This window comes from Streptomyces sp. SM11 (genome assembly GCF_002910905.1).
In the GTDB taxonomy this organism is placed as follows: Bacteria; Actinomycetota; Actinomycetes; order Streptomycetales; family Streptomycetaceae; genus Streptomyces.
Map to the genome: position 1 here is coordinate 1 of NZ_NEUE01000311.1, position 57,671 is coordinate 57,671.

Sequence of the window (57,671 nt, forward strand, 5' to 3'; positions counted from 1 at the left end):
CCGCCAGATGCGCGCGATGTAGTGCCAGGACACGGTGATGTTCTCGGTCCGCTCCAGGTACTTCGCCAACTCCCGTGCGGACCAGTGCGAAAGCCCTGTGCCGCTTGGTGGCGTCATGCGCGTCAGCGCGATCACCCTGGCCCGCACCCGCACCGGCACCTGTTCCCGTGCGCCACCGGGACGCTCCCCTTCCAGCCCGGCCAGGCCCTGCTCGGCATAGCGGGTCTTCCAGCGGTCCACGGTCGGCAGCGACACTCCGAGCAGCTCGGCAATGTCCTTGCGGCGGCGCCCCTCGCCCGACCACAACACGATCCGGCCCCGCGTGGCTATGTCCGCAGGCACGTCCCTGCTGTTCACCAACTCCCGCAACTCGGCGGCCTGTTCCACGGAGAGCTCCATACCAAGAGACCCTGCCACACAAGATCAAGTAATGCTGACGGAATCACGAGACACTAGCCGTTGAGAAGCGGCAGGCGCTGGCCGGTAGAGGTCACTCCGGCCAGGTGGACACCGCCGCCTCGGGGTAAAGGGAGCACCCACCCCGGTCGTATCTCATTCGTGTGGAACGTGGAAACCCCGGTGCCGCCCCCTCCCCAGCGGTCGACAAGGACGCCCTCGCCACCTGGATCCGCGCCCTGCCGGCGCATGAGAAGGACTCCCTGCTGCTGGAGGCTGCCCTGGGCACCGCCCCGCAGCCCGGTCCCACCCTGCTGGCCCGCCACCGCGCCGCGTCCCACGGCGCGGCCGAACCGTCCGCGGCCGCGCGTCGCCGTTCGGCTGCGGAACTCCTCGACGCCGCCCACGAGGTGCGCAGCGAGCACGCCAGGCAGCGCGAGCAAGCCCGCGCCCGGGCCCTCCGATCCGAACTGCGCGCTAGCGAGAGCCACCTGGACCGCCTGGCCGAGAACACCCAGCGACGCCGCCGTCGCCCTTCTGAAGGATCTCCGTGCGGTCCACGACCGGGTGGGCACCCCCGAGGAGTTCGCCAGACGCCTGCACAACCTGCGCGAACAGCACCACGGCAAGCCCTCGCTGATGCGGCGCTTCACCGACGCCGGTCTGATAGCCCGCTGAGGCGCACTCAGATGTGGTCGCGTGGGTGCTCGGCCAGAAGATGGAGCGCGGCGAGGGCGGCAGGTCGGCCGGTGGCGGACAGGGAGATCGGGGCATCGATGACCCGTTCCCGCTCGTCGAGGTAGCCGAGTTCGCGGCCGGTGTGCCAGAACCTCCACAGCAGCCGCCCGGTGTCCTCCACCTCCATCGCGGCGCCGTCACCGCGGGAGAAGCACGCGGCAAGCACCGGATGGATGACATCGCGCAGGTCCCGTCGGAGCCGGGGCTCCGTCCACAGTGCGCCCAGGGCACACTCGGCAAACTGCCGCTCAGCTGCTGTGGTACCGAGCCAGGACAGTGCGGCCGTGTGCTGGCGCAGCTGGTGGTCCGTCAGCTGAACACGGCCGGCAGCCGAGAGCTTGAGCGTGCGATGGCGCTTGGTCACCAGCCGATGGGTGCGGGCGAGTTCGTGCAGTGCGGCCAGCTGAAACAGGTCCGCCTCCGAGCGCGGCCCCTTGCCAATCGGGTACCAGTGCGGGTAGCGGTCGAACGCGGCAGCCACCAGTTCCCGCGGCAGGTAGCCGGCCTGAGTCAGGGTGACGCCGTCACCGATCTGCTCCAGCAGCCACCGCAGCGGTTCAGCCGTGTCCACAGGTGCCGTGGAAGACTCCTCCAGGGCAGGCAGGACGGCTGCGAGCAGGGCGCGGCGCTCGGCCGGGGGCGCCTCGGCCCACAACTCGCGCCGTTCGCGGCGGACACCCTCCAGCGGGGCACGGCCGTCGAACACGGGCTGCGCTGTGGTGAGCCAATGCTGGGCGAACCGTCGGCGCGCGGCCGGGAACGTACGCGCTTCCGGGGCGAGCTCGCCCTCGTCCAGGGCCTGCTCCAGTCGACGTTCGAGGTTGGCGCGGGCCAGCGCTTCTTGGATGCCCATGACCTGGCCCCAGCTCAGCTCGGGTACGTCCGGCGGGGTAGTGGGCGAGGCACCCGCGGCCTTGCGGTAGGCCGCGAAACCCGCCTCCTCGGAGCGCTGCCAGGCCTCCAGTACCTGGGCGGTGATCGTGCTCGTGCACACAGCGGCGGCCCGAACGCGGCCGGCCCCGGCCAGTAGGTCTCCCAGGACTGCGACCGCACGCCGCTGCTCAAGGGTGTCCGCGTGCCACTTGCGGGGCAGCTCGTACCAGCAGAAGCGTTCGATCTCGGCCGCCGAGAGCACGCCGAGCGCGGCGCCGTCCGGCACCAGCCAGCCCAGCAGGCGCTGCGCCATCGCCTTGTCCGCCACCAACGTGATCACCTCTTCCACGCTCTGGTCCGCCTGCCGATCCTCCCACGGGCAGGGGTTCCCGTCCGGGCGCGACGACCTGGCGCGGGCCGACGCTGAGCTCACGCAGGCCGAAGCGATACCCGCACCCGTTCCGCAGGCGCCGTGACGCGTCCGCATCTGCCAGAACGACACGAGTCCCCACATCGCCACCCACCTTCGATCGAACAAGGCGACCGCGTTGGTCGAGGACAGCAGGAGACTTCTGACGACGTATCACGCACAGCCGTCCACCGGCTGTCCACCGGAGACCGTCTCCGCCTGATCAACCCAACCAGCCGACATGCCAGAACCGCAGTTCAGGGCCTTGGCGCACTTCGCTGCCGACGGCAGGTGAACCTATGACCAACGCACCGCGATGCGTAGGATGCGAGTGTCCGATTGGCCCGAATTCCAAGGTCAAAGAAACGAAGAAACCCCAGGTTAGAGGCCCAACCTGGGGTTCATCATAGAGCCGCCTTCGGGATTCGAACCCGAGACCTACGCATTACGAGTGCGTTGCTCTGGCCAACTGAGCTAAGGCGGCGCGCCCTGTCGCACTATGGTGCGGTCAGCAGCGGAGCCAAGTCTACACAGTTTCCGGGGGTGCTCCGCACAGGCACCCCCGGACGGGTTTGTACAGGTCAGGCCGGATCTGGGCGGATCACGCGCAGGTCGGGAGCGGGTCAGGTGCGGTCAGGTGCACTTCTTGCCGTCGGTGGGCGGGGTGCCTTCCAGGAGGTACGTGTTGATCGCCGTGTCGATGCAGTCGCTGCCCCGGCCGTACGCGGTGTGGCCGTCGCCGTCGTAGGTGAGCAGGGTGCCGGAGGATAGCTGCTCGGCGAGGGAGCGGGACCATGCGTACGGGGTGGCCGGGTCGCGGGTCGTGCCGACGACGACGATCGGGTCGGCGCCCTTCGCCTCGGTGCGGTGCGGGGTACCCGTGGCCTCGGTGGGCCAGTACGCGCAGTTCAGGGCGGCCCAGGCGAAGCCGCGGCCGAAGACCGGGGAGGCCTTCTCGAAGTCCGGGACCGCCTTCTCGACCGCGTCGGGGGTGTCGAAGGCGGGCGGCAGGTCGAGGCAGTTCACGGCGGCGTTGGCGAACATCAGGTTCGCGTACTTCCCGTCCGGCTCGCGCTCGTAGTAGCTGTCGGCCAGGGACAGGAGACCGGAGCCGTCGCTGCGCTGCGCGCCCGCCAGCGCCTCGCGGAGCTGCGGCCAGGCAGCCTCGTCGTACATGGCGGCGATCACCCCGGTGGTGGCCAGGGACTCGCCCAGCTCGCGGTCGTCGCCGGTCGGGATCGGCTTCGCGTCCAGGTCCTTGAAGAGCTGCTTCAGTGCGGTCGCCGCGTCGGCGGTGGACGTGGTGCCGAGCGGGCAGTCCGGCTGCTCGACGCAGTCGGCGGCGAAGGACTGGAAGGCCCCCTCGAAGCCCGCCGTCTGGTCGCGGTTCATGTCGATGGCCTTCAGCGACGGGTCCATCGCCCCGTCCAGGACGAGGCGGCCGGCCCGCTCCGGGAAGAGGTCCGCGTACGTGGCGCCCAGGAAGGTCCCGTACGACGCTCCGACGTAGTGCAGCTTCTCGTCGCCGAGCAGGGCTCGCAGGACGTCCATGTCGCGGGCCGTGTCGACGGTGGAGACGTGCGGGAGGATCTCGCCGCTCCGCTTCTCGCAGCCCGCCGCGAACTTCTCGAAGGACGCACTCAGCTTCCGGACCTCCGTGTCGTCGTCGGGCGTCTGGTCGACCTGGGTGTAGACGTCCATCTCCGGTCCCGTCAGGCACTCGACGGGCTCGCTGCGGGCCACACCGCGCGGGTCGATGGCCACCATGTCGTAGCGGGCCCTCACCTGGGCCGGATAGCCGAGTGCCGCGTACCCCTGGAGATAGCCGATCGCGGAACCGCCCGGGCCGCCCGGATTCACCAGGAGGGAACCGATCCGCTTGCCGGGTCCGGTGGCCTTCTTGCGGGAGACGGCGAGCTCGATGTCGCCGTCATCCGGCTTGTCGTAGTCCTTCGGCGCCTTCATCGTCGTGCACGCGAACCCCTCCACCCCGCAGTCGCGCCAGCTCAGCTTCTGCGTGTAGTACGACGACAGCCCCTCGGGAGCCGCGGCGCCGGTGGCCGAGGCGTTCGGCGACGAGCCGCTGCCGCTGCAGCCGGAGATGAGGAGGCCGGCAGTGCCGATCCCGATGGCGAAGGTGCGGAGCAGCCGCCTGGTATCCATCCAGGGAGCGTATCCGCCAGGTGACGAGTCGTCCGATTCCCTGCTCATTCGGGTGAACAGGGCCCCGCGCAGGGCCCCTCAGCCCGCCCGCAGCGCCATCGTCATCGCCTCCACCGCGAGCAGCGGCGCCACATTGCGGTCCATGGCCTCCCGGCAGGCGATCACCGACTCGATCCTGCGCAGGGTCTGCGCGGGGCTCGATGACTCCGCGATCCGGTCGAGGGAGTCCTGCACGTCGACGTTGGCGATGGCGATCCGGGAGCCGAGCTGGAGCGCCAGCACATCGCGGTAGAACCCGGTGAGCTCCGTCAGCGCCAGGTCGAGGCTGTCCCGCTGCGTACGCGTCTTGCGGCGCTTCTGCTTGTCCTCCAGCTCCTTCATCGCCCCCGCCGTACCGCGCGGCATCCGGCCCCCGGCCACCCCGCCGAGCGCCGCCTTGAGGTCCTCGGTCTCCTTGACGTCGACCTCCTCCGCCATCTGCTTGGCGTCGTCGGTGGCCGTGTCGATCAGCTCCTGGGCCGCCTTGAGGCAGCCGCCGACGTCGGCGACCCGCAGCGGGACCTTCAGCACCGCCGCCCGCCGTGCCCGCGCCCGCTCGTCCGTCGCGAGACGGCGCGCCCGGCCGATGTGCCCCTGGGTGGCGCGCGCTGCGGAGTGCGCCCGCTCGGGGTCGACGCCGTCACGGCGGATCAGGACGTCGGCCACGGCCTCCACCGGCGGGGTACTCAGGGTCAGGTGCCGACAGCGGGAGCGGATCGTGGGCAGGACGTCTTCGAGCGAGGGTGCACACAGCATCCAGACCGTGCGCGGCGCGGGCTCCTCGACGGCCTTGAGCAGGACGTTGCCCGCGCCCTCGGTGAGGCGGTCGGCGTCCTCCATGACGATGACCTGCCACCGCCCGACCGCCGGGGAGAGCTGGGCTCGCCGGACCAGGTCGCGGGTCTCCTTCACGCCGATGGAGAGCAGGTCCGTGCGGATGACCTGGACGTCGGCGTGCGTGCCGATCAGGCTCGTGTGGCAGCCGTCGCAGAAGCCGCAGCCGGGGGCGCCGCCCAGCGCCCGGTCCGGGCTCGTGCACTGGAGCGCGGCGGCGAAGGCCCGCGCCGCCGTGGACCGGCCGGAACCGGGCGGTCCGGTGAACAGCCAGGCGTGCGTCATCTTCGAGCCCTGGTCCAGCGGCTTGCCGTCGGACACGGCGGTGACCAGCGCATCGGCGTCCTTGGCGGCGGCGGCGAGCTGTTCCCGCACTCGGTTCTGTCCGACCAGGTCGTCCCATACGGTCATGGGTCACCGCCCTTCCGGTGGTGTCGTGCGGTGCCGCGGAACCGCGGTGCGTCGTCGCTTCCCATTGTGAGGGACGCCACCGACAGTCCGGCCCGCCCGCCCCCGGAGGGACGGACGGGCCGGGATTTCACCGTCGGCGGTGGGGCGGGTGTGTCAGCCGCGCGGGCGACGTCCGCGGCCCCCGGGGCCGGGGCCGTCGTCGTCCTGACCCCCGAGCAGTTCGTCCGCCAGGGTCGGCAGATCGTCCAGCGGGGTCTCCTCCGCCCAGTCCGGGCGGGGGCGCTTGCGGCGGCTCTGCTGCGGCCGGCCGGAAGCCTCCCCGGCCTGCGGGTCCTCGACCTGCGGCAGTTCGCGGGTGCGCTCGTTCTCGCTCTCCGCGGGCGGGGCCGCCGGGCTCTCGTCCTGGAAGAAGCCCTGGGGCACCCGGTCGGAGGGCTGATCGGCGGGCACGGGCGGCAGCACAGCCGTCTCGTCGGCGGCTGACGGACCGGCGTCCCCGGCCGGCCGCCGGTCCGCCGGCCGCTGGTCCGCCGGCCGCTGGTCCGCCGGCCGCTGGTCCCTGACGCGCGGCAGCATCGCCGTCTCGTCCTCCACGGAACCGGAAGCCGAACCCGAACCCGAACCCGTATCCGTATCCGTATCCGTATCCGTACCGCCACCGTAGGGACGCTCGCCCTCCGGCCGCGCCGTCGGGACGGGCTGCGTGATCTCGTTCGGGTTCACGATCGGTGTGGGCACCGTGAGCTCGTTCTCCGGAACGGACGGGCCGGACGAGGCGGACGAGCCCTCCGACCACGAGGACGTCTCCGTGCGGGGCGTACGGGACGCCCGCTGGGCCTCCGCCCGGCCTGCCTCCGCCCGCGCCTCCTCCGTACGGGCGGCCGCCTCGGCCTCGGCCCGGCGGCGGGCCTCCTCGGCGCGCACCAGGGCCTCCTCTGCCCTGCGCTGCTTCTCCAGCCGCTGCGCCTCGGCCTCCTTTCGGAGCCGGGCCTCCTCCTCGGCCTGCTTGCGCAGACGTTCCTGCTCGGCCTCACGGACCCGCTCCTCGGCCTCCAGCCGGAGCCGGTCCTCCTCGGCGCGGCGGCGGGCCTCCTCGGCGCGCTGCCGGGCCTCCTCGGCGCGCTGCCGGGCCTCCTCCGCCTGTCGTTCGGCCTCGCGGCGGCGGGCCTCCTCCAGCTCGCGCTGCTTGCGCTCCTCCTCCTCGGCGCGCAGCCGGGCGAGCTGCTCCTGGCGCTCCTTCTCCAGGCGCTCCTCCTCGGCCTTGCGGGCGGCCTCTTCCTCTGCCTTCCGCCGGGCCTCCTCGATGGCCTTGCGCCGGGCCTCCTCGATGGCCTCGATCTCGGCCTCGGAAAGCGGAAGGAGCTGGTCGAGCCGGTGACGTACGACCGTGGTGATCGACTCCGGCTCCTGGCCGGCGTCCACCACCAGATAACGCGTCGGGTCGGCCGCGGCCAGGGTCAGGAACCCGGACCGTACCCGCTCGTGGAATTCGGCCGGCTCCGACTCCAGCCGGTCCGGTGCCTCGGTGAACCGCTCCCGCGCGGTCGCCGGGTCGACGTCCAGCAGCACCGTCAGATGCGGTACGAGGCCGCTCGTCGCCCACCGCGAGATCCGGGCGATCTCGGTCGGGGCCAGGTCCCGGCCGGCGCCCTGGTAGGCCACGGACGAGTCGATGTAACGGTCGGAGATGACGATCGCTCCGCGCTCCAGCGCCGGGCGGACGACGGAGTCGACGTGCTCGGCGCGGTCGGCGGCGTACAGCAGGGCCTCGGCCCGGTTGGACAGACCCGCGGAGGACACGTCCAGCAGGATCGACCGCAGCCGCTTCCCGACCGGGGTGGCCCCGGGCTCCCTGGTCAAGACGACCTCGTGGCCCTTGGCCCGGATCCACTCGGCGAGCGCTTCGGCCTGGGTCGACTTGCCCGCTCCGTCACCGCCCTCCAGGGCGAGGAAGAAACCGGTGGCGGCCGGCGCGACCGCCGGGTCGCCGCCGCGCAGCGCCTCGCGCAGGTCCCGGCGCAGCGGCACGCCCGCCCGGTCGTCCGTCCTGGCGAGGACGAGTGCGGCGACGGGCAGCAGCAGTGCGCCGAGCAGCATCAGGGTGAAGGCGGCCCCGCCGCGGGCGAAGACGAAGTCGCCGGAGACCAGGCGGTGCCGCCCGATCGCGGCGGCCAGCAGCGGACCGGCGACCGCGCCGAGCGCGACGAGCACCCGGACGACGGCCTGGAGGTGCTCGGAGGTCCGGGCCTGCCGGAACGCCTCGGTCTCCTGGTCGATCAGGGTGTGACCGGTGTTCGCGGCGACCCCGGCGGCGTAACCGGCGAGCAGAGCGATGGCGATCCCGGTCGCGGTGTCTGGCACCAGGCCGAGCGCGAGGAGCGCGAGGCCGGTGACGGCGGTGGCCAGCGCCAGCAGGCGGCGGCGCGACAAGGTGGGCAGCACGTGGTGTGCGGTGCGGATGCCGAGGGCGGTGCCGCCGGTCAGTCCGAGGATCAGCAGCGCGAAGGTGGCCGGCCCGCCGCCCAGGTCGTAGGCGTGCAGTACGGAGACGGCCGCGGCCGCGGCGACGGCTCCGGCGACGGCCGCGCAGACCGCGACGAACAGCGGGACGGCGCCGGTGCGGCCCTTGTCAGGGCCGTTGCCGGTGGCGGGGCGGCGCAGGCCCTCCAGCGGGGAGCGCGGCCGGGGCGTCTGGGTGGCCGGGAACTGGAGGAAGTACAGAGTGGAGATGGAGGCGGAGAAGAGCCCTGCCGCGACGTAGGACCCCAGGGCCGCCTGGTGGAAGGAGAACCACTCCAGGCCCGAGCCGAGGAGGTTGCCGACCAGCGTGGCGACCAGCAGCACCGCCGCAGCGGCGGGCACGGCGAGGAAGTCGGTCCGGAGCGAGAGACGGCGCAGGGCGTCGAGGTGGTCGGGCAGCGGGCGTACCGCGGCTCCTTCGAGGGGCGGGGCGGGCAGCAGCGCCGGGGCGGCACTGTCCTTGGCCACGGCCCACAGGCGCTCACCGGCTCCGGTCACGAAGACGGTGATGAGGATCATCATGAGCGCCTTGTCGGGCGTCCAGTCGATCCACAGCGGGGCGACGACCAGCAGCGCCAGGCGCAGCCCGTCCACCCCGATCATCAGCCATCGCCGGTCCAGCTTCCCGCCGGGCCCCGCGAGGGACGTCAGGGGCCCCAGGAGCACGGCTCCGAAGAACAGGGTGGAAAGGATCCGGGCACCGAGGACGGCGGCGACGGCGAAGGCCGCCCCGCGGTATCCGGTACCGAATGAGCCCTCAAGGACCGCCGCTTGCAGCGACAGCAGCACCAGCACGAGAAGGGCGAGTGCGTCGCCGATACCGCCGACGAGCTGGGCGCTCCACAACCGCTTCAGCGGGGGAATACGCAACAGGGCCCGTACGGCGCGCTCGCGTGAGTCTGCGGCAAGTGTGTCGGAGGTGGGGCTCACGACCGTTGGCTGCTCGGCTCGCGTCATCCGCCCAGCCTATCGGCAGCGGCACGGTCGCCGTCGGCCCGTCCGAACATATGGGCGCAGACGGCTTCCGGCCATGGTCGTCCAGGTACCCCGGGACGCACCGCCGCCCGGCACCTGCGTGAGGTGCCGGGCGGCGGTGGCGGTGCGGGTACGACGGGCCCGTCAGCCGTCCGACGGGGTGGCGGAAGAGGCGGAGGTCGTCTTCTTCGCCGTCGTCTTCTTGGCGGCCGTCTTGGCGGTCGTGGTCTTCTTGGCCGTCGTCGTCTTCTTGGCCGTCGTCGTCTTCTTCGCCGCGGTCTTCTTGGCGGTCGTGGTCTTGGTGGCCGTCGTCTTCTTCGCGGCCGTCTTCTTGGTCGTCGCCTTCTTCGCAGGCGCCTTCTTGGCCGTCTTCTTCTTCGCGGGCCCCTTGGCGCGCTTCTCGGCGAGCAGCTCGTAACCACGCTCGGGCGTGATGTCCTCGACGCTGTCGTCGGTCCGCAGGGTCGCGTTGGTCTCGCCGTCGGTGACGTACGCGCCGAAGCGGCCGTCCTTCACCACGACCGGCGCACCGCTGACCGGGTCGGTGCCCAGCTCCTTCAGCGGCGGCTTGGCCGCGGCCCGGCCGCGCTGCTTGGGCTGGGCGTAGATCGCGAGGGCCTCGTCGAGGGTGATGTCGAAGAGCTGGTCCTCGGAGGTCAGCGACCGGGAGTCGGTGCCCTTCTTCAGATACGGGCCGTAGCGGCCGTTCTGCGCGGTGATCTCGACACCCTCGGCGTCCTCGCCGACGACGCGCGGCAGCGACATCAGCTTGAGGGCGTCGGCGAGGGTGACCGTGTCCAGAGACATGGACTTGAAGAGGGAGGCCGTCCGCGGCTTCACCGCGTTCTTGCCGGTCTTCGGCGTCCCCTCGGGCAGCACCTCGGTGACGTACGGGCCGTACCGTCCGTCCTTGGCGATGATCTGGTGGCCGCTGACCGGGTCCGCGCCCAGCTCGAAGTCGCCGCTGGGCTTGGCCAGCAGCTCCTCGGCGAGCTCGACGGTCAGCTCGTCGGGCGCCAGGTCCTCGGGCACGTCGGCACGCTGGTGGCCCTCGGCGCCCTTCTCGCCCCGCTCGATGTACGGGCCGTAGCGGCCGACGCGGAGCTTGATGTCGTTGCCGACGGGGAAGGAGGAGATCTCCCGGGCGTCGATCGCACCGAGGTCGGTGACCAGGGCCTTCAGGCCGCCGAGGTGGTCGCCGTCGCCGTTGCCCGCGTCGGAGGCCGCTCCGGCTCCGGCGGTGTCGTCACCGGGCTTGGCGCCGAAGTAGAAGCGCTTGAGCCACGGTACGGACTTGGCCTCGCCCCGCGCGATGCGGTCGAGGTCGTCCTCCATACGGGCGGTGAAGTCGTAGTCGACGAGCCGGCCGAAGTGCTTCTCCAGCAGGTTGACCACGGCGAAGGACAGGAAGGACGGGACGAGCGCCGTGCCCTTCTTGAAGACGTAGCCGCGATCCAGGATCGTCCCGATGATCGAGGCGTACGTCGAGGGACGGCCGATCTCGCGCTCTTCGAGCTCCTTGACCAGCGAGGCCTCGGTGTAGCGGGCCGGGGGCTTGGTGGCGTGCCCGTCGACCGTGACCTCCTCGGCGGACAGCGCGTCGCCCTCGGCCACCTGCGGCAGCCGGCGCTCGCGGTCGTCCAGCTCGGCGTTGGGGTCGTCGGCGCCTTCGACGTACGCCTTCATGAAGCCGTGGAAGGTGATCGTCTTGCCGGAGGCGGAGAACTCGGCGTCACGGCCGTCGCTCGCCCGGCCGCCGATCTTGACGGTGACGGAGTTGCCGACCGCGTCCTTCATCTGGGAGGCGACGGTCCGCTTCCAGATCAGCTCGTAGAGCCGGAACTGGTCGCCGGTGAGCCCGGTCTCGGCAGGGGTGCGGAAGCGGTCGCCGGAGGGGCGGATCGCCTCGTGCGCCTCCTGCGCGTTCTTGACCTTCCCGGCGTACGTACGCGGCTTCTCGGGGAGGTAGTTCGCCCCGTACAGCTGTGTGACCTGCGCCCGGGCCGCGGAGACCGCGGTGTCGGAGAGGGTCGTGGAGTCCGTACGCATATAGGTGATGAAGCCGTTCTCGTACAGCTTCTGCGCCACCTGCATGGTCGCCTTGGCCCCGAAGCCCAGCTTGCGGCTCGCCTCCTGTTGGAGGGTCGTGGTCCGGAAGGGGGCGTACGGGGAGCGGCGGTACGGCTTCGACTCGACGGACCGGACCGCGAAGGAGGAGTCGGCGAGCGCGGCGGCCAGGGCGCGGGCGTTCGTCTCGTCCAGGTGCAGGGTCTGGGCGGAACCGGCCTTCAGCTGCCCGTCGGGGCCGAAGTCGCGGCCCTGGGCGATCCGGCGGCCGTCGACCGCGCTGAGGCGGGCCGTGAGGGTCGAGGGGTCGGAAGCGTCACCGGCGCGGCCGGTGGCGAACTTTCCGGTCAGGTCCCAGTACTCGGCGGAGCGGAAGGCGATGCGCTCGCGCTCCCGCTCGACGACGAGCCGGGTGGCGACGGACTGGACGCGGCCCGCCGAAAGCTTCGGCATGACCTTCTTCCACAGGACCGGCGAGACCTCGTAGCCGTAGAGGCGGTCGAGGATGCGGCGGGTCTCCTGGGCGTCGACCATGCGCTGGTTGAGCTCGCGCGGGTTGGCGACGGCGGCCCGGATCGCGTCCTTGGTGATCTCGTGGAAGACCATCCGGTGGACCGGGACCTTGGGCCTCAGCACTTCCTGCAGGTGCCACGCGATGGCTTCGCCCTCGCGGTCCTCATCGGTGGCGAGGAAGAGTTCGTCGGACTCGGCCAGCAGCTGCTTGAGCTTCCTGACCTGGGACTTCTTGTCGGCGTTGACCACGTAGATGGGCTGGAAGTCGTTCTCGACATCCACCCCGAGGCGGCGTACCTCGCCGGTGTACTCGTCCGGGACCTCGGCCGCGCCGTTCGGGAGGTCGCGGATGTGCCCGACGCTCGCCTCGACGACGTATCCGGGGCCGAGATAGCCCTTGATCGTCTTCGCCTTGGCAGGCGACTCGACGATGACGAGTCGGCGGCCGCCCTGTGCGGTCTCGCTGGTCGGGGACAACTTCGCTCTTCTCTCCGGTCGACACTCGATGGGCATCCGGGCAGCGTCATGACGCTGCCCGCGGTGCTGTCGCTGCGGAGTGTGACGGTACAACCCGCCCCCGTGTCAAACGGCAAAAGCCCGCAACGGCCACTCGAACGGTAACCCGACTTCCGCCATTCCTGCCGCCCGGACCGCCGGGTCCGCGCCGCGCGGGGCCTCGGCCTGCCGCTCTTCGGAGGTGGTCGTGATGACCTTCGGGAGACCTGTCGTCCCGGGCGTCGCCCGGCCGGAGGCGGGGATCAGACGAGCGTGAAGCACCACACGCCGAGGCCGAGGAAAACTACGCCGAAGAGTGTCGTGAGTGCGGTGGAGGCGACGGGGCTCACACCGTGCGCCACCGGCGCGCGGTGCAGGGCTCGCGCCCCTGTCCAGATCAGGAGGGCGGCGCCGAACAGCGCCAGGGCCGTACCGGCGAAGACTGCTGAGACGCTCTCCATGTCGTACCCCTAGCCCGTCGTGGCGAACCGCCCGGGACGGGCCGACCGGTCCCGGAGCCGGACCTCGGCGGTCCGGCACGGGGAGGTTGTCACTCCGGGGCATCGCCCACACGAACCCCGAGTGAACAGCACTCCCCCGCCGACCGGCGGAACACCATCGGCCGCATATCGCCGGTCACGACCGGCGATATGCGGTCCGAGCGCGCCGGAGGGAACGCCGGGCACGAATACGCTGGTGGCAGGGAGACCGCCGCCCCAGCAGGGAGCAGCCCCGGTCCGTACCGGAAGGCCGTCGTACGGGCACTGCCGCCCGGCCCCCGGTCGCCCGCCGGCGAGCTTCCGCACCACGCTCGCTTCAGGAACCGGAGCCCGGGATCCAGGGCCCGCCCTCCGTTCCCTGCCCGCTCTCCGTGCCCTACGCGTCCCGAGGTCCGACGCCGGGCGCCGGCTCCAGGAAGCCTTCCTCGACCAGCAGCCGGATCGCCTGCGGCGTGCGGTCGCGCAGGAGCACCGGATCCTCCGCCATCAACTGCGCGATGGCATCCAGGATCCGCCCGGCCGGCAGCGAGCCGTCGGACACACCCGCGAACCCGGCGGCCACCGCGTCGACCTTGGTCGCCCGCATCATGCCGCGATGCTGACGCAGCACCACATGCTCGGGGTCCTCCGCGCCGGGCAGGCCGACCTGCTCCTGCACGACCTCGGCGGCGAGGGCGAAGTGCCCGGCGAGCAGCGCCGCGTCGTCCTGTTCGCGGAGGTAGTCCTGTCGGGCGAAGTGGTCCTGGACGGCCTGTCCGAGCGGCTGCTGCACCGCGTGCGGCCATTCCTCGACGACGATCGACGGGTTCCCGGCCGCCGCCGCGGCGGATTTGCGCAGGGTGATCCAGCCGAAGCCGACGGACGTGGCGCCCCGGGCCTCGAACTCGTCGAGCCACGCCTCGTACCGCTCGTCGTACTCGGCGGGGTCGCTGCGGTGGTCGCCGCTGTCCCGCAGCCACAGCTCGGCGTACTGCGTGACGTCCTGGACCTCGCGCTGGACGATCCAGGCGTCGCAGCCGTACGGCACCCAGGAGCGCAGCCGGTCCTGCCACTCCTCGCCCTCCACGTGCTGCCAGTTGGCGAGGAACTGGGCGTATCCCCCGTCGTTCAGATGGTCGCCGGACTGCTGCACCAGCGCCCGGCACAGGTCGTCGCCGCCCATGCCGCCGTCCCGGTAGGTGAGGCGGGCGCCGGGCGAGATGACGAAGGGCGGGTTGGAGACGATCAGGTCGAACGTGTCGGAGCCCACCGGCTCGAAGAGAGAGCCCTCGCGCAGGTCGGCGGGGGCCGCGCCGGAGAGGGCGAGCGTGAGCCGGGTGAACTCCAGGGCACGGGGGTTGAGGTCGGTGGCGGTGACCCGGGTCGCGTGCTGGGCCGCGTGCAGCGCCTGGATGCCGGAGCCCGTACCGAGGTCGAGGGCCGAGGCCACCGGCGTACGGACGGTGATGCCGGCGAGCGTGGTGGAGGCGCCTCCGACCCCGAGGACGACGCCCTCGTCGCGCGAGCCGATCCCACCCGCACCGCCGACCGCGCAGCCGAGGTCGGACACGATGAACCAGTCCTCGCCGTCCGGGCCCCCGTACGGCCGTACGTCGACGCTCGCGCGGACCGTGCCGTCGTCCGCCGCCCGGGTCACCCAGCCGTCCGCGACGCACTCGTCCAGCGGCAGGGCGGCGCGGGCCCGCTCCTCGGCGACGGGGCGCTGCAGAAGGAACAACCGCACCAGCGTGTCGAGCGGGAAGTCACCCCTGGTGGCCCGCAGGGCGGGGACGGTCTCGCTGCGGGCGAGGGCGGCATAGGCGGGCGCGCCGAGGCGGTCGAGGAGCCCGTCCGCGGTGAAGTCCGCGGCGAGCAGGGCCTCACGGAGGGCGGCGGCGTGGTCGGGTGCGGGAAGGCTGCTCTTACTCACCCACCCATTGTGTCCGGTCCCACCGACAACGGCAGCGGCCCGGGCACCCACCGGGTGTCCGGGCCGGGAGAACGGCGTTCAGGACTTCTTCTCCGAGGAGTCCTTCTCCGATGAATCCTTCTCCGTCGACTCCTTGTCCGAGGAGTCCTTCTTTTCGGGGTCCGCGGCCTCCGGGGACGCGTCGGCGTCGGCCGCCCCGGAGCCGGAGGGGCCGGTGGAGGCCGCCGGCTGCTGGCAGCCCTTCTGCTTCGACATCGCGACACCGACCTCGCCGGACTGGAGCTTCCTCAGCGCCTGGTCACCGCTGGTGCTGATCTTGTGCAGCTCGTCGGCGATGCCGTTCAGTCCGTCGGCGAACTCCCTCTGGTCCTTGGTGTCGAGCGCGTCGACCTTGACCTTGAGGTCGGCGTACGCCTTGGAGGAAGCGTTGAGCTCCTTCACCGCTGCCTTCTGCGTGGCCTCGCCGTCGTCGACCGGCGGCGGGCCGGCCGAGTCCACGGCCGCGCCCAGCGCCTTGTAGGCCTCGGACATCTGCTGGAAGGCGACCGAGTCGGCCTCCTGGACGTCGACGGGCTTGCTGTTGTCCCCGGCCTTCTGCCGGATGGAGGCGTTGGCGTTGGTGATCTTCTGGAGTTGCGGCTGAACCTGGTCGCAGACCTTCTTGGCCCAGTCGTTGACCTTGTTGTCGCTGTCGTCGCTGCAGCCCGACAGCGTCAGTACGAGTACCGCACCGCCGGACAGTGCGGCTGCAAGCTTCTTGTTCACCGGATTGGTCCCTTCCAAGGCTCTCGGCCCCGGAACTTACACGCCGAGGGGGCGACAGCCTGGTGCCGTTCATCCGGTGTGCACGCTTTTGAAGCCATTTGCACCAAGGGAAATGAGGGAGATGCCACTCCCGCAGAAATACGGATGCATGAGCGGTAACTCACCCGAAAGGCCGCTCCTGACCGCTGTACCCACGCCGGTGCGCACGACACCGCACGACGTCGGGCGAGGGCGGGCGAGGGCGGACGGCACGTCAGCACGTACCGTCCGCCTCGCCCCTGATCACACATCACCCCAAGCCGGGACCGACGTCACTCCCGTACGCACGGATCACGGGGCCGCCGCGGGATCCGGCGCCGGGACCACGGGGCCCCCACCCTCCGAGGCGTCGTCGTCGCCCACGGCGATGCCCCGCCGCTTGGAGATGCTGACCGCGACGACGATGATCCCGATGGCGATGACGGACACCAGTGCCCGCACCCAGGGATTCGCGTCCGCTCCGTAGCTGAACTGTACGATCGCCGGAGCGATGAGCAGGGCGACCAGGTTCATCACCTTGAGGAGCGGGTTGATCGCCGGGCCCGCCGTGTCCTTGAACGGGTCGCCGACCGTGTCGCCGATCACGGTCGCGGCATGGGCCTCGCTGCCCTTGCCGCCGTGGTGACCGTCCTCGACGAGCTTCTTGGCGTTGTCCCAGGCACCGCCGGAGTTGGCGAGGAACACCGCCATCAGCGTTCCGGTGCCGATCGCGCCGGCGAGGTACGAGCCGAGCGCGCCGACGCCGAGGGAGAAGCCGACCGCGATCGGCGCCAGCACCGCGAGCAGGCCCGGCGTGGCCAGTTCACGCAGGGCGTCGCGAGTGCAGATGTCGACGACGCGCCCGTACTCCGGCTTCTCCGAGTAGTCCATGATCCCGGGATGCTCGCGGAACTGCCGCCTGACCTCGTAGACAACGGCCCCGGCGGACCGGGACACCGCGTTGATGGCGAGCCCGGAGAACAGGAAGACGACCGCGGCTCCCAGGATCAGGCCGACCAGGTTGTTGGGCTGCGAGATGTCCAGGCTCAGCCCGAGCTCGCCCGCCCCGGCCCCGACCTCGTCGACCGCCTTGGCGATGGCGTCGCGGTAGGACCCGAAGAGCGCCGCCGCCGCCAGGACGGCGGTGGCGATGGCGATGCCCTTGGTAATGGCCTTGGTCGTGTTGCCGACCGCGTCCAGGTCGGTGAGCACCTGGGCGCCGGCGCCTGTGACGTCCCCGGACATCTCGGCGATGCCCTGGGCGTTGTCCGAGACCGGCCCGAAGGTGTCCATGGCCACGATGACACCCACCGTGGTGAGGAGCCCGGTCCCGGCGAGCGCGACCGCGAAGAGCGCCAGCATGATCGACGTGCCGCCCAGCAGGAACGCCCCGTAGACACCGAGGCTGATCAGCAGCGCGGTGTAGACCGCCGATTCCAGGCCGATGGAGATGCCCGCGAGCACAACGGTGGCCGGGCCGGTGAGCGCGGACTTCCCGATGTCCCGCACCGGCCGGCGGTTGGTCTCGGTGAAGTAGCCGGTGAGCTGCTGGATGAGCGCGGCCAGGACGATACCGATGGCCACCGCGACCAGGGCGAAGATCCGCGGATCGCCGCCGTGTGCGGCGATCGCCCCGTCGGTGACCCCGTCCAGCTCTGCGTACGAGGACGGCAGATAGGCGAAGGCGGCCACGGCCACCAGGGCGAGCGAGATCACCGCGGAGATGAAGAAGCCCCGGTTGATCGCGGTCATCCCACTGCGGTCGGCGCGGCGCGGGGCGACCGCGAAGATCCCGATCATCGCGGTGACGACGCCGATCGCCGGGACCATCAGGGGGAAGGCGAGACCGGAGTCGCCGAACGCCGCCGTGCCGAGGATGAGCGCGGCGACGAGCGTCACGGCGTACGACTCGAAGAGGTCGGCGGCCATACCCGCGCAGTCACCGACGTTGTCGCCCACGTTGTCGGCGATGGTGGCGGCGTTACGCGGATCGTCCTCCGGAATGCCCTGCTCCACCTTGCCCACCAGGTCGGCGCCCACATCGGCGGCCTTGGTGAAGATCCCGCCGCCGACCCTCATGAACATGGCGATCAGCGCCGCGCCGAGGCCGAACCCCTCCAGCACCTTGGGCGCGTCGGCGGCATAGACGAGCACCACGCAGGACGCCCCGAGCAGTCCGAGCCCCACGGTGATCATTCCGACCACGCCACCGGTACGGAAAGCGATCTTCATCGCCTTGTGCGAGACAGTGGTGAGATCCTTTTCCGGTTCGCCTTCCGCCGGAGTCGCCTCACGCGCGGCTGCCGCCACCCGCACATTGCTCCGCACGGCGAGCCGCATGCCGATGTATCCGGTCGCCGCCGAGAAAAGCGCACCCACCAGGAAGAAGAGGGAACGCCCCGCGCGCTGCGACCAGTTGTCGGCCGGCAACAGGAACAACAGGAAGAACACGACGACGGAGAAAAAACCGACCGTGCGCAGCTGTCGGGCCAGATAGGCGTTCGCGCCCTCCTGGACCGCCGCGGCGATCTCCTTCATGCGTTCGGTGCCCTCGCCGGCCGCCAGCACCTGGCGTACGAGCAGCTGGGCGACGATCAGCGCGGCGACGGCGACGACCGCCACCATGATGACGATCAGCCGGTTGCCGTCGGTGAGTACCGCCGCCGCGAGGGAGACGGGCCGGTCGGAAAGTGCGGATTCTTGCGTCAGTGCTGCCATTGGGGTGGTGAAGAACTCCGCCATACGTCCTCCTTGACGCTCAGCGCTCAAGTCGTGGAGGGATTGTAGGGAGCGGAACCTGATCAAAACAGTGGGCGGGAAGAGAATTGATCGCCCTCCCCCCCAACGCCGATAGATCAGCGGATCGATTCTGCTCGAATACAGTAAGGGGGCAGGCGCATTACACGGCTGGACTCAAGAAAAAAGGGCCTGCTCAGCAGAGCTTGGCAAACAGAAAATCACCCGCGCGTGCCGGGGTCCCCGCGGCCCTCAGGGGGTCAGGGGGTCGGGGGTCGGGGTGTCGGGCGCGGGCCCGGGCCACAGGGTCTCAGCGCCTCGGGGTCGCAACGGCGGGTTCTCAGCGCCTCAGGGTCGCGACGTGGGCAACAGGCACGGGCAACAGGCACGGGCAACGACCTCGGCTCGCGAGCGCGGGGCTTCCGCGCCCCCGGGCACGGGGGGCTTCCGCGCCTCCGAGCCGGGTGTCGGCGCCTCCGGGCACGGGCGTCGGCGCCTCGGGGCCCGGGGCTCATCGTCTCGGGGGCGCGGGCACCGGCCTCACGCCTCAGGCCCCGGAATCGCGGGCACGGATCTCAGGGCCGTACCGCGGCGTCGGCCGTCGGCCAGCTCATACGGATCACTCCGCCGCCCGCACCGGAACGGACCTCCACGTCATCGACGAGACCGCTGATGACCGCGAGGCCCATCTCGTCCTCGCCCTCGCCGTCCATCTCGGGGTCGGTCCGGGCCGGGCCCGTGCCGGAGGCACCGGCGCCGTTGCGCGCCCCAGGCTCGACAGGACCACCGCCGGGGCCGGGAACGCTGTCCCCGACCTCGATGGAGAACGTCTTCTCCTCCTCGGTCAGCGCGACGCTGACCGGCGCGGTGATGCCATGACTGCGGTGCAGCCCGACCGCGCGGCTGCACGCCTCGCCGACAGCGAGCCTGACCTCGTCGAGCACCGCCTCGTCCACGCCGGCCCGGCGCGCCACGGCGGCCGCCACCAGGCGGGCCGTCCTGACATGTTCAGGCTGGGCGCTGAAGCGGAGTTCAACGGTGGCCATGCCATCCCCCTCGAACGTTCGGGCGTATGCCTCAGGGGGCCCGGGCGTGTCGCCCGGCACCCCTGCTCTCCTCCTCCGGAAGCCGACAAAGCCGACAGCCGACCCGAGGGTCGACCGCCTGCCCGTCACGGCCCATGCGCTGCCGCTGCCGGCCTGTTCACTGCCTGCCGACCGGCCCGGAGACCGGCCTGCTCCGACCTCAGTCGGTGGCGGCGACAGCCTCGTCGACCGTGGTGTGAATCGGGAACACCTTGGTCAGACCTGTGATCCGGAAGATCTTGAGAATGCGCTCCTGGTTGCAGACCAGGCGCAACGAGCCCTCATGGGCCCGGACACGCTTCAAGCCGCCCACGAGCACGCCGAGGCCGGTGGAGTCGAGGAAGTCGACGCCTTCCATGTCGACAACCAAGTGGTAGCTGCCGTCATTCACCAACTCGACCAACTGCTCGCGCAGCTTGGGCGCGGTATACACATCAATCTCGCCACCGACCTCGACGACCGTACGGTCGCCACCAGGGCCGGACACATTGCGAGTCGACAAGGACAGGTCCACGGATCCTCCAGCACCTTGCTATCGAGCGGTCGCACCTCGGTCTCCCCGACGGAGGCCGGGGGACGGATCGCCAGCCGCGAAAGCATTCAATCACTTACCAGCAGCCATGCACGACGCCTTGGGACCATTGTCCGCCACGCCAGTGACACACTCGGTGCCGATGGCCAAGAATCACCGTCCCGGACGACCACCCGAGAGTAGGGACATGCACCCCTCTCCCGCCATGATCCTCGACCGGCTCGCCGCAGGGGCGGGCCGGGCCGCGCGCATCACTCATACGGAGCACTTGCCCCCGCGATCGGGAACCCATGCCATCTGGCCGGATCGCATCCGGCCAGAAGTGATCTCGGCGATCGAGAAAGCCGGGATCGGCCGTCCGTGGGCGCATCAGGCGACCGCGGCCGCGTACGCGCTGGACGGCGAATCGGTCGTGATCGCCACCGGCACGGCCTCCGGGAAGTCCCTCGCGTACCTCGCGCCGGTCCTCAGCACCCTCCTGGACGGCTCCGAGGCCCCGAACGGCCGCGGGGCCACCGCCCTGTACCTGGCCCCGACCAAGGCCCTGGCAGCCGACCAGCGGCGCTCGGTGAAGACGCTCGCGGCCCCGCTCGGCAACGCCGTCAGGCCCGCGGTCTACGACGGCGACACCCCCGTCGAGGAACGCGAATGGGTACGGCAGTACGCGAACTACGTCCTGACCAACCCCGACATGCTGCACCGCGGGATCCTGCCGTCCCACCCCCGCTGGGCGTCCTTCCTGCGCGCCCTGCGGTTCGTCGTGATCGACGAGTGCCACACCTACCGGGGCGTCTTCGGCTCCCACGTCGCCCAGGTGCTGCGCCGTCTGCGGCGCCTGTGCGCCCGCTACGGGGCCGATCCGGTCTTCCTGCTGGCCTCGGCCACGGCTGCGGACCCCACGGTCGCAGCCGGGCGTCTGACGGGCCTGCCGGTCCGGGAGGTGTCCGAAGACGCCTCCCCGCGCGGTGAGCTGGTCTTCGCCCTGTGGGAGCCCCCGCTGACCGACCTGCACGGCGAGAAGGGCGCCCCCGTACGCCGTACCGCGACGGCCGAGACCGCCGACCTGCTCACCGACCTGACCCTCCAGGGCGTCCGCTCGGTCGCCTTCGTGCGCTCCCGGCGCGGCGCGGAACTGATCTCGGTGATCGCCAAGGAGCGCCTCGCGGAGGTCGACCGCTCGCTGCCGAAGCGGGTCGCCGCCTATCGCGGGGGCTACCTCCCGGAGGAACGCCGGGCCCTGGAGCGGGCGCTGCACTCCGGCGAGCTGCTCGGTCTGGCGGCCACCACCGCCCTGGAACTCGGCATCGACGTCTCCGGCCTCGACTCGGTCGTCATCTGCGGCTACCCGGGCACGCGGGCGTCGCTCTGGCAGCAGGCGGGCCGTGCCGGCCGATCGGGGCAGGGCGCCCTGGCCGTTCTCGTGGCCCGGGACGACCCGCTGGACACCTATCTGGTGCACCACCCGGAGGCGCTGTTCCAGCAGCCCGTCGAGTCGACCGTGCTGGACCCGGACAATCCCTACGTCCTGGCCCCCCACCTCTGCGCCGCAGCCGCCGAGCTGCCCCTCACAGAGCCCGACATCGCGCTCTTCGGCCCGGCCGTGCCCGAGCTGCTGCCGCAGTTGGAGGCGGCGAAGCTGCTGCGTAAAAGGGCCTCGGGCTGGCACTGGACCCGCCGCGAACGGGCCGCCGACCTCGCCGACATCCGGGGCGGGGGCGGCCGTCCGGTCCAGATCGTCGAGGAAGGTACCGGCCGTCTGCTGGGCACTGTCGACGCGGCCGCCGCCCACACGGCCGTCCACGAAGGCGCCGTCCATCTCCACCAGGGCCGCACCCACCTGGTCCGGAAACTGGACCTGGAGGACTCCGTGGCCCTGGTCGAGCAGGCCGACCCGCCGTACTCGACGGTCGCCCGCGACACCACCGCCATCACCGTCCTGGAGACCGACACCGAGATCCCCTGGGGTCAGGGGCGGCTCTGCTACGGCTCCGTCGAGGTCACCAACCAGGTCGTCGCGTTCCTCCGCCGGAAACTGATCACCGGGGAAGTCCTGGGCGAGACGAAGCTCGACCTGCCGCCCCGCACCCTGCGCACCCGCGCCGTCTGGTGGACGGTCACCGAGGACCAGCTCGACGCGGCCCGGATCAACCCGGAGATCCTCGGCGGCGCACTCCACGCAGCCGAGCACGCGTCGATCGGGCTGCTGCCGCTCTTCGCCACCTGCGACCGCTGGGACATCGGCGGCGTGTCCGTACCGCTGCACCCGGACACCCTGCTGCCGACGGTATTCGTGTACGACGGCCACCCGGGAGGAGCCGGATTCGCCGAGCGGGCCTTCCGCACCGCCCGTACGTGGCTGACGGCCACCCAGGAGGCCATCGCGTCCTGCGAGTGCGAGGCGGGCTGCCCCTCCTGCGTCCAGTCCCCCAAGTGCGGCAACGGCAATGAGCCCCTGCACAAACGCGGAGCCGTACGCCTGCTCACCGAGCTCCTCAGGGCCGCGCCCCCGGAACCGGCCGGAGCGACCACGTCGGAGGACTGAACCAGGAGGTGCTGTCAGGCTGGCAGCAGCGGCACGACCAGCCGCTTCAGCTCCGTCTCGCCGATCGCTCCGATCCGTGTCGCGGCGATCCGCCCCTCCGGGTCGACGATGATCGTGAACGGATATCCGGTGGTGTTCACCACGCCCTTCGGGAGCCGGAGGAGCTGCCGGCCCTGCGGGTCGTGCAGGCTCGGATACACGAGCTCCGCGTCCTTCTCGAAGGCACGTGCCTTCGAGACCGACACGTCCGCGTTGACCCCCACCACCCGCAGGCCCCTGCCCCTCAGTTCCTCGTGCACCCGGGAGAACCCGGGGGCCTCCGCACGGCACGGAACGCACCACGATGCCCACACGTTGACCACGACGACCTTGCCCCGCAGCCCCACCAGGCTGAACCGGCCGTCGCCGTCGACGCGTTCCCCCGCCAGCTCCGGCATCGCCACCCGGTCCGCGCGGGCGTACGCCTTCAGCGGCGCGGGCCCGTCGGCGTCGTCCGCGGGCAGAGGTGATGCCGAGCATCCCGCCAGCGCAGCCAGCAGGACGGCCACCGCGGTCGAGGTCCGTAGCGTCTTCACGTTCGTCGATGATGCCACCGGGGCCGTGGACAGGCGCACGTGCCCACCACGGAACACTCGGGACCGTCGAACGGCCGGCCCCAGCGATCATTCCCCCAGCGGCCCGCCGGGCCCCGGCACCCCTGTCGGGCACCGTGGCGCGGGGAGCGGCCGCGGAGCCGCCCCGGGAATCGGCCGGAGGACCGGCCCGGGCCCTGACGGCGGGTTCATAGGGCCCGAACCCCGAACGGGCGGTCACATCGGCGATCTCCCCGTGCACCGCGCAGCGAACGACCACAGCGCCCTGTGCCAGAGCCACCCGCCGGGCCGCCTCGCACGCGACCACTGCCCCTTCCAGCGCCCGGTCCGCAGCCGCGAGGGCCGCCAGATCCGCGGCCCCGCCCGCCCGGTGACGGGCAGCCACGACCTGCCCCAGCGCAAGCACCACGGCGAACACGGTGCACAGCCCGGCCGCGGTCACAGCCACCCACACCGTCGCCACACCCCGGTCCGAGACCCGGCCCCGACCCCGACCCCGACCCCGAGGCTGCCTCGCCCTCATGGCCCAGCACCCCCCACCGTGTCCTCCGCCAGGGCAGCCGCCTCGGCGCTCAGCGTCAGGGCCAGCACCCCCGGCCCCGGGGTCGCCGCCTCCACCCGGACACGCCACAGATCTCCCGCCCGCCCGACCTCGACCCGGGCACCGCGGGGCGCCGCGTCACGCGCGGCCTCCAGAACTGCCGCCTCCGGCTCCGCACGGGCCGCGGCCCGTGCCCCCGCCCGCGCCGCATCCACGCAACGGATCTGATCCGAGGCCGCCAACAGCGCCCACAGCAACGCCACGGCGAAAGCGACCAGCACCGGGATCACCACAGCCGCCTCTGCGGTCACGGCACCCCGGTCGCCGCACCCGTCGCCGCCGGGCACCCGGCCCCGGTACCGGGCCGGGGAAAGGTCGCGGTCCGAGGCCACTGGCTCCTTTCCCCTCCCCAGGAGGCACCTTGGCGGGATCTCAGAACTTCGCATCGAGCGCGTCCTCGACCAGCGACTGCAGCGCCGACAGCACCGGCCCGCTGTTCACCACCTTGTAGAGCACCGCGGCGAAGGCACACGCGGCGATGGTTCCCACCGCGTACTCGGACGTGGTCATCCCTCGATCGGACCGGCCGAGTCGCCCCGCCCACCGTGCGGGCCACTTCGCCGACCGGCCCGGCACCCTCGTGGCCAGCCGCCCCGTACGCAGAGCATCGACGGTCCGGTCCCAGAACTTCGTATTCATCTCATCCCCCGATGAGCATCAGTGACGAGCGGATGTCCGAGCGGAACACCCGTGAGTGACAGCGGAAATGAATGGCCGGCAGGTCACCGCCGGCCGCGAACCGCGCGCAGCCTCACCGGCCCGGGCGGCCGGTCGCGAGCAGGTCGCCGGCCAGGCCGATGATCACCGGCGCCACCCCGACCGCCAGGAAGGCGGGGAGGAAGCAGAGGCCGACCGGTGCGGTGATCAGCACCCCGGCCCGCTGCGCCCGCGCCACCGCCGCAGCGGCTCGCTCGGCGCGCATCGACTTCGCCAGCCCGGCAACCGGCTCCGCGGCGGGAGCTCCTGTCGAGCCTGCCCGGTACAGGCAGCGGGCCAGCGGGCCCGCGCCCGGTATCTCCGCGAACCGGCCCCACGCCTCGGCCGGTTCGCCGCCGAGGCGGATCTCGGCGGCGGTTCGTGCGAGCCGATCGCCGACCGGGCCGCCGATGGACTCGCCCACCTCCTCGGCCGCCTCCCGGGGGCCTGCCCCGACCGCGATACAGGCGGCCAGCAGATCAGCGGCCAGCGGAAGCTGTCCGGCGATCACGGCCCGTTCCTGATGGGTACCGCCCGGACGGGACCGGGGCCGGGTTCGCTGCCACCGCCACGTCCCGTACGCCGCGGCCGAACCGACGGCGCAGCCCACCACACCGCCGACCAGAATCCATCCGGTCAGCCAGGCACCGGCCGGAGCCCCCCACCGCCGAGCGGCCTCGGACAGGCCCGAACCACCGCTCGACCGGAACCGTGCGACCGCCCGGCTCCCCCTGCCGGGCCATGCCGCCGTGACCGTGCCCAACAGCAGTGCGGCCCGCCCCCGAGCCGCTCGCTCCCGGTACCTGGCGGCAGTCACCGCTGCCAGCTGCGCCGCCACGCCCAGAACCACCGCCCACATCCCCAGCCTGTGGAGAGCTTCTCCGCCCGCCGCGTTCACGCCGCCTCCCCTCCGCGCACGATCCGGCAGGCCCAGAACAGCCCGGCCGCCTCCAGGAACGCGCCCACCGCCAGACAGGCCAGGCCGCCCGGGGTGTGCAGCAGCACGCGCAAGGGTTCGGCTCCGAGGGCCGCTCCCAGCCCCAGACCCGCGATCGGGAGCAACGCCAGAACCACGACCGTCGACCACGCCCCTGCCAGTTGGGCGCGCAACTCCTCCTGTCTGCGCCGGTCGTCCCTCAGCGCGGCCTCCAGGCGCTCCAGCCCGGTCGCCAGCCCGGCCCCGCCGTCCACGGCCACTCGCCAGCACGCGGCCATCCCGGACAGGCCCCCCAGCCCCGGGCCCTCCGCCGCCTGCCGCAGTGCTGCCGGCACGTCGCCGCCGAACCGCGCCGCCGCCAGCACCGCGGCCTCCGCCTCCCCCAGCGGGCCGCCGGAAGCGGTCTCCGCCGAAGGGCCGTCCTCCACCAGGCCTTCGCGCAGCGCGACCAGCAACGCCTGTCCCGGCTCACGGCCGGCCCGCAGCTCCCCGACCACGGCTCCGCACAACGCCGCCACCGCGGTCGCCGCCTTCTCCGCCTCCCGCGCTCCGGCCCGCCTCCGCAGCCACCGGCGTACCAACGGGACCGCCACGGCTCCCGCGCCCAGCGGCAGCACCGACTCCCCCAGCACGGCAAGCAGTACCGCGACCGGAACGCACCACCACTCCCGACGCCCCTGGGCCGCCTCCTTCACGCGCCCCTGGGCCTTGAGCAGACGTGGCCACCGGCCCCATGTCCGACGCGACTCGGGCGGAGCGTCCACGAACAGCACCCGCGCCCGGCGTGCCCCCGGGTCCTGCACCATCGCGAGCCACACCGCCGACCCCGCGCAGAGAGCCACCGCGTGGGCCGCGTACGCGGGCGTTGCCCCCGTCACAGCGCACTTCCGATCAGCGACCGCAGCCGTTCCCATCCCCGCTCCGGAACAAATCCACCGACGCCCCAGCTCAGGGCCGGAACCGTGAGGACCAGACCCGCCGCGTCCCGCTCCAGGACGTGTACCTCGGCGACCCGCCGTTGCCCTGCGCGGTCCCGCACGAGATGCACGACCACCGAGAGTGCGGCCGCCAACTGGCTGTGCAGGGCGAACCGGTCAAGACCGGCCGCGGTGCCCAGCGCCTCCAGCCGGGCGGGGACATGCTCCGCGGCGTTCGCGTGGACGGTGCCGCACCCTCCTTCGTGTCCAGTATTCAAGGCCGCCAGCAGTTGGGTGACTTCGGCGCCTCGCACCTCTCCGACCACCAGCCGGTCGGGCCGCATGCGCAGCGCCTGCCGCACCAGATCGCGCAACGTCACCCGGCCCGCGCCCTCCTGATTGGCCGGGCGGGACTCGAGGCGGACCACATGCGGATGGTCCGGCCGCAGTTCGGCGGAGTCCTCGGCGAGCACGATCCGCTCGTTCACGCCGACCGCGCCCAGCAGACTGGCGAGGAGGGTCGTCTTGCCTGCTCCGGTTCCGCCGCTGATCACGTAGGAGATCCGCGCTTCCACGAGGGCCCGCAGGATCCGGTCGCCGCCCGGCGGTACCGTGCCCGCGGCCACCAGCTCCGTCAGCGAGAAGGCCCGCGGCCGCACCACGCGCAGGGAGAGGCAGGTCGAGCCGACGGACACCGGGGGCAGCACGGCGTGCATCCGGGTGCCGTCGGGCAGTCGTGCGTCCACCCATGGCCGTGCGTCGTCCAGCCTCCTGCCGGCCACTGCGGCGAGACGCTGGGCCAGCCTCCGGACCGCCGCCGCGTCCGGGAAGGTGACGGCCGTCAGCTGGAGCCCACCTCCCCGGTCCACCCACACCCGGTCCGGTGCGGACACCAGCACATCCGTCACCTCCGGATCCGCGAGCAACGGCTCCAGCACTCCCGTGCCGACGAGTTCGCCCCGCAGCTCCGCCGCGGCTCCGAGGACCTCGGCATCGCCCAGCAACCTCCCCTGGGCCCGTAGGGCGGCCGCCACTCCGGCCGGGGTGGGAGCGGCGCCGCTGCGTGCCAGCCGCTGGCGTACGGCGTCGAGCAGTTCGTCCGTCATGCCCTCCCTCCCTCGGGCGGGCGGGACATGGGGCTTGTGTCACCGGCCGCCGCCACCTGTTCCCAGAAGGCCGAACAGAACCGGGCCAGCGGGCCCCGGACACTGCCGCCGGGTGGACTTCCCTCGTCCTGGGAGACCAGGAGGCCCGATTCCAGCGGAAGTTCACCGACGAGCGGAAGGCCTACGGCCCGGGCGACCCACTGCCCGTCCAGCCCTGACGTATACGGGCCCCGGGGCACCACCCGCAGGTCGTCCAGCACCATTCGGGCCGTGGCCGCGACGCGTTTGGCCGCCGCGACCGCGCGCAGTTCGCCCGGCACCACGAGCAGGCCGAGATCGAGTTGGGCCAGGGCCTCCGCGACTCCCTCGTCGACCCGGCGCGGGAGATCAACGACCACCACCCCGCCGAGCCGGCGCGCGGCGGCGAGCACGGCCCGCATCGCCTGCGGCTGGATCACCACCTCGTCGTCGCGCCCGCAGCTCAGCACCCGCAGCCCGTGGAGCGCGGGCAGCGAGTCCTCAAGGGCTCCACCGCCGAGACGCCCCTTCGATTGCGCGAAATCCGGCCACCGCATGCCTTCGGCACGTTCGCCGCCGAGCAGGACGTCGATCCCGCCTCCCAGAGGGTCGGCGTCGATCAGCATCGTCCGCCGACCGGACCTCGCCGCGCTCACGGCAAGCGCGCAGGCCAGCGTTGATGTGCCGGAGCCGCCCCGGCCGCCCAGCACGCCGACGGTGAGCGCGGGCCGCCCCACGCCTTCTGCGGCGTTGGCGATCTGGTCGACGAGCCAGCCCTCGGAATCGGGCAGTCGCAGCACGTATTCGGCCCCGATCTCCACCGCTCGCCGCCACACGTCCGGGTCGTCCTGGTCCCGGCCGACCAGCATTACCCCCTTCCTGCGACCGGCGCCCCGGCATCGCGCGGCGGCGTCATCGCCCACCAGCACCATCGGAGCCCGTTCCCAACCGCCACGACGTCCGGGCGGCCCGTGATGAACCTCGGGCTCGGCTCCGGCCGCCGCGCACAGCCGCAGCAGGTCATCGAGCAGCTCCACGTCCTCCGTCACGATCAGCGGGCCTCCGCGGCGCCCATCGGCGACCGCCGCCCCTTCTCCTGCCAGGGATCCAGCCACGATCTCCGCCCCCTTCTCACTGCCCCTTCAGTGCGGTTCGCGGCGTTCTCGAACGTTTCCGAGATGCGCGATTCCGGCACCCGCGGACTTCGCAGGTGAAATCAACGTGCAGCACCGTGGAAAAAAATGTGGATCTTGATGAAAAGCTGTGGATAACCCCGGGGTTGTGAATAACCCCGTAACCCATACCAGCGACTTCCGGAGCGCAGCCCTTTGGCTACACACTGTGACGAAGTGAGTCGCACTACGCCCGGCTCGCACGATCAGGCCGATGACGGCCAGACAGGAGGCTCAGGTGATTCCCACCCTGAAAACGCGTCCGGACATGCGACGACCCCCGCCGGGGGGGAGAGCGGGGGTCGTCCCCACGGCCGACTCGGGGGGGGGAGGAGTCGGACCGGGTTAGCACGGTCGCGAACGATCCGTGACTTCCATGGTGTACCCGAGGGCCTTCTCAGGCAAACCCACGCGCCGGAGTTTACGCCGAATGGTGGGCCCCTATGCTCAGCGTTGTGGAAAACTGCTTCTCGCCCCGCACAGCAGCCTTCTTTGACCTGGACAAGACGGTCATTGCGAAGTCTTCGACGCTGACCTTCAGCAAGTCCTTCTACCAAGGCGGACTGATCAACCGCCGCGCTGTACTGCGCACCGCGTACGCACAGTTCGTGTTCCTCGCCGGGGGCGCCGATCACGACCAGATGGAGCGGATGCGCGAATACCTCTCCGCCCTCTGCAAAGGGTGGAACGTCCAGCAGGTCAAGGAGATCGTCGCCGAGACCCTGCACGACCTGATCGACCCGATCATCTACGACGAGGCCGCCACCCTCATCGAGGAACACCACACAGCAGGACGCGATGTGGTCATCGTTTCGACCTCGGGCGCCGAAGTCGTCGAACCCATCGGCGAATTGCTCGGAGCCGACCGTGTCGTCGCCACGCGCATGGTCGTCGGTGACGACGGCTGCTTCACGGGCGAGGTCGAGTACTACGCCTACGGGCCGACCAAGGCCGAGGCCGTGAAGGCACTCGCGGTCTCGGAGGGGTACGACCTTTCGCGCTGCTACGCCTACAGCGACTCGGCGACCGATGTACCGATGCTGGAGTCGGTCGGCCACCCGCACGCGGTCAACCCCGACCGCGCGCTGCGCCGCGAAGCAACCCTTCGCGAGTGGCCGATTCTCGTCTTCGACCGCCCGGTCCGGCTCAAGCAGCGCCTGCCCGCCTTCTCGATGCCGCCCCGCCCCGCCCTGGTGGCGGCGGCCGCGGTCGGCGCGGCAGCCGTCACCGCGGGGCTGGTCTGGTACGCCAGCCGTCGACGCACCGCCGGCGCCGCCCTGCCGGGGTGAGGCGCTCCGCCGGGGCACCCCTCACCCGATTCGCCCTTGATTGCGCCCAAAAGTAAAGAAGCGGGGCCAGGGGTTTCCCTTCCCCTGGTCCTGGAGTACAAAGGATTTAACGGCCCGCGAGACCAAGGACATCCGCGAGGATGACCTGTAACGCAGAACGGCCCCACGGACCGAGCACGAAAGCCGAGCACCCACGCGACGTCGACCCGTCGATTACGGGCCAGCCGCACCAGGTGACGGGCAAAGTACCCGACCTGATGGGCAATTTACGAGGACGCTTGGTAACTGGGCGGACGTGCCAGCGGCGGTACCGCACATCGGTACCGCCGCACCCTTGAACCGGGCCATCACCCTTTCGGCCGCCCGGAGAAGCCGACCCCCTCCGACGTCCGCCGCGCAGCCCCCTCGGGCCACACCGGCCCCTCAGGCCGCGCTGAGCCCTCCGATGTCCGCCGCGCCGGACCCTCAGGCGGCACCGCGCTGAAGCGCCTCGCACACCGCGGTCGACTCGCGCACACCCAGCTCGATCGAGCGCCCACAATGGGTGATCCAGGCGGCCATACCCTCCGGGGCTCCGGCCGTGTAGCCCTCGAACGCCGCGGCATAGGCCGCCCGACCCTGTTCCGCGTGCCCCACCTCGGCCGGGCAGATCGACTTCGGGTCCAGTCCGCTGCCGATCAGCACGATGCGCTCGGCCGTCCGGGCCACCAGACCGTTGTGCGAGCCGAACGGCCGCAGCGCCAGCAGTTCGCCGTGCACCACGGCGGCCGTGACCAGGGCGGGGGCGCTGCCGCCCGCGATGATCAGCCGCGAGAGCCCTTCGAGCCGTCCGGCGACCTCCTCGGCCCCGGGCAGCGGCGCCTCGATCAGCGGCTCGTCGACGGATTCGCCCGCCAGCCGAGGACGCCCCACCGCATCGTCGGGGGCCGCTCCGCCGGCCGCCACCAGATGCAGACGAGCCAGCACCCGCAGCGGCGACTGCCGCCAGATAGAGAGGAGTTGACCCGCTTCAGCGGTGAGTCGCAGCGCGGCGCCGACCATGCGCGCCTCGTCCTCACCACTGAAGTCGGTGCGCCGACGCACCTCTTCGAGGCTCCAGTCGGCACCGGCCAGCGCGGCCGAACCACGGGAACCCCGCAGTGCGGCTTCGGCCGTGACCTCATTGCTGCGGCGCCGCATGACGCGATGACCGTAGACCCGGTCGACGGCCTTGCGCACGGAGTCCACGGCATCGGGTACGCCGGGCAGGGAGCCGAGCGCGGCAAGCGGGTCTGAGGCAGTCGTACTCATAAGTAGCGAGGCTACGCGCCCACCACGTCCGGACCACCTCCAAGTGGCCTTCTTCACGAACGATGGCAGCACACCGCGATGAAGCCGCTACCCTAGGTGAACATGAAGATCGCTTTCGTCGGGAAGGGCGGCAGCGGAAAGACCACGCTGTCCTCGCTCTTCATCCGCCACCTCGCCGCCAACGAAGCCCACGTCATCGCCGTGGACGCCGATATCAACCAGCACCTGGGGGCCGCTCTCGGTCTGGACGATGCGGAGGCCGCCGCGCTGCCCGCCATGGGCGCGCACCTCCCCCTCATCAAGGACTACCTACGGGGCGCCAATCCCCGTATCGCTTCCGCCGAGAAGATGATCAAGACGACTCCGCCCGGCGAGGGCTCCCGGCTGCTGCGGGTCCGCGAGGACAACCCGATCTTCGAGACCTGCGCGCGTACGGTGCGGCTCGACGACGGGGACGTCCGGCTGATGGCGACGGGCCCCTTCACCGAGTCCGATCTCGGCGTGGCCTGTTACCACTCCAAGGTCGGGGCAGTGGAGCTCTGCCTCAACCACCTGGTCGACGGTCCCGACGAGTACGTCGTGGTCGACATGACGGCGGGCTCGGACTCGTTCGCGTCGGGCATGTTCACACGCTTCGACATGACGTTCCTGGTCGCGGAGCCGACCCGTAAGGGGGTGTCGGTGTACCGCCAGTACAAGGAGTACGCACGCGACTTCGGCGTCGCCCTGAAGGTCGTCGGGAACAAGGTGCAGGGCCCGGACGACCTGGAGTTCCTGCGCGCGGAGGTCGGGGACGACCTGCTGATCGGACTCGGCCACTCCGACTGGGTGCGGTCGATGGAGAAGGGCCGGCCGTCCAGGTTCGAGCTGCTGGAGGCCGACAACCGGATGGCCCTGCAAGCCCTGCAGGACGCCGCCGAGGACTCGTACGGGCTGCGCGACTGGGAGCGCTACACGCGCCAGATGGTCCACTTCCACCTGAAGAACGCCGAGAGCTGGGGCAACGAGAAGACCGGTGCCGACCTGGCCGCCCAGGTCGACCCCGCCTTCGTGCTCGGCGAACGGCACGCCGGAGCAGCCGAGACCGTACCCGCCTGACGCGTCACCCGGGTACGCAGGTTCGCCTCGTCCGCACGCGTCACGCGGGGGCCACCACGTCGACCGGCCCCATCTCGCAACTCCATGTTCGCCCCCGTGTTCGTCGGCCACCGGAAAGTGGCCGACGAACGATGCGGTGCGATCAGTCGGCGTTGCGACCGGCCGCACCCGCCTCACCCTTGCCCGGGGCCTTTTCCGTGCCCTTGTCCGCGGGCCCGGCGGCAGCCGGCTGGGTGCCGAGGTAGGACGACCAGCCCGTCTTGGGCGCTTCGCCGACGCCGAGCGTGGTCAGCTTGGCCAGCGTCTTCGGGTCCTGCGCGTCCAGCCAGTCGACGAGCTGCCGGAAGGACACACAGCGCACCCCCTCCTTGGTGCACACCTCCGCGATGGTCTCCTCGATGGCGCGCATGTAGGTGCCGCCGTTCCAGGACTCGAAGTGGTTGCCGATGATCAAGGGCGCCCGGTTGCCGTTGTACGAGCGGTCGAAGGCCTGAAGCAGCCCGTCCCGCATCTGGTTCCCCCAGTACTCGTGCTGGGAGGGGTCCCCCTGAGTGGCCGTGCCGGACTGGTTGACCATGAAGTTGTAGTCCATCGCGAGGGTCTCGAAGGCGCGGCCGGGCATCGGGACGAGCTGGAGCGGAATGTCCCAGACCCCGCCCTTCCTCTTGGGCCAGACCTGGTTGCCGACGCCGCTGGAGTCGTAGCGGAATCCCATGGTCCGGGCGGCGGCGACCATGTTCTTCTGGCCTTCGAGGCAGGGGGTACGGGCGCCGACCAGCTCCTTGTCGTAGTCGAAGGGGAGCGGGGCCTCGCCCTTCAGCTCCGGAGTGTTGGTCTTCCAGCTCTTGACGAAAGCTTTCGCCTGGTTGATTTCGCTCTTCCACTCATCGACGGACCAGGTCCCGACGCCGCCGTCCTTGCCGCAGAAGTGGCCGTTGAAGTGGGTGCCGATCTCGTTGCCCTCCTGCCAGGCGGCACGGACCTCGGCGAGGGTGTCGCGGATGCCCTCGGTGTCGTTGAAGCCGATGTCGGAACGGCCCGGCGCGTGCTGGGGCGGGCGGTAGAGGTCCTTCTTCTCCTCCGGCAGCAGGTACACGCCACTGAGGAAGTACGTCATGTTTGCGCTGTACTTCTTGGCCACGCCGCGGAAGTGCGAGAAGAGCTTCTGACTGTCCTCTCCAGCGCCGTCCCAGGAGAACACCACGAACTGCGGAGGCTTCTCGCCGGGTGCGAGGCGTTCGACGGCCGGCATCTTCGGCTGGACCCCGGTGAAGGCGGTGGACCCGTCCCCGATGAGCTTGACCGCGTTCTTCGGGGCGGCGGCCGGAGGGTTCTCCTTGGCTCCGTGGGCGCCCTTCTCCGCGTCGGCTCCCGACCCCCCGGACGCGGACTCTCCGGATCCGGCTCCGGAACAGCCCGCGAGAACAGCGACCAGGGCCGTGGTCATGACGCCCAAGGCGATCCCCTTCGTGGCGGCCATCATCCGCCCACCCTCTTCCTTGCAGGTTATGTGCATTGAAGTGCCGACACGGCGCGGTCAAGTTCGCACGCGATCCCGCACAGCCAGGGCGACATACCGAATGAAAAGCTGCCTATTCACTGATAAGGGTTGCCGACTGGACCGAACGCCGCGGGCCGTCCGAACCCCTTCGGCCTGAACCGCGCGAGCCCCGGACCCGTGCAACCAGATGACCCCGTTCCACACCACCCCCGGATCGCCCCCGGGATCGCCCCGGGATCACCCCCGGCAGACCACGCGGGGACGGAATCGCCGTGCGCCACGCGCCGTACGGCGACCCTCGACCGCGGAGCGGGATCATGACTCCATACACGAAGACACAGGTCTAAACCAATTCCCGGCAGGCCCTTGTCACCTGGCCCCGCGCCTGATGAGCTATGCCCCGGGACACAACGGACACCCTGGGACTGGGAGAAGTCGTGAGCAACGAGAGCCTGGCCAACCTGCTTCGGGAAGAGCGGAAATTCGCTCCGCCTGCCGAGCTGGCCGCCAACGCCAACGTCACCGCAGAGGCGTACGAGCAGGCCGAGGCGGACCGGCTGGGCTTCTGGGCCGAGCAGGCCCGCCGCCTTACGTGGGCCACCGAGCCGACCGAGACCCTCGACTGGAGCAACCCGCCCTTCGCGAAGTGGTTCGCGGACGGCAAGCTGAACGTCGCGTACAACTGTGTGGACCGCCACGTCGAGGCGGGCAACGGCGACCGGGTCGCCATCCACTTCGAGGGCGAGCCGGGCGACAGCCGGGCCATCACCTACGCGGAGCTGAAGGACGAGGTCTCCCGGGCCGCCAACGCGCTGACCGAGCTGGGCGTCGGCAAGGGCGACCGGGTCGCCGTCTACCTGCCGATGATCCCCGAGGCCGCCGTGGCGATGCTGGCCTGTGCCCGCATCGGCGCCGCGCACTCCGTGGTCTTCGGCGGCTTCTCGGCCGACGCCATCGCCGCCCGCATCAAGGACGCGGACGCGAAGGTCGTCATCACGGCCGACGGTGGCTACCGCCGCGGCAAGCCGTCCGCGCTCAAGCCCGCCGTCGACGACGCCGTCTCCCGCTTCGAGAACGTCGAGCACGTTCTCGTCGTCCGCCGCACCGGTCAGGACACCGCGTGGACCGAGGGCCGCGACATCTGGTGGCACGAGATCACCGCCCGGCAGTCCGCCGAGCACACCCCCGAGGCCTTCGAGGCGGAGCAGCCGCTCTTCATCCTCTACACCTCGGGCACCACGGGTAAGCCGAAGGGCATCCTGCACACCTCCGGCGGCTACCTCACCCAGGCGTCGTACACACACAGCGCGGTCTTCGACCTCAAGCCGGAGTCCGACGTCTACTGGTGCACCGCCGACATCGGCTGGGTGACCGGGCACTCGTACATCGTCTACGGGCCGCTGGCCAACGGGGCGACGCAGGTCATGTACGAGGGCACTCCCGACACTCCGCACCAGGGGCGGTTCTGGGAGATCGTGCAGAAGTACGGCGTCACGATCCTCTACACGGCACCGACGGCGATCCGTACGTTCATGAAGTGGGGCGACGACATCCCCGCGAAGTTCGACCTGAGCAGCCTCCGGGTCCTGGGTTCGGTCGGTGAGCCGATCAACCCCGAGGCGTGGATGTGGTACCGGAAGAACATCGGTGCCGACAAGTGCCCGATCGTGGACACCTGGTGGCAGACCGAGACCGGCGCGATGATGATCTCGCCGTTGCCCGGCGTGACGGAGACGAAGCCGGGAAGCGCCCAGCGCGCACTGCCGGGTATCGCCGCCACCGTCGTGGACGACGACGCCAACGAGGTTCCCGACGGCGGGGGCGGCTACCTCGTCCTCACCGAGCCGTGGCCCTCCATGCTCCGCACCATCTGGGGCGACGACCAGCGGTTCATCGACACCTACTGGTCGCGTTTCGAGGGCAAGTACTTCGCGGGCGACGGCGCGAAGAAGGACGAGGACGGCGACGTCTGGCTGCTCGGCCGGGTCGACGACGTCATGCTCGTCTCCGGGCACAACATCTCGACCACCGAGGTCGAATCCGCCCTCGTCTCCCACCCGTCCGTCGCCGAGGCCGCCGTGGTCGGCGCAGCCGACGAGACGACCGGCCAGGCCATCGTGGCGTTCGTGATCCTGCGTTCCTCCGCGACCGCCTCCGACGAACTGGTCGCCGACCTGCGCAACCACGTCGGCACGACACTCGGCCCGATCGCCAAGCCCAAGCGGGTGCTGCCGGTCGCCGAACTGCCGAAGACCCGGTCCGGCAAGATCATGCGCCGTCTGCTCCGCGACGTCGCCGAGAACCGCGAGCTGGGCGACGTCACCACGCTGACCGACTCCTCCGTGATGGACCTGATCACCACGCAGCTGCCGTCCTCCTCGTCCGAGGACTGACCTGCCGCGGAATCGACCCCCCGTACGGCTCCGATGGGCACCCGGCAACGCGCCGGGTGCCCATCGGACATTTAGTCTGAAGATCACCTATTAAGATTCCGCTCTTCATGCCCCCGGTAGAGTGGGCCTTCATCAACAACTCCAAAGAACATCTCCACAGGGGCGCCGGGAAGTCTGGTCGGCACATCGAACAGCCATGCCCACACGCCGCCCCGACCTGGAGGTCCCTCTCGTGGCACCGCCCACCCCGCCCACTCCCACTCCGCCCCCGCCCTCGTTGCTCGGCAGGCTCTCCCTCACCGAGCGGAACTACGTGGCGGAAGCGCTCCGCACGGAGACCGTCGGCGGCGTGCTGCTGCTGATCGCGGCGGTCGCCGCACTCGTCTGGGCGAACACCTTCGGCGGCTCGTACGAGACGGTCAGCAAGTTCCACTTCGGCATCGACGCCATCGGCCTGGACCTCACCGTCGCGCACTGGGCGGCGGACGGACTGCTCGCCGTCTTCTTCTTCGTCGCCGGCGTCGAGCTCAAGCGCGAGCTGGTGGCGGGCGAACTCCGCGACCCGAAGGCCGCGGCCCTCCCGGTGGTGGCTGCCCTGTGCGGCATGGCGGTGCCCGCCCTCGTCTACTTCCTCACCGTGATCGTCGGCGGCGGCTCGACGAACGGCTGGGCGGTACCGACAGCCACCGACATCGCCTTCGCGCTCGCCGTCCTCGCGGTGATCGGCACCTCGCTGCCGTCCGCGCTGCGGGCCTTCCTCCTCACCCTGGCCGTCGTCGACGACCTCTTCGCGATCCTGATCATCGCGGTCTTCTTCACCTCGGACCTGAACTTCCTGGCGCTCGGCGGGGCCGTCCTCGGCCTGGCCGTCTTCTACCTCCTCCTCCGCTTCGACGTCCGGGGCTGGTACGTCTACGTGCCGCTCGCCCTGGTCATCTGGGGCCTGATGTACAACAGCGGCATCCACGCCACCATCGCCGGTGTCGCGATGGGCCTGATGCTGCGCTGCAGCCGTCGCGAGGGCGAGAAGCACTCCCCGGGCGAGCACATCGAGCACCTGGTCCGCCCGGTTTCGGCCGGGATCGCCGTCCCGCTGTTCGCCCTGTTCTCGGCCGGGGTCGCGCTGAACGGCGAGGCGCTGGCGGGCGTCTTCACCCGGCCCGAGACGCTCGGCGTCGTCCTCGGTCTCGTCGTCGGCAAGACCGTCGGCATCTTCGGCGGCACCTACCTCGCGGCCCGCTTCACCAAGGCGGAGCTGAACAAGGACCTGGCCTGGGCCGATGTCCTGGCACTCGCCGCGCTGGCCGGCATCGGGTTCACCGTCTCCCTGCTCATCGGCGAGCTCGCCTTCGAGGGCGACGCGGTAATGATCAACGAGATCAAGGCCGCTGTGCTGATCGGCTCGCTGATGGCGGCCCTGCTCGCCTGCGTCCTGCTCAAGCTCCGGGTACGCAGGTACAAGGAGCTGTACGAGGCCGAGGAGCGGGACGAGGACGAATCCGGGGTACCCGACATCTACGAGCAGGATGATCCGGCATATCACCTCCGCATGGCCGCGATCTGTGAGCGCAAAGCGGCCGAACACCGCCGTATCGCCGAAGAACGGGCGGGGGCAGCGCGCAACGAGCCGAACAGTCCGGCATGATCTGACATCGGACGTGTCGAAGACGGAGAGGGAGTCAGGGATGAGCGACCCCGGCAACTACGCGGGCAGCGCGGACCGCAGCATCGGGCAGCTGGTCGCCTCGGCGACGGCCGAGATGTCCGCGCTGGTGCACGACGAGATCGCCCTGGCCAAGGCGGAGGTGCGGCAGGACGTCAGGCGCGGGGCGATCGGCAGCCTGGCGTTCGTCATCGCGGGCGTGCTGGTGCTCTTCTCGATCCCGGTGCTGAGCTTCGCCGCGGCGTACGGGATCCACAACCTGGGCCTCGGGCTCGCCTGGTCGTTCCTGATCGTCGGCGTGGCGTTCATCCTGCTGGGCGTGCTGCTGGCGTTCCTGGGCACCCGGAAGCTCAAGAAGGTCAAGCCGCCGGAGAAGTCCATCGCCTCCGCCAAGCAGACCGCCGCCGTCCTGCAGAAGGCCAAGCCGCACCCCCGCGCGTCCATCGCTGCCGACGCGATCATCGAGCGCTCCGGCAGCACCGTGGCGAAGAAGAGCGTCCAGAGCGGCTCCGGTAAGGACGAGGCCGCCACTGTGGCACGCTCGTCCACATGACGGTTCCCGATTCCAGTGCGTTCGGCCCGACGGGTCCGGTGGACCCGACGGGTTCGGCCGGCCCGTCGGCCCCGGCAGACCCGGCCGCCACGAGCCCCGCGGGCCGGACCGCCCCCGCCGGGGGGCCGGTGCGCCTCGACGGCCCCTGGACCCACCGCGACGTGGCGGCCAACGGTGCGCGGTTCCACATCGCGGAGATGGGCGAGGGGCCGCTGGTGCTCCTGCTGCACGGCTTCCCGCAGTTCTGGTGGACCTGGCGTCACCAGATGACCGCGCTCGCCGACGCGGGCTTCCGGGCGGTCGCGATGGACCTGCGGGGGGTCGGCGGCAGCGACCGCACTCCGCGCGGTTACGACCCCGCCAACCTGGCCCTCGACGTCACCGGGGTGATCCGCTCCCTCGGTGAGCCCGACGCGGCCCTGGTCGGCCACGACCTCGGCGGCTACCTCGCCTGGACGGCCGCCGTGATGCGGCCCAAGCTGGTCCGCCGGCTCGTCGTCTCGTCCATGCCGCACCCACGCCGCTGGCGCTCCTCGATGCTGTCCGACTTCGCCCAGTCGCGGGCAGGTTCGTACGTCTGGGGCTTCCAGCGCCCGTGGCTGCCGGAGCGGCAGCTCCTCGCGGACGACGCCGCCCTGGTGGGGGGCCTCATCCAGGACTGGGCGGGCCCCCGCACGCCGGAGTTCCCCGACGAGGAGACCCTGGACGTCTACCGGCGGGCCATGAGCATCCCCTCCACCGCCCACTGCTCGATCGAGCCGTACCGCTGGATGGTGCGGTCGATGGCGCGTCCGGACGGGATCCAGTTCAACCGGCGGATGAAGCGTCCGGTCCGGGTGCCCACGCTGCACCTGCACGGGTCGCTCGATCCGGCGGTCCGCACCCGCAGTTCCGCGGGGTCCGGCCAGTACGTCGAGGCGCCCTACCGGTGGCGACTTTTCGACGGTGTCGGGCACTTCCCCCACGAGGAGGATCCGATCGGCTTCTCCACCGAACTCATCAACTGGCTCAAGGACCCCGAGCCCGACCGGTAGCCGCCCGCCCGGCGTGGGCACACGTGTCCGACGAACAGCCAATTGCCTGCCGCATAGGCCAATTGGCTGACTCGCACACGATTACCGACCTTGGGGCACGGGCAGACGTCGGGGTATGGGCTGGACGCACGACTTCACTGACGAAGCACGCAACCGCCGCTCCACCGCGTCAGCCGGTGCGAGCACTCATGAGGGGGGCGGCCCCCGCGGCCGGGTGCACGATGTGCATGACCTTCACCGTTCCCGTCTCGGGATTCCGCGCATTCTCCGCCGTCGGGCCCGCTGGGTCTCGGCACGGCTCCGCCACCCTCGTAACTGACCTTTTCCGGCACTGACCGGTCCGGCACTGATCGGCCGGGCGGGCCCTAGAGGGCGCAGCCCTGGCTGTCGACCTGCTGGTTGGCCGTGCGGCCGATCTCGATGTCCTCGCGGATCTCGTCGGCCGTCAGCGCGTAGCCGGTGTCCGGGTCGTCGAGCGACTTGGCGAACACCACTCCGTACACCTTTCCGTCCGGAGTGAGCAGCGGGCCGCCCGAGTTGCCCTGACGCACCGTCGCGTAGAGCGAGTACACATCGCGGCGCACCGTGCCCCGGTGGTAGATGTCCGGGCCGTCGGGGTTGATGCGGGCGCGAACGCGGGCCGAGCGCACGTCGTACGCGCCGTTCTCGGGGAAGCCCGCGACGATCGCGCTGTCGCCGGTCTCCGCGTCGTCGTCCGGGCCGGTGAACTGCAGCGGCCTGGCCCGGAGATCGGGGACGTCCAGGACCGCGATGTCGCGCTGCCAGTCGTAGAGGACGACCTTCGCGTCGTACAGCCGGCCCTCGCCGCCGATCTGGACGGTGGGCTCGTCCACGCCGCCGACCACGTGGGCGTTGGTCATCACCCGGCGCTCGGAGAAGACGAAGCCGGTCCCTTCGAGGACCTTGCCGCAGCTCGGGGCCGTCCCCACGACCTTGACGATCGACTTCTTGGCACGGGCTGCGACCGGGCTGCCCACAAGGGCCGGGTCCGGGGCCTTGACCTCGGTGATCGGTTCGTTGGCGAACGGGCTGAAGACCTGCGGGAAGCCGTTCTGCGCGAGGACGGAGGAGAAGTCCTGGAACCAGCTGGGCGCCTGCTTGGGCATCACCCGGTCGACGCCGAGCAGGACCGAGGAACTGCGGACCTCCTTGCCGAGGGTCGGCAGCGAGGTACCCGCGAGCAGCAGGCCGATCATCCAGGCCACCAGCAGCATGGCCACCACATTGACCAGGGCGCCGCCGGTGGCGTCCAGGGCGCGCGCGGGCGACCACGTGATGTACCGGCGGAGTTTGTTGCCCAGGTGGGTGGTGAAGGCCTGGCCGATCGAGGCGCAGACGATCACGATGACGACCGCGCCGATGGCGACCGCGGTGGAGACCTCGGCGTCCTCCGTCACCCGGTCCCAGATGACCGGCAGCAGATAGACGGCGACCAGTCCGCCCCCGAGGAAGCCGATCACCGACAGGATGCCGACGACGAAACCCTGGCGGTAGCCGATGACCGCGAACCACACGGCGGCGAGCAGCAGCAGGATGTCGAGCACGTTCACCGTCTATAGCCTCGCACTTTCGTCACCTGGCCCGTCGGTGGTGACGGGGTCCGGGCCGGGCCCGGGACAGCGCAGCAGGAGAGCCAGCGTGTCATGCGCGCCAGTCGAGCGGCACCTGCCTGGCCCTGTCCCAGGGGCGTTCCCATCCCGCGTAGTGCACGATCCGGTCGATCACTCCGGCCGTGAAGCCCCAGACCAGGGCCGATTCGACCAGGAATGCCGGGCCGCTGTGGCCGCTCGGGTGGACGGCCGTGGCCCGGTTCGCGGGATCCGTGAGATCCGCCACGGGGACCGTGAAGACCCGGGCCGTCTCGGCCGGATCGACCGCCCCGACCGGGCTGGGCGCGCGCCACCAGCCGAGCACGGGCGTCACGACGAAGCTGCTGACCGGGATGTAGAGCCGGGGCAGCACACCGAAGACCTGTACGCCCCGGGGGTCGAGTCCGGTCTCCTCCTCGGCCTCGCGCAGCGCCGCCCGCAGGGGCCCTGTGGTGGCCTGGTCGCCGTCCTCGGGGTCCAGTGCGCCGCCGGGGAAGGACGGCTGCCCGGCGTGGGAACGCAGGGTCCCGGAGCGCTCCATGAGCAGCAGCTCGGGCCCGCGCTTCCCCTCGCCGAACAGGATCAGGACGGCGGACTGCCGGCCCGCCCCGCTCTCGGGCGGCAGGAAACGGCTGAGCTGCTGCGGTCGGACGCTGCGCGCGGCGCGGGCGACGGGGTCGAGCCATGCGGGCAGGCCGTCGGTGGTGACGGGGACGGCCGCGCCAGGAGCACGGCCGCCGCCACCGCTGGGTCCCGGCCCCTCGGCGGCGTCGTTCCCGGCGTGCGTCGTGCCGTGTGTGTGCGTGTGCGTCATGGGCACCCCCGTCGTTTCACAACGCCTGTCGTCGGCCATTTCGTTCCGAGCCGTTCCGTACCCAGGGGTGCCCTCACCCGGCCCCCAGCGCGGGCGCGGGGCTGCCCGGGTAGTCGGCGGGCGGGCTGAGCCGCTGGCCCGGATAGCCGCCCATCTCGTACTTCAGGAGCTTCCTGGCCTTCTCCGGGTCGGTCTCGCCCTCCCCGTACGAAGGGCAGAGCGGAGCAATGGGACAGGCCCCGCAGGCGGGCTTGCGGGCATGACAGATCCGGCGGCCGTGGAACACCACGCGGTGCGAGAGCATCGTCCACTCGCTCTTCGGGAAGATCTCGGCGACCACCGCCTCGACCTTCACCGGGTCCTCCTCCTCGGTCCACTTCCAGCGCCGCACCAGGCGGCCGAAGTGCGTGTCGACGGTGATGCCGGGGACTCCGAACGCGTTGCCCAGGACGACGTTGGCGGTCTTGCGGCCGACGCCCGGCAGCTTCACGAGGTCCTCCAGACGTCCCGGGACCTCGCCGCCGAACCGGTCCCGGAGGGCGGCCGAGAGCCCTATCAGCGACTTGGTCTTGGCCCGGAAGAACCCGGTCGGCCGGATGATCTCCTCCATCTCCTCCGGCACGGCCGCCGCCATGTCCTCGGGGGTGGGGTAGGTGGCGAAGAGCGCGGGGGTGGTCTGGTTGACCCTCAGGTCGGTGGTCTGGGCGGAGAGGACCGTGGCCACGAGGAGCTCGAAGGGGTTGCGGAAGTCCAGCTCGGGATGGGCGTACGGATAGACCTCGGCGAGCTCGCGGTTGATCCGGCGCGCCCGGCGGACCATCGCGAGACGCGACTCCGCCTTCGGCGCCCTGCGCGCGGTCACCACCTTGGCCGCGGCCGCCGTGCGCGCCGTGGCAGCCGTGGTCCCGGCCGCCTTGGCCGGGGCAGTCCTGGCCGGGGCTGCCTTACGCGCCGGGGCCGCCTTGGCCGGACTTCCGGGTTCGGCAGGTTCGGCGGGTTCGGCGGGTTCGGCGGGTTTCCCGGGCGTTGACGATGACGATGGCACTGCGGACCTCCTGGCCGACTTCCGAAGCGGCTTCCCCGGCTCTCCAGGGGAGCCGTGCGGCTCTCCGAGGGAGCCATTCGCGGCATTCTTCGGGCGCGGCCGGGGCTGTTCGCCCAGAGCGGAATCGTTGCCCTTCAGCACCCCGTCAGCCCCCTTGGCCTGCGCTCTCCCCGGCGTTCTGGACACCCGACCAGCCTAGAGCCAGGCACCGACAACCACCCCTGTCACGGCGTATCCGCCCCCGATCGGCCCCCTGCCGTAGGGTCCGGCACGCCCGTGCGTCAAACTGGTTTGTGATTGATCGCACTGTTTTGCCGTCCGGCATGATGGGGACCACGGTTCCCTGAACAGGCCGACAAGGAGAGAACTCGTGGACGACGTTCTGCGGCGCGCCCCGCTTTTCGCGGCGCTCGATGATGAGCAGGCCGCGGAGCTCCGCGCCTCGATGAGTGAGGTGACCCTCGCGCGCGGAGACGCGCTGTTCCACGAGGGCGACCAGGGTGACCGCCTGTACGTGGTCACCGAGGGCAAGGTGAAGCTCCACCGCACCTCGCCCGACGGGCGCGAGAACATGCTGGCCGTGCTCGGTCCCGGCGAGCTGATCGGGGAGCTGTCGCTCTTCGACCCGGGCCCCCGTACGGCGACCGCCTCCGCACTGACCGAGGTCAAGCTCCTCGGCCTCGGCCACGGCGACCTGCAGCCCTGGCTGAACGCCCGGCCCGAGGTGGCCACCGCCCTGCTGCGCGCGGTCGCCCGACGGCTGCGCAAGACCAACGACCAGATGTCCGATCTGGTCTTCTCCGACGTGCCGGGCCGTGTCGCCCGCGCCCTCCTGGACCTGTCGCGCCGCTTCGGCGTCCAGTCCGAGGAAGGCATCCACGTCGTGCACGACCTCACCCAGGAGGAGCTGGCCCAGCTGGTCGGCGCCTCCCGCGAGACGGTCAACAAGGCGCTCGCGGACTTCGCGGGCCGCGGCTGGCTGCGCCTTGAGGCCCGTGCGGTCATCCTGCTGGACGTGGAGCGGCTGGCGAAGCGTTCGCGCTGACCCCGCCCCCGTACGCGACTGATGTGACCCGACGCGAAGGGCCCCGCACCGACCGGAGTACGTCCGGTCGGTGCGGGGCCCTTCCGTTCACGCGGCGCCAAGGGCTGTCCCGTAGTCCCTGGCGGGCGCGCGACGACGGCTACGGCACCTCGCCGCCTTGTCGGAACGCCCGAATACATCCAGTATGCGGACGTCCCTCCGCCTTGCGATGCACCACGCGATGCACCGCATCTGACGCCGCACGCTGATCCACCAGGGACTACGGGACAGCCCTTAGATCAGCCCGTGCTCGGTCAGGTACTCCAGCTGCGCCCGCACCGACAGTTCGGCGGCCGGCCACAGGGAGCGGTCCACGTCGGCGTACACCTTCGCCACCACCTCCGACGGCGTGCGGTGCCCGGCCTCCACCGCCGTCTCCACCTGGGCGAGCCGGTGCGCTCGGTGGGTCAGGTAGAACTCCACCGCCCCCTGCGCGTCGTCCAGGACCGGCCCGTGGCCCGGCAGCACCGTGTGGACGCCGTCGTCGACCGTCAGCGACCGCAGCCGCCTGAGCGAATCCAGGTAGTCGCCGAGCCGCCCGTCCGGGTGCGCGACCACCGTCGTACCGCGGCCGAGGATCGTGTCGCCCGTCAGCACCGCCCGGTCGGCGGGCAGATGGAACGAGAGCGAGTCCGCGGTGTGCCCGGGCGTCGGCACCACGCGCAGCTCCAGGCCGCCGGTGGTGATCACGTCGCCCGCCGCGAGACCCTCGTCGCCCAGCCGCAGCGCCGCGTCCAGGGCCCGCACCTTCGTCCCCGTCAGCTCCGCGAACCGGCCCGCGCCCTCCGCGTGGTCGGGGTGCCCGTGGGTGAGCAGCGTGAGGCCCACGCGCCGCCCGGACCGCTCCACCGCCCCGATCACGGCCCGCAGGTGTACGTCGTCGAGCGGCCCGGGATCGATGACGACCGCGAGACCGGAGTCGGGCTCGGCCACGATCCAGGTGTTCGTCCCGTCGAGCGTCATCGCGGACGGGTTGGGCGCGAGGACGTTGACCGTACGGGCGGTCGCGGAGCCGGAGACCACGGTTCCGCGCGGCTGTCCGGGCAGGGCGGCTGCGTCGCTCACGCGGCACCCCCCGGCCCCGCCGCGGGCACGTGCTTGGTGAACTCGTCGTGCCCCGGCCAGCTCAGCACCAGCTCGCCGCCCTCCAGACGGGCCTGTGCGAGCACCGGGGCCAGGTCCTGCCCGTCCGCCGCCCCGAGCACCTCGGCGGCCGTCCTGTACGGCGTGAGGGCCCGCAGCGTGGTCACGGTGGGCGGCATCATCAGCAGCTCGCCCGCGTCGTAGCGGCGGGCCGCCTCGGCGGGGGCGATCCACACCGTGCGGTCGGCCTCGGTGGAGACGTCCCGGGTGCGCTGCCCCTCGGGGAGCGCGGCGACGAAGAACCAGGTGTCGTACCGGCGCGGTTCGAACTCCGGGGTGATCCAGCGCGCCCAGGCGCCCAGCAGGTCCGAGCGCAGCACGAGGCCACGCCGGTCCAGGAACTCCGCGAAGGACAGGTCCCGGGCGACCAGCGCCTCCCGGTCTGCCTCCCAGTCCTCCCCGGTCGTATCGCCGACGACAGTCCCGGCGGTCGGCCCGGCGAGGAGGACGCCCGACTCCTCGAACGTCTCGCGCACCGCCGCGCAGACGACGGCCTGCGCCTCGGTGACCGTCGCCACGCCGAGCCGGGCGGCCCAGTGCTCCAGCGGGGGCCCGGCCCACCCGATCAGCCGGTCGTCGTCGCGCGGATCGACTCCGCCACCCGGATAGGCGTACGCGCCCCCGGCGAAGGCCATGGAGGTCCGTCGGCGCAACATGTGCACGACAGGACCACCAGGCGCGCCGCCCTTCCCGCCCGGATCGCGCAGCAGCATCACGGTGGCGGCCCGCCGGGGTGCCGCGGCCGTCAGCTCACCGGCGGCGAGGGCCCTGATCCGGTCGGGCCATTCCGGGGGGTACCACTGACCTTGGGACATGGCCGGAGGCTATCCGGAACCGCGCCGATGTTCGAGAGGCTCCGTGGTCGTCGCGGTGACCCGGCCTGCCCCGTACAAACACACGATCCCGCCCGGTCGCGGGACCGGGCGGGATCGGAGAGTCGGAAAGAGAGAGCGGACAGAGGCACTCAGGCGTCGTCGAGCTCCACCTGGACCTCGACCTCGACCGGTGCGTCCAGCGGCAGCACGGCGACGCCCACGGCGCTGCGGGCGTGCACGCCCTTGTCGCCGAGGACCGCGCCCAGCAACTCGCTGGCGCCGTTGATCACGGCGGGCTGTCCGGTGAAGTCGGAGGCCGAGGCGACGAAGCCCACGACCTTCACGACGCGCTTGATCCGGTCCAGGTCGCCTGCGACCGACTTCACGGCGGCCAGGGCGTTGAGCGCGCAGGTCTTCGCGAGCTCCTTCGCCTCGTCCGGTGTGACCTCGGCGCCGACCTTGCCGGTGACGGCGAGCTTGCCGTCCACCATCGGCAGCTGGCCCGAGGTGTACACGTACACCCCGGACCGCACGGCCGGCTGGTACGAGGCCAGCGGCGGCACGACGGCGGGCAGGGTCAGGCCGAGCTCGGCGAGCCGCGCCTCGACGGCGCCCGCCACTACGCCTTCTCCCGCTTCAGGTAGGCCACGAGCTGCTCGGGGTTGTTCGGGCCGGGAACGACCTGGACCAGCTCCCAGCCGTCCTCGCCCCAGGTGTCCAGAATCTGCTTGGTCGCATGCACGAGAAGGGGCACAGTCGCGTATTCCCACTTGGTCATGGGCCCGACTGTAACGCCTGGCACGTACGGTCCCGTGCGTAGCCCGGGGCCGGACTGGTTAGGCTCGAATACGTGAGCAGGTTCCAGGTCGTCAGCGGCAAGGGCGGTACCGGTAAGACCACGGTCGCCGCCGCCCTCGCGCTCGCCCTCGCGACCGAGGGCAGGCGCACCCTCCTCGTCGAGGTCGAGGGCAGGCAGGGCATCGCCCAGCTCTTCGATTCCGACGCACTCCCCTACGAGGAGCGCAAGATCGCCGTCGCGCCGGGCGGCGGCGAGGTGTACGCACTGGCCATCGACGCCGAACGCGCGCTCCTCGACTACCTCCAGATGTTCTACAAGCTCGGCAGCGCCGGCCGGGCCCTGAAGAAGCTCGGCGCGATCGACTTCGCCACGACCATCGCGCCCGGTGTGCGGGACGTCCTGCTGACCGGCAAGGCGTGCGAAGCCGTACGCCGCAAGGACAAGCAGGGCCGGTTCGTCTACGACCACGTGATCATGGACGCCCCGCCGACCGGGCGGATCACCCGCTTCCTGAACGTCAACGACGAGGTCGCCGGGCTGGCCAGGATCGGCCCCATACACAACCAGGCCCAGGCCGTGATGCGGATCCTGAAGTCCCCGCAGACCGCGGTCCATCTGGTGACCCTCCTGGAGGAGATGCCGGTCCAGGAGACCGCGGACGGCATCGCCGAGCTGCGCGCCGCCGAACTGCCCGTGGGCAGCGTCTTCGTGAACATGGTCCGCCCGTACCTGCTGGACGAGGACGCCCTGCGCACCGCCGCGGGCGGCCGCCGCAAAGAGATCGCCAAGGCGCTGACCCGGGCCGGAGTGACCGGTTCCGCGGCCCTCGTACGCCCCCTGGTCGAGCAGGCGGCCCAGCACGCCGAGCGGGTCGGCCTGGAGCGGGAGCAGCGCGCGGTGCTGGCCGGGCTCGGCCTGCCGACGGCGGAGCTCCCGCTGATCGGCGACGGGGTGGACCTCGTCGCGCTGCACGACCTGGCCACGGAACTCCGCAAGCAGGGCGCGGGCGAAGAGGGGGACGCATGACGGCGGACACACCCGCTACGGATCCGGCGGCGGACGGCGGGCTGGACACGGACACGCTGCTGGACGACCCGGGCATCCGGATCATCGTGTGCTGCGGCTCCGGCGGGGTCGGCAAGACCACGACCGCCGCCGCCCTCGGCGTACGGGCGGCCGAGCGCGGCCGGAAGGTCGTCGTCCTCACCATCGACCCGGCCCGCCGGCTCGCCCAGTCCATGGGCATCGACCGGCTGGACAACGTGCCCAGGCGGGTCGACGGCATCGACGGCGAGGGCGAGCTGCACGCCATGATGCTCGATATGAAGCGGACCTTCGACGAGACCGTCGAGGCGCACGCGGACGCCGAACGGGCCCGGGCGATCCTGGAGAACCCCTTCTACCAGTCCCTGTCGGCCGGGTTCGCCGGTACGCAGGAGTACATGGCGATGGAGAAGCTCGGGCAGCTGCGGGCCCGCGACGCGTGGGACCTGATCATCGTCGACACCCCTCCCTCGCGCTCCGCGCTGGACTTCCTGGACGCGCCGAAGCGGCTCGGGTCGTTCCTCGACGGGAAGTTCATCCGGCTGCTGATGGCACCCGCGAAGGTGGGCGGCCGGGCCGGGATGAAGTTCCTCAATGTCGGTATGTCGATGATGAGCGGAACACTGGGCAAGCTGCTCGGGGGCCAGTTCCTGCGGGACGTCCAGACGTTCGTCGCCGCGATGGACACCATGTTCGGCGGCTTCCGCAGCCGCGCGGACGCCACGTACAAGCTGCTCCAGGCGCCCGGCACGGCCTTCCTCGTGGTCGCGACCCCGGAGCAGGACGCGCTGCGCGAGGCCGCCTACTTCGTGGAACGGCTGGCCGCCGAGGACATGCCGCTGGCCGGTCTGGTCCTCAACCGTGTGCACGGCAGCGAGGCTTCCCGGCTCTCCGCCGAGCAGGCGCTGACCGCCGCAGAAAATCTTGACGACGCCCGCATTGTGGATCAGAGGGCCGGGAAAGCTGGCCTTGGTGACCGGGAAGCCCCCGACCCGGCGGTCACCGCTTCCGGAACGACCGAGCCGCTCCTCTCCCCCGAGGACGGGCAGGCGTCCGGCCCCGAGCCCGCAGCCGAGCACCAGGACACGACGGAGAACGAACCGCCCCACGAGAACATCGCGAACACCGCGACCGCCCCTGAGGACGACACAGCCGACGCGATCGGCGCCGTCGACGCCATCGACGCCATCGACGTCATCGACGTCATCGACGTCATCAGCATCGAGGAACTGACGGCGGGTCTGCTGCGCCTGCACGCCGAACGCATGCAGGTCGTCGCCCGTGAGCACCGCACCCGCGACCGCTTCACCGCGCTCCACCCCGAGGTGCCGGTGACGGCCGTGGCGGCGCTGCCCGGCGACGTACACGACCTGGAGGGCCTCCGGGCCATCGGCGATCGCCTGGCGGGCGGTTCAGCCCCGGCTCCGGCCGGAGCGGCGTAGACACCCTCCCGAGCGGCGGGGCCCGGACCTCGTGGTGCCCGCGCCTACCCCACGGCGGCGTACGTCTCGTGCAGTTCCTCGTCCTCCAGCCCGATGACTCCGGGCAGAATGCCGGTGGACCGCTCGTATTCGCTGCGCGCGGTCTCCAGCAGTCGGCGCCAGGACGTGACGGTCGGCCGGCGGCGCAGCAGTGCGCGGCGCTCCCGCTCCGTCATTCCGCCCCACACGCCGAACTCGACGCGATTGTCCAGCGCATCGGCCAGACACTCGGTCCGCACCGGACATCCGGTGCACACCGCCTTGGCTCTGTTCTGCGCTGCCCCTTGTACGAACAGTTCATCCGGATCGGTAGTGCGGCAGGCTGCCTGCGCACTCCAGTCGGTTACCCAGCCCATGCCGGCGCCGTCCTCTCCCGAATCGAGGCTCCCCCACGGCGGTAGCGGCATATTCACCGCTGCCAGTTGAGGACGTTACGGAAGGTGGGGACAGCACAACACCCCCTTCGGGCCCAATCTTGAATGGTCCGAACGGACTATGCGTATGCGGCAGATCACCCAGGGGAGTGAGCTGAGGACATGCGCGACTATCTCCGCGAAAAGGGGACAGCCCACTCAAGTCGCAAGGGACTTCTTGCGACATACGGGGCGATTTCGGGAGCGCCTCGATGGGTGCGTGAAGGGCAATGCGATGGCGCGCAGGCCAGGCGAAGAATGACCAGAAGACGCGCATGGGGCGGCAGGGGGCTTGATACGGAACCGGACTGCTGTGACAGTTGAGAGCAGCTTAGGCCAAGGCCTGTCCGTCTGTCCGGCGAATGGGAACGTGGCTGCTTCGCGCCCGCGCGCCCACGCCGCGACGTCTCTGACACACTCTCGCCGGCCCGCCGGGAGCCGCGGAGGCCCGGAAGTCACAGGAGGCCGGGAGGCGCCGGGAGGCCGCAGACGGTCCGTCCCGGGAGGCGGCGGACCCACTCGGATATCGCGGACCCACTCAGATGTCACGGTCCGGTAAGCGAACGCTCCGAGAGACCCCGCTCCTGCGACACGTTCATCACTACGGATTAGGCTGCCCCCTATGCCAAAGAAGCGCTCGGGCGGGGGTCTCACCACGACCCAGCAGGCCGCCAAGTTCCTCGGTGTCGCCGCGCTCTCCGGAGCTGTCCTGGCAGGCATCGCGCTGCCCGCAGCCGGAGCGCTGGGGCTCGCCGCCAAGGGGACGGTCGAAGGATTCGACGAGATCCCCTCCAACCTCAAGACTCCACCGCTCAGTCAGCGGACCACGATCCAGGACCGCGACGGCGGCACCATCGCCACCGTGTACTCCCGCGACCGCACGGTCGTCCGGCTCCAGGAAATCTCGCCGTACATGCAGGACGCGATCATCGCGATCGAGGACTCCCGCTTCTACGAGCACGGTGCGGTCGACCTCAAGGGCATCCTCCGCGCGATGAACCGCAACGTGCAGGCGGGCGGGGCCGCGCAGGGCGCGTCGACCCTCACCCAGCAGTACGTGAAGAACGTCTTCGTCGAGGAGGCGGGCGACGACCCGGAGAAGGTCGCCCAGGCCACGCAGCAGACGCTCGGCCGCAAGATCCGCGAGCTGAAGTACGCGATCCAGGTCGAGGAGGAGCTCGGCAAGAAGAAGATCCTGGAGAACTACCTCAACATCACGTTCTTCGGACAGCAGGCGTACGGAATCGAGGCCGCGTCCCAGCGCTACTTCTCCAAGCACGCCAAGGACCTCAAGCTGGAGGAGGCCGCGCTGCTCGCCGGCCTCGTGCAGTCGCCGAGCCGCTACGACCCGGTCAACGACGCGGAGGAAGCGACCAAGCGCCGCAACGTCGTCCTGGCGCGGATGGCCGCGGTCAAGAGCATCTCGCAGGCCGAGGCCGACAAGGCCATGGAGAAGCCCGTCAAGCTGAAGGTCTCCCGGCCGAAGAACGGCTGTATCACCGCCGTCAGCGGCTCCGGCTTCTTCTGCGACTACGTCCGCAAGACGCTCCTCACCGACCCCGCCTTCGGCAAGACCGACGAGGAGCGGGCCAAGCTCTGGAACCTCGGCGGTCTGACCATCCGGACGACGCTGGACCCGCGCGCCCAGAAGGCTGCGAACGAGGCCGCCACCGCGAAGGTCAACAAGGACGACAAGTTCGCGGCGTCCGTGGTGCAGGTCCGGCCGGGCAGCGGCGAGATCCTCTCCATGGGCCAGTCCCGCCCGTACGGCCTGGACCAGAAGCAGAACGAGACCGTGCTCAACCTCGCCGTCAGCAACAAGATGGGCGGTAGCACGTACGGCTTCCAGGTCGGCTCCACGTTCAAGCCGTTCACCGCGGCGGCGGCGCTGGAGAAGGGCATCAGCCCGGCCACGACGTTCACGACGGACTGGAAGCTGACGGTGCCGGAGAGCTCCTTCCGGACCTGCGACGGAGCGCCCGCCGGAAACCGGCCCTGGAATCTGGTGAACGAGCTGGAGTCCGAGAAGGGCACCTGGGACATGACGAGCGCGCTCGGCAAGTCCATCAACACCTACTTCGCGCTGCTGGAGCAGAAGGCCGGGCTCTGCGAGACGCTGACCATGGCGAAGAAAGTGGGCTACGAGCGCGGTGACGGCAAGGAGATCCTGGAGCGGCCCGCGGCCACCCTGGGAAGCGTCGACAGCACCCCGCTCTCGATGGCGTCCGCGTACGCGACCTTCGCCAACCGGGGCACGTACTGCACGCCGATCGCCATCAAGTCCATCAAGGACCCGCAGGGCAAGAAGATCCCCGTGCCGAAGACGTCCTGCTCGCGGGCGATGAGCGAGAAGACCGCGGACACGATCAACCAGATGCTCAAGGGCGTCGTGGAGGACGGCACCGGTACGCAGGCCGGACTCAACGACCGGGACAACGCGGGCAAGACCGGTACGACCAACGACCGCAAGGACGCCTGGTTCGTCGGGTACACGCCGAACCTCTCCACCGCGGTGTGGGTCGGCGACGACGTCGGCGAGAAGAGCTCGATGTTCGGCGTCACCATCGGCGGCCAGTACTACCCCAAGGTCTGCGGCGGCTGCCTGCCCGGTCCGATCTGGCGCATCGCGATGACCGGAGCGCTGGACGCGTCCGAGACACCCGGGTTCAACCCGATCTCCGTCCCCCGGGGCAAGGAGAAGGAGGACAAGGAGAAGGAGAAGGGCGACCGGGACCGCGACCGGGACCGGGACGACGATGACCGTGAGGACGGCAAGCCCGGCAACGGCAACGGCCGGACCCCCGGCATCGGGCTCCCGGACGGCGTGATCGGCGGTGGCGGCGGGCGAGGCCAGAACGGCCCCTGACCCGTACTCCTACCCGTACCCGTACAGATAGCGGAAAAGAGTGGGCGCCCCGGTCCTCGACCGGGGCGCCCACCCCTCTCTTCGCTCTTCTCCGCGTACCTCAGCCGGCGAGGAGCTTCTTCACCGCGGCGGCGACCCGGCCGCCCTCGGCGAGCCCGGCGACCTTCGGGTTGACGATCTTCATGACGGCGCCCATCGCGCGCGGCCCCTCGGCCCCGGCCGCCTTCGCCTCCTCGACGGCCGACGACACGATCGCGTTCAGCTCGTCGTCGGAGAGCTGCTTGGGCAGATAACCGTCGAGCAGTTCGCCCTCCGCCTTCTCCCGCTCCGCCTGCTCGGTCCGGCCGCCCTGGGCGAAGGCCTCGGCCGCCTCACGGCGCTTCTTCGCCTCCTTGGCGATCACCTTCTGCACCTCGTCGTCGGAGAGCTCGCGCGCCGACTTGCCGCTGACCTCTTCCTTGGTGATCGCGGTGAGGGTGAGCCGAAGGGTGGACGAGGTCAGCTCGTCACGCGCCTTCATGGCCGTGTGGAGGTCTTCCTTGAGCTTGGACTTGAGCGTGGTCATGCCGCGATTGTGACAGGTGCGGGGCGCGGGCCGCCCACCGGTTTTCCGCTCACGGTGCCGCTTCTGCGACGATGGGCGCATGCGCGCACGCTACGGAGTACCCCTGAAAGTCACGGCAGTCGGCGCGGCGGTTGGCGCCGCCGGACTCGCCTACGCCGCCGGATTCGAGGCCCGCTCGTTCCGCCTGCGACGGGTCACCGTTCCCGTACTCCCGCACGGGGCACGCCCGTTGCGCGTGCTCCAGGTCTCCGACATCCACATGGTGAGCGGTCAGCGCAAGAAGCGCGCCTGGCTCCAGTCACTCGCCGGGCTGCGCCCCGACTTCGTCGTGAACACCGGAGACAACCTCTCGGACCCGGAGGCCGTGCCCGAGGTGCTCGACGCGCTCGGCCCGCTGATGGAGTTCCCGGGGGTGTACGTCTTCGGCTCCAACGACTACTACGGCCCCAAGCTGCGCAACCCGGCCCGCTATCTCCTGGAGAAGGCCCGGGGCAAGCACGGCCTCAACGGCAACGCCCCCGCGGTCGGCGTCGCCCACAACCCGTGGGAGCCGATGCGCGACGCCTTCGACGAGGCGGGCTGGCTGAACCTGTCGAACACGCGGGGCCGGCTCAAGCTCGACGGCCTGGAGCTGGCGTTCACCGGCCTGGACGACCCGCACATCAAGCGCGACCGCTACGCCGAGGTCCAGGGCGGCCCTACGAGCGGCGCCGACCTCTCCATCGGCGTGGTCCACGCCCCGTACCTGCGCTCCCTGGACGCCTTCACGGCCGACGGCTACCCCCTGATCCTGGCGGGCCACACGCACGGCGGCCAGCTGTGCATCCCGTTCTACGGGGCGCTGGTCACCAACTGCGACCTGGACACCGACCGGGTCAAGGGCCTGTCCAGCCACACGGTCGGCGACCGGCGCGCCTACCTCCACGTATCCGCGGGCTGCGGCACCAACCGCTACACCCCGGTCCGCTTCGCCTGCCCCCCCGAGGTCACCCTGCTGACACTGACCCCGAAGGCCTGAGCAGGGGCTGGCACCGGCCCCGAAGGCCTGAGCGGGGGCTGGCACCGGCCCCGAAGGCCTGAGCGGGGGCTGACACCGACCCCGAAGGCCTGAGCGAGGAGGGGCGCCTTCACTCGCGGCGGCCGCAACACGGCAGATGACGAATCGCGGGGGCCCTCCCACCCGCTTACGGTACGAATCATGACCGCGCCCCGGCCCGCTCTGCTTCCCCGCCCCCGGGCGGCAGAGGTGCTCCCGAACCCCGCCGGGCCCCGCCGCCCCCGGGTCACGGCGCTGCGTGTCCTTGCGGGCGGGGCAGCGGCCGCGGGCCCGGTCATCGCCCTGGCGACCGGGTACAGGCCACCGACGCTGATCCACTTCACGGTCCTGGCGAACCTCCTGGTCGCGGCGGCTTTCGGGTGGTCGGCCGTACGTTCCTGGCGGGGCGGTCCGCCGCTGTCGCCGCGGCTGTCGGGCGGGGTACTCCTGCTCGCCGCGATCACCGGCCTGATGTACCACCTGGTGCTGGTGAACTACGGCGGCTCCCCGCTGAGCGCCACCCGGAGCAGCCCGGCCCCGGAGACCGGCTGGTCCATCGCCGCGAGCCTCCTGCTCCACACGGTGACCCCTCTGGCCGTCGCCGCGGACTGGCTCCTGCTCACCGCGCCCCGGACCCTGCGCCTGTCCCACATCCCGCTGTGGCTGTCGGCCCCCGCGGCCTACCTGGGCCTCGCCCTGATCCGCGGAGCCCTGCTCTCCCCCGGCGCCCCGGCCCGCTACCCGTACCCGTTCCTCGACGTCGACACGTACGGCTACGCCGGCGCCCTCACCCAGTCCCTCGCCCTCGGTCTCCTGTTCGCCGCCCTGGGCGTCCTGATCACCGCCGTGGACCACCTCCGGCCGAACGTGGCGGGGTGGTTCCAGCACCGGAGAAACCGGATTTCGCCTCCGGCCGCCGGTGGGCTAAAGTAATCGATGTCGCCGGGAGTCCGGTGGACATCGGGGTGTAGCGCAGCTTGGCAGCGCGCTTCGTTCGGGACGAAGAGGTCGTGGGTTCAAATCCCGCCACCCCGACAGCTAATTAGCAGGTCAGAGGGCCCAGTGTGTAAGTTGCACTGGGCCCTCTGACCTTGTGCGTGTCTATCTGCGTGACTACCGCTCCGGAGGCACCGGAGTGCCGAAGATGCCGTCCATGGCCGTCGCGCCGGTCTGGATCACCGGGCGGATCTGCTTCCGGTAGACCTCCTCCGTGACGGCCGTGCTGGAGTGGCCGACCAGCCGGGAGATCTCCTCGAGCGGGATGCCCCGGTCCGACAAGATCGAGACGAACGACGTCCGGGTCTCCCGGGTGGTCCACTCGTGCGGCGTGAGGTCGACGCCAGGGATCTGCGCGGCCCCGGCAAGGACCTTCCGAAACTCTCGCCGAACGTTCGCCGCATCCAGTTCAGTGCCGACCGCCGACGTGAAGACAAGCCCGCATTCCTGCCACTGATCACCGGCCGCGACACGCTGCCAGCCCTGACGCTCACGCTGGATCTTGAGTGCGTCGACGGCCCGACCCGGCAGGGCGAGCGTACGGCGGGACTTCCTGGTCTTGGTGTCGCCGGAGCTGCGGACCGAGCGCCACACGGCGATGTGCGGCGGGATCTCCGGCACGGCGGTCGGATTTCCGTCGAGGTCCACATGATCCCAGCGCAGCGGACGCATCTCCTCGGTACGGCCACCGGTGAGAAGCGAGACCACGATGTACGCGTAGAGCGGCGAGTCCTCGGCGGCCACAAGCACGGCGTCGGCCTGGTTGAGCGTGAGCGACTTGGACGGCCGGCCGGGGCGACCGGCAGGGACCGAGCACAGCTCTACGACGTTGCGCTTCACCTTGTCTCGGGCCATGGCCCGCTTAACCGCACGGTTGAGACACGAGCGGATGGCTTCCAGGGATCGCGTGCTGAGCACCTTGGACTTGTCCGCAAGCCACCTGTCGACGTCATCAGCGCTGAGGTCCCGGAGCTTCCGGGCGCCCAGGGAGGGGATCACATGGGTGTTGCAGAGGATCGTGTTCGTCTCGACGGTCGACTTGTCGCGGCCCGAGAGCCCGTACGCGAGCCAATCCGTAACCGCGTCCCTGACCGTGTAGCCCGTGGGCGCAATGGCTAGGCCATCCTCGAAGTCCCGCAGTACCTCTTTCAGCTTGGCCTTGGCCGCCGTCTTGGTCTTGCCGCTCGCCCGCTTCACGATCCGCTTGCCGCTGGGGTCATAGCCGAGGCTGGCCGTGGCAATCCAACGTTGCCGCTTCTCATCCCAGTGCAGACCACCATCGCCACGACTGCGCCGCTTGGTCACTGCTCAGCCCCGGCTTCCCGCTCCAGGAGCGCAACGTAGTCGGTGATGGCGGAGGCCGGAACGAGGCGGGTCCGCCCTTCCTTGACGGTCCGGAGACGACCAGCACGGATCAAGTCGTAGATGACGCTCCGGCTCAGCCCCAGCACCCTCACAGCGTCGGGAACGCGGTACAGGGCCGGAGGGATCGCCGGTCCCTCAATGTCGAGTACGGTCACTATTCCTCCTCAGCGCTCAGCAGTTCGGCGCGGTGTTCGCGGGTGGTTTCGCGGTTGTGTTGGATGTCGCGGTGGATGTTGGCGGCGAGCCAGGATTCGCCGGGGGTGTGGCCGTTCCCTGCGTAGGCCCAGTGCGCGAGCGTGAGCGTGGTGGCCTCCGGGTGATCGTCCGGATCGGGGAGGCCGAGGGCGGCGCGTTGTTCAGCGGCGCGGTAGTCGGCGCGGACCTGTCGAAGGGCGCCGAGGGTGGTGGAGTAGGCGCGGGACTTGGTGGAGAAGTGGCCGCGGAAGCCGAGCATGTGGGCCCAGTCGCGGAGCTTGCGGTCCGGATAGGCGTGGTGCAGGTCCAAGCACGCCTCGATCAGCCGCCGAGGGTGCTCAGGCACGTCCAGGAGAACCAAGGCTTCCTTGTTGCCAACGCGGTGGTCGACGGTCCCGGTGGTCTCGGCCGCCTTGGTGGCGTACTTGGCGACGTAGGAGGCGACGGCCTGTTCGGTGAGGTCTTCGCCGTTGCCGAACGCGCCGATGGGCTGCACGTCGAGCTGCGTGCCCCACCGCAGCGTCCAGCCGTCCGTGATCCCGGCTTCCGGAACGGCCGGCACGAGGACCTCAACCCGGGCGGCGGCGGCGCGGATCGCGTCGTCCAGGAGGCCGAGGGTGGCCCAGGCCGGGGGCGGGGTGTCCGGGCCGTCGGGTCCGTCGAAGCGGATCACCGCGTGGAAGTGCACGGCCCCGCGCTTCTGGTACTCCGCGACCTTCCCGAAGGACACCTTGGACTGTTCGCGGGCGGCTTTCTGGGTGAGCCCAGCTCGCTTGGCGATCTCGCGGCGGAGGTAGATCGTGAAGTAGCGCCAGAGGTCGGAGGCGTGGTTGTTCCACAGCACCGCCCCCGCGTAGTCGTAGGTGTCCGGGTCGAGCGGCGTACCCAGCTCCGGCGCATCCTCAGAGTGACGAACACCGCAGCGGCAGGACCGGGTGCCGGGCCGGTTGTGAACGGGGCCGAACGACGGGGCCGTCAGGGTGGCGAAGACGCGGGGGTGGTCGCGGATGGTGGTGGGG

General features: G+C 71.0%; 47 protein-coding genes, 2 tRNA genes and 1 pseudogene (1 of these 50 running past the window's edge). 15 read left to right on the forward strand and 35 right to left on the reverse strand.

Annotated features, from left to right (window positions below; all coding sequences use genetic code 11):
- The 13 genes from B9S58_RS36920 to B9S58_RS36985 all read right to left on the reverse strand — a co-directional run.
- Window positions 1–399: helix-turn-helix domain-containing protein (locus tag B9S58_RS36920; protein WP_219818896.1), on the reverse strand; the 399-nt coding region annotated here is incomplete at its 3' end.
- 682 nt (window positions 400–1,081) lie between these two features.
- Window positions 1,082–2,356, reverse strand: a complete 1,275-nt coding sequence (locus tag B9S58_RS36930; protein ID WP_103536200.1) for a hypothetical protein — start codon at window positions 2,354–2,356, stop codon at window positions 1,082–1,084.
- A gap of 470 nt (window positions 2,357–2,826) precedes the next feature.
- A tRNA-Thr gene (locus B9S58_RS36935) sits at window positions 2,827–2,900 on the reverse strand.
- Window positions 2,901–3,049: 149 nt separating this feature from the next.
- Complete coding sequence (locus B9S58_RS36940) at window positions 3,050–4,579, reverse strand: alpha/beta hydrolase (protein WP_103536201.1); 1,530 nt, start codon at window positions 4,577–4,579, stop codon at window positions 3,050–3,052.
- A gap of 78 nt (window positions 4,580–4,657) precedes the next feature.
- A complete protein-coding gene (locus B9S58_RS36945) occupies window positions 4,658–5,863 on the reverse strand; it encodes a DNA polymerase III subunit delta' (RefSeq protein ID WP_103536202.1) in 1,206 nt (401 codons plus the stop codon).
- Between the two features lie 153 nt (window positions 5,864–6,016).
- A complete protein-coding gene (gene tmk, locus B9S58_RS36950) occupies window positions 6,017–9,340 on the reverse strand; it encodes a dTMP kinase (protein ID WP_103536203.1) in 3,324 nt (1,107 codons plus the stop codon).
- 162 nt (window positions 9,341–9,502) lie between these two features.
- Window positions 9,503–12,415, reverse strand: coding sequence for a type I DNA topoisomerase (gene topA / locus B9S58_RS36955; protein WP_103536204.1), 2,913 nt, complete (start codon window positions 12,413–12,415; stop codon window positions 9,503–9,505).
- A gap of 281 nt (window positions 12,416–12,696) precedes the next feature.
- A complete protein-coding gene (locus B9S58_RS36960) occupies window positions 12,697–12,894 on the reverse strand; it encodes a hypothetical protein (protein WP_032791540.1) in 198 nt (65 codons plus the stop codon).
- Between the two features lie 415 nt (window positions 12,895–13,309).
- Window positions 13,310–14,842 (reverse strand): methyltransferase, encoded by a 1,533-nt coding sequence (locus B9S58_RS36965; RefSeq protein WP_103536205.1) that lies wholly within the window; start codon window positions 14,840–14,842, stop codon window positions 13,310–13,312.
- A gap of 78 nt (window positions 14,843–14,920) precedes the next feature.
- On the reverse strand, window positions 14,921–15,607 hold the full coding sequence (locus B9S58_RS36970) for a small secreted protein (protein ID WP_103536206.1): 687 nt from the start codon (window positions 15,605–15,607) through the stop codon (window positions 14,921–14,923).
- A 330-nt stretch (window positions 15,608–15,937) separates the two neighbouring features.
- Window positions 15,938–18,367 (reverse strand): sodium-translocating pyrophosphatase, encoded by a 2,430-nt coding sequence (locus B9S58_RS36975; protein WP_103536207.1) that lies wholly within the window; start codon window positions 18,365–18,367, stop codon window positions 15,938–15,940.
- Window positions 18,368–18,936: 569 nt separating this feature from the next.
- The gene (locus tag B9S58_RS36980; RefSeq protein WP_103536208.1) at window positions 18,937–19,407 is read right to left on the reverse strand and encodes an ATP-binding protein; all 471 of its coding nucleotides are present in this window, start codon (window positions 19,405–19,407) and stop codon (window positions 18,937–18,939) included.
- Window positions 19,408–19,606: 199 nt separating this feature from the next.
- Window positions 19,607–19,960 carry an STAS domain-containing protein gene (locus tag B9S58_RS36985; RefSeq protein ID WP_003967428.1) on the reverse strand — a complete coding sequence of 118 codons (354 nt, stop codon included), beginning with the start codon at window positions 19,958–19,960 and terminating at the stop codon, window positions 19,607–19,609.
- Between the two features lie 106 nt (window positions 19,961–20,066).
- Here B9S58_RS36985 and B9S58_RS36990 point away from each other — a divergent pair, with 106 nt between their 5' ends.
- Window positions 20,067–22,520 carry a DEAD/DEAH box helicase gene (locus B9S58_RS36990; RefSeq protein WP_103536209.1) on the forward strand — a complete coding sequence of 818 codons (2,454 nt, stop codon included), beginning with the start codon at window positions 20,067–20,069 and terminating at the stop codon, window positions 22,518–22,520.
- 14 nt (window positions 22,521–22,534) lie between these two features.
- On the opposite strand, the gene B9S58_RS36995 is transcribed toward B9S58_RS36990, so the two are convergent.
- From B9S58_RS36995 to ssd, 8 genes and pseudogenes are all read right to left on the reverse strand, one after another.
- Entirely contained in the window at window positions 22,535–23,095 is a 561-nt protein-coding gene (locus B9S58_RS36995; RefSeq protein ID WP_103536210.1) for a TlpA disulfide reductase family protein, read from the reverse strand.
- Between the two features lie 238 nt (window positions 23,096–23,333).
- Window positions 23,334–23,636, reverse strand: a pseudogene (locus tag B9S58_RS37005) (Rv3654c family TadE-like protein); the annotation flags it as partial.
- Window positions 23,633–24,046: a TadE family type IV pilus minor pilin gene (locus tag B9S58_RS37010; protein WP_374935745.1), complete on the reverse strand. Its 414-nt coding sequence runs from the start codon at window positions 24,044–24,046 to the stop codon at window positions 23,633–23,635. The pseudogene B9S58_RS37005 and the gene B9S58_RS37010, both read right to left, overlap by 4 nt.
- A gap of 40 nt (window positions 24,047–24,086) precedes the next feature.
- The gene (locus B9S58_RS37015; protein ID WP_103536211.1) at window positions 24,087–24,353 is read right to left on the reverse strand and encodes a DUF4244 domain-containing protein; all 267 of its coding nucleotides are present in this window, start codon (window positions 24,351–24,353) and stop codon (window positions 24,087–24,089) included.
- Between the two features lie 112 nt (window positions 24,354–24,465).
- The gene (locus B9S58_RS37020) at window positions 24,466–25,308 is read right to left on the reverse strand and encodes a type II secretion system F family protein (protein ID WP_103536212.1); all 843 of its coding nucleotides are present in this window, start codon (window positions 25,306–25,308) and stop codon (window positions 24,466–24,468) included.
- Entirely contained in the window at window positions 25,305–26,225 is a 921-nt protein-coding gene (locus B9S58_RS37025) for a type II secretion system F family protein (protein WP_258045258.1), read from the reverse strand. The genes B9S58_RS37020 and B9S58_RS37025 overlap by 4 nt, the downstream gene beginning before the upstream one ends.
- Window positions 26,222–27,370 (reverse strand): TadA family conjugal transfer-associated ATPase, encoded by a 1,149-nt coding sequence (locus tag B9S58_RS37030; RefSeq protein ID WP_103536214.1) that lies wholly within the window; start codon window positions 27,368–27,370, stop codon window positions 26,222–26,224. Before B9S58_RS37030 ends, B9S58_RS37025 begins: the two co-directional genes overlap by 4 nt.
- On the reverse strand, window positions 27,367–28,503 hold the full coding sequence (ssd, locus tag B9S58_RS37035) for a septum site-determining protein Ssd (RefSeq protein ID WP_103536215.1): 1,137 nt from the start codon (window positions 28,501–28,503) through the stop codon (window positions 27,367–27,369). The genes B9S58_RS37030 and ssd overlap by 4 nt, the downstream gene beginning before the upstream one ends.
- A 500-nt stretch (window positions 28,504–29,003) precedes the next feature.
- Between ssd and B9S58_RS37040 the strand changes: the two genes are divergently transcribed.
- Window positions 29,004–29,849, forward strand: coding sequence for an HAD family phosphatase (locus B9S58_RS37040; RefSeq protein WP_103536216.1), 846 nt, complete (start codon window positions 29,004–29,006; stop codon window positions 29,847–29,849).
- Between the two features lie 465 nt (window positions 29,850–30,314).
- On the opposite strand, the gene B9S58_RS37050 is transcribed toward B9S58_RS37040, so the two are convergent.
- Complete coding sequence (locus tag B9S58_RS37050; RefSeq protein ID WP_103536218.1) at window positions 30,315–31,139, reverse strand: oxidoreductase; 825 nt, start codon at window positions 31,137–31,139, stop codon at window positions 30,315–30,317.
- A 102-nt stretch (window positions 31,140–31,241) separates the two neighbouring features.
- Between B9S58_RS37050 and B9S58_RS37055 the strand changes: the two genes are divergently transcribed.
- Window positions 31,242–32,237, forward strand: a complete 996-nt coding sequence (locus B9S58_RS37055) for an ATP-binding protein (protein WP_103536245.1) — start codon at window positions 31,242–31,244, stop codon at window positions 32,235–32,237.
- 142 nt (window positions 32,238–32,379) lie between these two features.
- On the opposite strand, the gene B9S58_RS37060 is transcribed toward B9S58_RS37055, so the two are convergent.
- Window positions 32,380–33,720 (reverse strand): hypothetical protein, encoded by a 1,341-nt coding sequence (locus B9S58_RS37060; RefSeq protein WP_103536219.1) that lies wholly within the window; start codon window positions 33,718–33,720, stop codon window positions 32,380–32,382.
- A gap of 413 nt (window positions 33,721–34,133) precedes the next feature.
- On the opposite strand from B9S58_RS37060, the gene acs reads away from it, so the two are divergent.
- The 5 genes from acs (at window position 34,134) to B9S58_RS39875 (ending at window position 39,700) form a co-directional block, all read left to right on the forward strand.
- Complete coding sequence (gene acs, locus B9S58_RS37065; RefSeq protein ID WP_103536220.1) at window positions 34,134–36,131, forward strand: acetate--CoA ligase; 1,998 nt, start codon at window positions 34,134–34,136, stop codon at window positions 36,129–36,131.
- Between the two features lie 232 nt (window positions 36,132–36,363).
- Window positions 36,364–37,776 carry a Na+/H+ antiporter NhaA gene (gene nhaA, locus B9S58_RS37070; RefSeq protein ID WP_103536246.1) on the forward strand — a complete coding sequence of 471 codons (1,413 nt, stop codon included), beginning with the start codon at window positions 36,364–36,366 and terminating at the stop codon, window positions 37,774–37,776.
- 40 nt (window positions 37,777–37,816) lie between these two features.
- Window positions 37,817–38,347 (forward strand): phage holin family protein, encoded by a 531-nt coding sequence (locus tag B9S58_RS37075; protein ID WP_103536221.1) that lies wholly within the window; start codon window positions 37,817–37,819, stop codon window positions 38,345–38,347.
- A complete protein-coding gene (locus tag B9S58_RS37080) occupies window positions 38,344–39,381 on the forward strand; it encodes an alpha/beta fold hydrolase (protein WP_103536222.1) in 1,038 nt (345 codons plus the stop codon). Before B9S58_RS37075 ends, B9S58_RS37080 begins: the two co-directional genes overlap by 4 nt.
- 115 nt (window positions 39,382–39,496) lie before the next feature.
- Window positions 39,497–39,700: a hypothetical protein gene (locus B9S58_RS39875; protein ID WP_103536223.1), complete on the forward strand. Its 204-nt coding sequence runs from the start codon at window positions 39,497–39,499 to the stop codon at window positions 39,698–39,700.
- A 46-nt stretch (window positions 39,701–39,746) separates the two neighbouring features.
- On the opposite strand, the gene B9S58_RS37090 is transcribed toward B9S58_RS39875, so the two are convergent.
- The 3 genes from B9S58_RS37090 to nth form a co-directional block, all read right to left on the reverse strand.
- Window positions 39,747–40,952: a MarP family serine protease gene (locus B9S58_RS37090; RefSeq protein WP_103536224.1), complete on the reverse strand. Its 1,206-nt coding sequence runs from the start codon at window positions 40,950–40,952 to the stop codon at window positions 39,747–39,749.
- 91 nt (window positions 40,953–41,043) lie between these two features.
- Complete coding sequence (locus B9S58_RS37095) at window positions 41,044–41,805, reverse strand: CoA pyrophosphatase (RefSeq protein WP_103536225.1); 762 nt, start codon at window positions 41,803–41,805, stop codon at window positions 41,044–41,046.
- 73 nt (window positions 41,806–41,878) lie between these two features.
- Window positions 41,879–42,850: an endonuclease III gene (gene nth, locus B9S58_RS37100; protein WP_258045259.1), complete on the reverse strand. Its 972-nt coding sequence runs from the start codon at window positions 42,848–42,850 to the stop codon at window positions 41,879–41,881.
- A gap of 370 nt (window positions 42,851–43,220) precedes the next feature.
- Here nth and B9S58_RS37105 point away from each other — a divergent pair, with 370 nt between their 5' ends.
- A complete protein-coding gene (locus tag B9S58_RS37105) occupies window positions 43,221–43,895 on the forward strand; it encodes a Crp/Fnr family transcriptional regulator (protein WP_003967450.1) in 675 nt (224 codons plus the stop codon).
- A 273-nt stretch (window positions 43,896–44,168) separates the two neighbouring features.
- Here B9S58_RS37105 and B9S58_RS37110 read toward each other — a convergent pair whose 3' ends face one another.
- The 4 genes from B9S58_RS37110 to B9S58_RS37125 form a co-directional block, all read right to left on the reverse strand.
- Window positions 44,169–44,999: an MBL fold metallo-hydrolase gene (locus tag B9S58_RS37110; protein ID WP_103536227.1), complete on the reverse strand. Its 831-nt coding sequence runs from the start codon at window positions 44,997–44,999 to the stop codon at window positions 44,169–44,171.
- A complete protein-coding gene (locus B9S58_RS37115; RefSeq protein ID WP_103536228.1) occupies window positions 44,996–45,892 on the reverse strand; it encodes an NUDIX hydrolase in 897 nt (298 codons plus the stop codon). The genes B9S58_RS37110 and B9S58_RS37115 overlap by 4 nt, the downstream gene beginning before the upstream one ends.
- Window positions 45,893–46,041: 149 nt before the next feature.
- Window positions 46,042–46,512: a RidA family protein gene (locus B9S58_RS37120; protein ID WP_007450324.1), complete on the reverse strand. Its 471-nt coding sequence runs from the start codon at window positions 46,510–46,512 to the stop codon at window positions 46,042–46,044.
- Window positions 46,512–46,670: a DUF4177 domain-containing protein gene (locus B9S58_RS37125; RefSeq protein ID WP_003967454.1), complete on the reverse strand. Its 159-nt coding sequence runs from the start codon at window positions 46,668–46,670 to the stop codon at window positions 46,512–46,514. The genes B9S58_RS37120 and B9S58_RS37125 overlap by 1 nt, the downstream gene beginning before the upstream one ends.
- 72 nt (window positions 46,671–46,742) lie before the next feature.
- Here B9S58_RS37125 and B9S58_RS37130 point away from each other — a divergent pair, with 72 nt between their 5' ends.
- The gene (locus B9S58_RS37130) at window positions 46,743–47,717 is read left to right on the forward strand and encodes an ArsA-related P-loop ATPase (RefSeq protein WP_103536229.1); all 975 of its coding nucleotides are present in this window, start codon (window positions 46,743–46,745) and stop codon (window positions 47,715–47,717) included.
- On the forward strand, window positions 47,714–49,177 hold the full coding sequence (locus B9S58_RS37135) for an ArsA family ATPase (RefSeq protein WP_103536230.1): 1,464 nt from the start codon (window positions 47,714–47,716) through the stop codon (window positions 49,175–49,177). The genes B9S58_RS37130 and B9S58_RS37135 overlap by 4 nt, the downstream gene beginning before the upstream one ends.
- A 44-nt stretch (window positions 49,178–49,221) precedes the next feature.
- Here B9S58_RS37135 and B9S58_RS37140 read toward each other — a convergent pair whose 3' ends face one another.
- On the reverse strand, window positions 49,222–49,572 hold the full coding sequence (locus B9S58_RS37140) for a WhiB family transcriptional regulator (RefSeq protein ID WP_006126397.1): 351 nt from the start codon (window positions 49,570–49,572) through the stop codon (window positions 49,222–49,224).
- Window positions 49,573–50,251: 679 nt separating this feature from the next.
- Between B9S58_RS37140 and B9S58_RS37150 the strand changes: the two genes are divergently transcribed.
- Window positions 50,252–52,495, forward strand: coding sequence for a transglycosylase domain-containing protein (locus B9S58_RS37150; RefSeq protein WP_103536231.1), 2,244 nt, complete (start codon window positions 50,252–50,254; stop codon window positions 52,493–52,495).
- A gap of 100 nt (window positions 52,496–52,595) precedes the next feature.
- Here the strand turns inward: B9S58_RS37150 and B9S58_RS37155 are convergent, their stop codons facing one another.
- Entirely contained in the window at window positions 52,596–53,060 is a 465-nt protein-coding gene (locus B9S58_RS37155; protein ID WP_103536232.1) for a GatB/YqeY domain-containing protein, read from the reverse strand.
- Window positions 53,061–53,139: 79 nt separating this feature from the next.
- On the opposite strand from B9S58_RS37155, the gene B9S58_RS37160 reads away from it, so the two are divergent.
- The 3 genes from B9S58_RS37160 (at window position 53,140) to B9S58_RS37170 (ending at window position 55,131) form a co-directional block, all read left to right on the forward strand.
- Window positions 53,140–54,078: a metallophosphoesterase gene (locus tag B9S58_RS37160; RefSeq protein ID WP_103536233.1), complete on the forward strand. Its 939-nt coding sequence runs from the start codon at window positions 53,140–53,142 to the stop codon at window positions 54,076–54,078.
- 180 nt (window positions 54,079–54,258) lie between these two features.
- Complete coding sequence (locus B9S58_RS37165) at window positions 54,259–55,029, forward strand: Pr6Pr family membrane protein (RefSeq protein WP_103536234.1); 771 nt, start codon at window positions 54,259–54,261, stop codon at window positions 55,027–55,029.
- A gap of 28 nt (window positions 55,030–55,057) precedes the next feature.
- Window positions 55,058–55,131, forward strand: a tRNA-Pro gene (locus B9S58_RS37170).
- A 78-nt stretch (window positions 55,132–55,209) separates the two neighbouring features.
- On the opposite strand, the gene xerC is transcribed toward B9S58_RS37170, so the two are convergent.
- The 3 genes in view from xerC to repSA are tightly spaced (each overlapping or abutting the next) and all read right to left on the reverse strand, a layout consistent with a single transcriptional unit that may run on beyond the window.
- Window positions 55,210–56,397, reverse strand: coding sequence for a tyrosine recombinase XerC (gene xerC / locus B9S58_RS37175; RefSeq protein WP_181009585.1), 1,188 nt, complete (start codon window positions 56,395–56,397; stop codon window positions 55,210–55,212).
- Window positions 56,394–56,612, reverse strand: a complete 219-nt coding sequence (locus B9S58_RS37180) for a helix-turn-helix domain-containing protein (protein ID WP_258045260.1) — start codon at window positions 56,610–56,612, stop codon at window positions 56,394–56,396. The genes xerC and B9S58_RS37180 overlap by 4 nt, the downstream gene beginning before the upstream one ends.
- Window positions 56,612–57,671: the 3' portion of a replication initiator protein RepSA gene (gene repSA, locus B9S58_RS37185; protein ID WP_103536235.1), read on the reverse strand. 338 nt of this gene lie beyond the right edge of the window; only the last 1,060 of its 1,398 coding nucleotides appear in the window; its start codon lies beyond the right edge, outside the window; its stop codon occupies window positions 56,612–56,614. The genes B9S58_RS37180 and repSA overlap by 1 nt, the downstream gene beginning before the upstream one ends.

What these genes read in the sequence shown, in the direction of transcription:
- B9S58_RS36940 (WP_103536201.1), bottom strand. Translation starts at nt 4,579, where the DNA reads ATGGATACCAGGCGGCTGCTCCGCACCTTCGCCATCGGGATCGGCACT.
- B9S58_RS36945 (WP_103536202.1), bottom strand. Translation starts at nt 5,863, where the DNA reads ATGACCGTATGGGACGACCTGGTCGGACAGAACCGAGTGCGGGAACAG.
- tmk (WP_103536203.1), bottom strand. Translation starts at nt 9,340, where the DNA reads ATGACGCGAGCCGAGCAGCCAACGGTCGTGAGCCCCACCTCCGACACA.
- B9S58_RS36960 (WP_032791540.1), bottom strand. Translation starts at nt 12,894, where the DNA reads ATGGAGAGCGTCTCAGCAGTCTTCGCCGGTACGGCCCTGGCGCTGTTC.
- B9S58_RS36975 (WP_103536207.1), bottom strand. Translation starts at nt 18,367, where the DNA reads ATGGCGGAGTTCTTCACCACCCCAATGGCAGCACTGACGCAAGAATCC.
- B9S58_RS36980 (WP_103536208.1), bottom strand. Translation starts at nt 19,407, where the DNA reads ATGGCCACCGTTGAACTCCGCTTCAGCGCCCAGCCTGAACATGTCAGG.
- B9S58_RS36990 (WP_103536209.1), top strand. Translation starts at nt 20,067, where the DNA reads ATGCACGACGCCTTGGGACCATTGTCCGCCACGCCAGTGACACACTCG.
- B9S58_RS37015 (WP_103536211.1), bottom strand. Translation starts at nt 24,353, where the DNA reads ATGAATACGAAGTTCTGGGACCGGACCGTCGATGCTCTGCGTACGGGG.
- B9S58_RS37030 (WP_103536214.1), bottom strand. Translation starts at nt 27,370, where the DNA reads ATGACGGACGAACTGCTCGACGCCGTACGCCAGCGGCTGGCACGCAGC.
- B9S58_RS37040 (WP_103536216.1), top strand. Translation starts at nt 29,004, where the DNA reads ATGCTCAGCGTTGTGGAAAACTGCTTCTCGCCCCGCACAGCAGCCTTC.
- B9S58_RS37050 (WP_103536218.1), bottom strand. Translation starts at nt 31,139, where the DNA reads ATGAGTACGACTGCCTCAGACCCGCTTGCCGCGCTCGGCTCCCTGCCC.
- B9S58_RS37055 (WP_103536245.1), top strand. Translation starts at nt 31,242, where the DNA reads ATGAAGATCGCTTTCGTCGGGAAGGGCGGCAGCGGAAAGACCACGCTG.
- B9S58_RS37060 (WP_103536219.1), bottom strand. Translation starts at nt 33,720, where the DNA reads ATGATGGCCGCCACGAAGGGGATCGCCTTGGGCGTCATGACCACGGCC.
- acs (WP_103536220.1), top strand. Translation starts at nt 34,134, where the DNA reads ATGCCCCGGGACACAACGGACACCCTGGGACTGGGAGAAGTCGTGAGC.
- B9S58_RS37075 (WP_103536221.1), top strand. Translation starts at nt 37,817, where the DNA reads ATGAGCGACCCCGGCAACTACGCGGGCAGCGCGGACCGCAGCATCGGG.
- B9S58_RS37080 (WP_103536222.1), top strand. Translation starts at nt 38,344, where the DNA reads ATGACGGTTCCCGATTCCAGTGCGTTCGGCCCGACGGGTCCGGTGGAC.
- B9S58_RS39875 (WP_103536223.1), top strand. Translation starts at nt 39,497, where the DNA reads ATGGGCTGGACGCACGACTTCACTGACGAAGCACGCAACCGCCGCTCC.
- B9S58_RS37095 (WP_103536225.1), bottom strand. Translation starts at nt 41,805, where the DNA reads ATGACGCACACGCACACACACGGCACGACGCACGCCGGGAACGACGCC.
- B9S58_RS37115 (WP_103536228.1), bottom strand. Translation starts at nt 45,892, where the DNA reads ATGTCCCAAGGTCAGTGGTACCCCCCGGAATGGCCCGACCGGATCAGG.
- B9S58_RS37125 (WP_003967454.1), bottom strand. Translation starts at nt 46,670, where the DNA reads ATGACCAAGTGGGAATACGCGACTGTGCCCCTTCTCGTGCATGCGACC.
- B9S58_RS37135 (WP_103536230.1), top strand. Translation starts at nt 47,714, where the DNA reads ATGACGGCGGACACACCCGCTACGGATCCGGCGGCGGACGGCGGGCTG.
- B9S58_RS37140 (WP_006126397.1), bottom strand. Translation starts at nt 49,572, where the DNA reads ATGGGCTGGGTAACCGACTGGAGTGCGCAGGCAGCCTGCCGCACTACC.
- B9S58_RS37150 (WP_103536231.1), top strand. Translation starts at nt 50,252, where the DNA reads ATGCCAAAGAAGCGCTCGGGCGGGGGTCTCACCACGACCCAGCAGGCC.
- B9S58_RS37155 (WP_103536232.1), bottom strand. Translation starts at nt 53,060, where the DNA reads ATGACCACGCTCAAGTCCAAGCTCAAGGAAGACCTCCACACGGCCATG.
- B9S58_RS37160 (WP_103536233.1), top strand. Translation starts at nt 53,140, where the DNA reads ATGCGCGCACGCTACGGAGTACCCCTGAAAGTCACGGCAGTCGGCGCG.
- B9S58_RS37165 (WP_103536234.1), top strand. Translation starts at nt 54,259, where the DNA reads ATGACCGCGCCCCGGCCCGCTCTGCTTCCCCGCCCCCGGGCGGCAGAG.